This window comes from Pseudomonas sp. W22_MBD1_FP4, from assembly GCF_052113765.1.
In the GTDB taxonomy this organism is placed as follows: domain Bacteria; phylum Pseudomonadota; class Gammaproteobacteria; order Pseudomonadales; family Pseudomonadaceae; genus Aquipseudomonas; species Aquipseudomonas sivasensis.
The window spans coordinates 230687-288357 of the sequence record NZ_JBGQOI010000003.1 but is presented as its reverse complement, the minus strand read 5'-3'; the positions used below and the strand labels follow the sequence as shown (position 1 = coordinate 288357).

Annotated in this window: 47 protein-coding genes (2 of these 47 running past the window's edge); 29 read left to right on the top strand and 18 right to left on the bottom strand. The window is 60.8% G+C overall.

Features of this window, described 5'->3' with window-relative positions; genetic code table 11:
* The 6 genes from ACEN2T_RS06385 to ACEN2T_RS06360 all read left to right on the top strand — a co-directional run.
* Nucleotides 1–60, top strand: partial view of an addiction module antidote protein gene (locus ACEN2T_RS06385; protein ID WP_339483295.1) — the end only. Its footprint begins 228 nt before the window's first position; the window shows 60 of its 288 coding nt (coding positions 229–288); its start codon lies off the left edge, out of view; its stop codon occupies nt 58–60.
* A 97-nt stretch (nt 61–157) separates the two neighbouring features.
* Nucleotides 158–553 (top strand): DUF2946 domain-containing protein, encoded by a 396-nt coding sequence (locus tag ACEN2T_RS06380; RefSeq protein ID WP_442116466.1) that lies wholly within the window; start codon nt 158–160, stop codon nt 551–553.
* 47 nt (nt 554–600) lie between these two features.
* Nucleotides 601–1083 carry a copper chaperone PCu(A)C gene (locus ACEN2T_RS06375; RefSeq protein ID WP_032890598.1) on the top strand — a complete coding sequence of 161 codons (483 nt, stop codon included), beginning with the start codon at nt 601–603 and terminating at the stop codon, nt 1081–1083.
* Between the two features lie 11 nt (nt 1084–1094).
* Complete coding sequence (locus ACEN2T_RS06370) at nt 1095–1508, top strand: DUF2946 domain-containing protein (protein ID WP_095186040.1); 414 nt, start codon at nt 1095–1097, stop codon at nt 1506–1508.
* A 93-nt stretch (nt 1509–1601) separates the two neighbouring features.
* Nucleotides 1602–3668: a TonB-dependent copper receptor gene (locus tag ACEN2T_RS06365; RefSeq protein WP_442116465.1), complete on the top strand. Its 2067-nt coding sequence runs from the start codon at nt 1602–1604 to the stop codon at nt 3666–3668.
* Nucleotides 3669–3756: 88 nt separating this feature from the next.
* Nucleotides 3757–5139 (top strand): PepSY-associated TM helix domain-containing protein, encoded by a 1383-nt coding sequence (locus ACEN2T_RS06360; protein WP_181640310.1) that lies wholly within the window; start codon nt 3757–3759, stop codon nt 5137–5139.
* Nucleotides 5140–5337: 198 nt separating this feature from the next.
* On the opposite strand, the gene ACEN2T_RS06355 is transcribed toward ACEN2T_RS06360, so the two are convergent.
* Entirely contained in the window at nt 5338–12585 is a 7248-nt protein-coding gene (locus tag ACEN2T_RS06355; protein WP_442116464.1) for a DUF4329 domain-containing protein, read from the bottom strand.
* A 245-nt stretch (nt 12586–12830) separates the two neighbouring features.
* On the opposite strand from ACEN2T_RS06355, the gene urtA reads away from it, so the two are divergent.
* From urtA to ureC, 11 genes are all read left to right on the top strand, one after another.
* Nucleotides 12831–14096 carry an urea ABC transporter substrate-binding protein gene (gene urtA, locus ACEN2T_RS06350; protein ID WP_032890589.1) on the top strand — a complete coding sequence of 422 codons (1266 nt, stop codon included), beginning with the start codon at nt 12831–12833 and terminating at the stop codon, nt 14094–14096.
* Nucleotides 14097–14233: 137 nt separating this feature from the next.
* Nucleotides 14234–15736, top strand: a complete 1503-nt coding sequence (gene urtB, locus ACEN2T_RS06345) for an urea ABC transporter permease subunit UrtB (protein ID WP_122753884.1) — start codon at nt 14234–14236, stop codon at nt 15734–15736.
* On the top strand, nt 15736–16803 hold the full coding sequence (gene urtC, locus ACEN2T_RS06340) for an urea ABC transporter permease subunit UrtC (protein ID WP_032890586.1): 1068 nt from the start codon (nt 15736–15738) through the stop codon (nt 16801–16803). Before urtB ends, urtC begins: the two co-directional genes overlap by 1 nt.
* Nucleotides 16800–17633 carry an urea ABC transporter ATP-binding protein UrtD gene (urtD, locus tag ACEN2T_RS06335; RefSeq protein WP_095186045.1) on the top strand — a complete coding sequence of 278 codons (834 nt, stop codon included), beginning with the start codon at nt 16800–16802 and terminating at the stop codon, nt 17631–17633. Before urtC ends, urtD begins: the two co-directional genes overlap by 4 nt.
* A 408-nt stretch (nt 17634–18041) precedes the next feature.
* Entirely contained in the window at nt 18042–18740 is a 699-nt protein-coding gene (urtE, locus tag ACEN2T_RS06330; RefSeq protein WP_032890580.1) for an urea ABC transporter ATP-binding subunit UrtE, read from the top strand.
* A gap of 31 nt (nt 18741–18771) precedes the next feature.
* Nucleotides 18772–19611, top strand: coding sequence for an urease accessory protein UreD (locus tag ACEN2T_RS06325; protein WP_032890578.1), 840 nt, complete (start codon nt 18772–18774; stop codon nt 19609–19611).
* A 144-nt stretch (nt 19612–19755) separates the two neighbouring features.
* A complete protein-coding gene (ureA, locus tag ACEN2T_RS06320) occupies nt 19756–20058 on the top strand; it encodes an urease subunit gamma (protein ID WP_003171437.1) in 303 nt (100 codons plus the stop codon).
* A 9-nt stretch (nt 20059–20067) separates the two neighbouring features.
* The gene (locus ACEN2T_RS06315; protein ID WP_095186046.1) at nt 20068–20580 is read left to right on the top strand and encodes a GNAT family N-acetyltransferase; all 513 of its coding nucleotides are present in this window, start codon (nt 20068–20070) and stop codon (nt 20578–20580) included.
* A 3-nt stretch (nt 20581–20583) separates the two neighbouring features.
* Nucleotides 20584–21117 carry a GNAT family N-acetyltransferase gene (locus tag ACEN2T_RS06310; RefSeq protein WP_032890574.1) on the top strand — a complete coding sequence of 178 codons (534 nt, stop codon included), beginning with the start codon at nt 20584–20586 and terminating at the stop codon, nt 21115–21117.
* On the top strand, nt 21114–21419 hold the full coding sequence (locus tag ACEN2T_RS06305; RefSeq protein WP_032890572.1) for an urease subunit beta: 306 nt from the start codon (nt 21114–21116) through the stop codon (nt 21417–21419). The genes ACEN2T_RS06310 and ACEN2T_RS06305 overlap by 4 nt, the downstream gene beginning before the upstream one ends.
* 116 nt (nt 21420–21535) lie before the next feature.
* A complete protein-coding gene (gene ureC / locus ACEN2T_RS06300) occupies nt 21536–23236 on the top strand; it encodes an urease subunit alpha (protein ID WP_032890570.1) in 1701 nt (566 codons plus the stop codon).
* Nucleotides 23237–23256: 20 nt separating this feature from the next.
* Here the strand turns inward: ureC and ACEN2T_RS06295 are convergent, their stop codons facing one another.
* On the bottom strand, nt 23257–28374 hold the full coding sequence (locus ACEN2T_RS06295) for a dermonecrotic toxin domain-containing protein (RefSeq protein WP_442116463.1): 5118 nt from the start codon (nt 28372–28374) through the stop codon (nt 23257–23259).
* A 99-nt stretch (nt 28375–28473) separates the two neighbouring features.
* Nucleotides 28474–29412, bottom strand: a complete 939-nt coding sequence (locus tag ACEN2T_RS06290; RefSeq protein ID WP_032890568.1) for a DnaJ C-terminal domain-containing protein — start codon at nt 29410–29412, stop codon at nt 28474–28476.
* A 238-nt stretch (nt 29413–29650) separates the two neighbouring features.
* On the opposite strand from ACEN2T_RS06290, the gene ACEN2T_RS06285 reads away from it, so the two are divergent.
* Nucleotides 29651–30919 (top strand): Hsp70 family protein, encoded by a 1269-nt coding sequence (locus ACEN2T_RS06285; protein WP_095186047.1) that lies wholly within the window; start codon nt 29651–29653, stop codon nt 30917–30919.
* A 139-nt stretch (nt 30920–31058) separates the two neighbouring features.
* On the opposite strand, the gene ACEN2T_RS06280 is transcribed toward ACEN2T_RS06285, so the two are convergent.
* The 3 genes from ACEN2T_RS06280 to ACEN2T_RS06270 all read right to left on the bottom strand — a co-directional run bounded on the left by ACEN2T_RS06280 (nt 31059) and on the right by ACEN2T_RS06270 (nt 33377).
* Nucleotides 31059–32072: an AI-2E family transporter gene (locus ACEN2T_RS06280; RefSeq protein WP_032890564.1), complete on the bottom strand. Its 1014-nt coding sequence runs from the start codon at nt 32070–32072 to the stop codon at nt 31059–31061.
* 146 nt (nt 32073–32218) lie between these two features.
* Complete coding sequence (locus ACEN2T_RS06275) at nt 32219–32518, bottom strand: PsiF family protein (RefSeq protein ID WP_017849707.1); 300 nt, start codon at nt 32516–32518, stop codon at nt 32219–32221.
* A 70-nt stretch (nt 32519–32588) separates the two neighbouring features.
* Nucleotides 32589–33377 carry an AraC family transcriptional regulator gene (locus ACEN2T_RS06270; RefSeq protein ID WP_032890562.1) on the bottom strand — a complete coding sequence of 263 codons (789 nt, stop codon included), beginning with the start codon at nt 33375–33377 and terminating at the stop codon, nt 32589–32591.
* 97 nt (nt 33378–33474) lie between these two features.
* On the opposite strand from ACEN2T_RS06270, the gene ACEN2T_RS06265 reads away from it, so the two are divergent.
* Nucleotides 33475–34353, top strand: coding sequence for a DMT family transporter (locus ACEN2T_RS06265; RefSeq protein ID WP_095186048.1), 879 nt, complete (start codon nt 33475–33477; stop codon nt 34351–34353).
* Here the strand turns inward: ACEN2T_RS06265 and ACEN2T_RS06260 are convergent.
* Nucleotides 34350–35240: an esterase/lipase family protein gene (locus ACEN2T_RS06260; RefSeq protein WP_442116462.1), complete on the bottom strand. Its 891-nt coding sequence runs from the start codon at nt 35238–35240 to the stop codon at nt 34350–34352. The genes ACEN2T_RS06265 and ACEN2T_RS06260 overlap by 4 nt on opposite strands.
* 175 nt (nt 35241–35415) lie before the next feature.
* On the opposite strand from ACEN2T_RS06260, the gene ACEN2T_RS06255 reads away from it, so the two are divergent.
* Nucleotides 35416–35946 carry a ferritin-like domain-containing protein gene (locus tag ACEN2T_RS06255; RefSeq protein ID WP_032890557.1) on the top strand — a complete coding sequence of 177 codons (531 nt, stop codon included), beginning with the start codon at nt 35416–35418 and terminating at the stop codon, nt 35944–35946.
* A 109-nt stretch (nt 35947–36055) separates the two neighbouring features.
* On the opposite strand, the gene ACEN2T_RS06250 is transcribed toward ACEN2T_RS06255, so the two are convergent.
* Nucleotides 36056–38125 (bottom strand): AsmA family protein, encoded by a 2070-nt coding sequence (locus ACEN2T_RS06250; RefSeq protein WP_442116461.1) that lies wholly within the window; start codon nt 38123–38125, stop codon nt 36056–36058.
* Between the two features lie 345 nt (nt 38126–38470).
* Between ACEN2T_RS06250 and ACEN2T_RS06245 the strand changes: the two genes are divergently transcribed.
* Together ACEN2T_RS06245 and ACEN2T_RS06240 are read left to right on the top strand one after the other, a co-directional pair.
* Nucleotides 38471–38842, top strand: coding sequence for a hypothetical protein (locus ACEN2T_RS06245; protein WP_032890553.1), 372 nt, complete (start codon nt 38471–38473; stop codon nt 38840–38842).
* Between the two features lie 153 nt (nt 38843–38995).
* Nucleotides 38996–39628 carry a TetR family transcriptional regulator gene (locus ACEN2T_RS06240; protein ID WP_032890551.1) on the top strand — a complete coding sequence of 211 codons (633 nt, stop codon included), beginning with the start codon at nt 38996–38998 and terminating at the stop codon, nt 39626–39628.
* 5 nt (nt 39629–39633) lie between these two features.
* On the opposite strand, the gene ACEN2T_RS06235 is transcribed toward ACEN2T_RS06240, so the two are convergent.
* Nucleotides 39634–40164, bottom strand: a complete 531-nt coding sequence (locus tag ACEN2T_RS06235; RefSeq protein ID WP_032890549.1) for a C40 family peptidase — start codon at nt 40162–40164, stop codon at nt 39634–39636.
* 341 nt (nt 40165–40505) lie between these two features.
* On the opposite strand from ACEN2T_RS06235, the gene ureE reads away from it, so the two are divergent.
* From ureE to ACEN2T_RS06210, 5 genes are all read left to right on the top strand, one after another.
* Nucleotides 40506–41006, top strand: coding sequence for an urease accessory protein UreE (gene ureE, locus ACEN2T_RS06230; protein WP_032890547.1), 501 nt, complete (start codon nt 40506–40508; stop codon nt 41004–41006).
* The gene (locus ACEN2T_RS06225; protein ID WP_099602069.1) at nt 41003–41677 is read left to right on the top strand and encodes an urease accessory protein UreF; all 675 of its coding nucleotides are present in this window, start codon (nt 41003–41005) and stop codon (nt 41675–41677) included. The genes ureE and ACEN2T_RS06225 overlap by 4 nt, the downstream gene beginning before the upstream one ends.
* A 24-nt stretch (nt 41678–41701) precedes the next feature.
* Nucleotides 41702–42319, top strand: coding sequence for an urease accessory protein UreG (ureG, locus tag ACEN2T_RS06220; protein ID WP_032890544.1), 618 nt, complete (start codon nt 41702–41704; stop codon nt 42317–42319).
* 22 nt (nt 42320–42341) lie between these two features.
* Nucleotides 42342–42914: a HupE/UreJ family protein gene (locus tag ACEN2T_RS06215; protein WP_095186053.1), complete on the top strand. Its 573-nt coding sequence runs from the start codon at nt 42342–42344 to the stop codon at nt 42912–42914.
* Between the two features lie 163 nt (nt 42915–43077).
* Nucleotides 43078–44196, top strand: a complete 1119-nt coding sequence (locus ACEN2T_RS06210; RefSeq protein WP_442116460.1) for an AGE family epimerase/isomerase — start codon at nt 43078–43080, stop codon at nt 44194–44196.
* Here the strand turns inward: ACEN2T_RS06210 and ACEN2T_RS06205 are convergent.
* The 9 genes from ACEN2T_RS06205 to amaB form a co-directional block, all read right to left on the bottom strand.
* Nucleotides 44168–45073, bottom strand: coding sequence for a cation diffusion facilitator family transporter (locus tag ACEN2T_RS06205; RefSeq protein WP_032890538.1), 906 nt, complete (start codon nt 45071–45073; stop codon nt 44168–44170). The genes ACEN2T_RS06210 and ACEN2T_RS06205 overlap by 29 nt on opposite strands.
* 204 nt (nt 45074–45277) lie before the next feature.
* Nucleotides 45278–46042 carry an SDR family oxidoreductase gene (locus ACEN2T_RS06200; protein WP_032890536.1) on the bottom strand — a complete coding sequence of 255 codons (765 nt, stop codon included), beginning with the start codon at nt 46040–46042 and terminating at the stop codon, nt 45278–45280.
* Between the two features lie 785 nt (nt 46043–46827).
* Nucleotides 46828–47544: an ABC transporter ATP-binding protein gene (locus ACEN2T_RS06195; RefSeq protein ID WP_032890534.1), complete on the bottom strand. Its 717-nt coding sequence runs from the start codon at nt 47542–47544 to the stop codon at nt 46828–46830.
* Nucleotides 47541–48416: an ABC transporter ATP-binding protein gene (locus ACEN2T_RS06190; RefSeq protein WP_027607703.1), complete on the bottom strand. Its 876-nt coding sequence runs from the start codon at nt 48414–48416 to the stop codon at nt 47541–47543. The genes ACEN2T_RS06195 and ACEN2T_RS06190 overlap by 4 nt, the downstream gene beginning before the upstream one ends.
* Nucleotides 48413–49690: a high-affinity branched-chain amino acid ABC transporter permease LivM gene (gene livM, locus ACEN2T_RS06185; RefSeq protein WP_032890532.1), complete on the bottom strand. Its 1278-nt coding sequence runs from the start codon at nt 49688–49690 to the stop codon at nt 48413–48415. The genes ACEN2T_RS06190 and livM overlap by 4 nt, the downstream gene beginning before the upstream one ends.
* Before the next feature lie 2 nt (nt 49691–49692).
* Nucleotides 49693–50607, bottom strand: coding sequence for an ABC transporter permease subunit (locus tag ACEN2T_RS06180; protein ID WP_003188099.1), 915 nt, complete (start codon nt 50605–50607; stop codon nt 49693–49695).
* Nucleotides 50608–50791: 184 nt separating this feature from the next.
* Nucleotides 50792–51928 (bottom strand): branched-chain amino acid ABC transporter substrate-binding protein, encoded by a 1137-nt coding sequence (locus tag ACEN2T_RS06175; protein WP_032890530.1) that lies wholly within the window; start codon nt 51926–51928, stop codon nt 50792–50794.
* 374 nt (nt 51929–52302) lie between these two features.
* The gene (gene amaA, locus ACEN2T_RS06170) at nt 52303–53586 is read right to left on the bottom strand and encodes an L-pipecolate oxidase (protein ID WP_032890528.1); all 1284 of its coding nucleotides are present in this window, start codon (nt 53584–53586) and stop codon (nt 52303–52305) included.
* A gap of 169 nt (nt 53587–53755) precedes the next feature.
* Nucleotides 53756–55246, bottom strand: coding sequence for an L-piperidine-6-carboxylate dehydrogenase (gene amaB, locus ACEN2T_RS06165; protein ID WP_032890526.1), 1491 nt, complete (start codon nt 55244–55246; stop codon nt 53756–53758).
* Between the two features lie 154 nt (nt 55247–55400).
* On the opposite strand from amaB, the gene ACEN2T_RS06160 reads away from it, so the two are divergent.
* Complete coding sequence (locus tag ACEN2T_RS06160; RefSeq protein ID WP_032890523.1) at nt 55401–56291, top strand: LysR family transcriptional regulator; 891 nt, start codon at nt 55401–55403, stop codon at nt 56289–56291.
* A gap of 205 nt (nt 56292–56496) precedes the next feature.
* Nucleotides 56497–57671, top strand: partial view of a nicotinate phosphoribosyltransferase gene (gene pncB, locus ACEN2T_RS06155; protein WP_032890522.1) — the 5' portion only. 40 nt of this gene lie beyond the right edge of the window; 1175 of the gene's 1215 nt are visible here — the first part of the coding sequence; it begins with the start codon at nt 56497–56499; its stop codon lies off the right edge, out of view.

Genomic DNA, 57671 nt, shown 5'->3' with positions numbered 1-57671 from the left:
GCGACTATCATGAAAGTCATGAAGGCTTTGGGCCTCAAGCTTCACGCCACAGCGATCTGATAGCACTGCGACACCAAACCACACCACCGCTTTTTACTTATCCCCACCGATCAGGCTAAATACCCGCCTGATCGTTTAACCCTACGGATTGTCCGCCATGGCCCGTCAACGCTTTGCAATTGCCTGGATCGCCTGCCTTGCAGTGCTGTTCAATGCGTTTGCCATGCCGATGGCCAGTGCGATGCAGCAGGCGGATGACCCGGTCAAGCAATTGCTCTGGGGCAGTTTCTGTTCTTCCAATGGTGCGAGTCTCAAGACCATCGCCCTGGGCAAACTGGAGACTCCGGCGCCGCAGCAGGATGATCACTCCACCATGCAGCATTGCTGGTGTTGCTCAGGTTCGGCGCCGTTGGTGGCCTTGCCAGGGCATGTGCCCCAGTTGTATGTCACGCGGTTCGATGCGTTCCAGAATCTGCCGTCGTCTTCGCCCCAGCAACCCACCCCGCGCCAGCAATGGCCGAGCCTCAACCCCCGCGCGTCTCCAACGGTCTGATTGTCTTCGCAAGTGAACTGCGTTTAGAACCGTTCTGGAGAACTGCCATGCTCAAATCTTCCCTGCTTCTGGCCGCGTTGTTGCTGCCGGTGTTCAGTGCCGCCAATGCCGAGGACTACAAAGCCGGCGACTTGCTGGTCAGCGATCCCTGGTCCCAGGAATTGCCACCCAATGCACCCACCGTCGCTGCGTATTTCGTGATTCACAACACCGGTGCTGAGCCGGATCGCCTGGTCGGCGTCGCCACGCCGGTGGCCGAGAAGGCCGAGTTGCATGAGCATGTGATGCAGGGTGACTTGATGAAGATGCAACAAGTACCGAGCGTCACCGTGCCAGCCAAAGGTGACCTGACCTTCGCGCCCATGGCCTATCACGTGATGCTGCTGGGTCTCAAAGACCGCAGCCTGTTGGCCGATGGCAAGCAATTCCCCCTGATCCTGACCTTTGAAAAAGCCGGCAAGGTCGAGGTGGAAGTCTCCGTACAGAAAGTACCGCCGATGGCCGGCCACGAGCATAAGCACGCTCAATAGGCCAACACTCGATGGGCGCCCCTCGCGCCAGGCTCTCTCCACACCACCGCGTGAAGCGCGGCAGTTGGATCAGCCTGTTTGCCATGCTGATGATCTTTATCGGTCCGCTGATTTCCCAAGCGATGCCGATGGATCATCACGCCGGTATGTCGATGTCGATGCCAATGAGCATGTCCATGGACATGCCGGGCGAGCATGGCGAATCCCATCACCCTAAAGCCCCCGACGAACATCACGCGCTCTGGGCCAAGTGCGGTTACTGCGACCTGCTGTTCAGTTGCCCCGCCCTGCCCGGCAGCGTCTCCTACGTCACCCTCAACACTCCGCCGCCGGCCAATGCGCTCACCCCCGCTACGCGCCTGGGTCATGCCCGGCAGAGCATCTTCCCCGGCGCCCGCAGCCGTGCGCCGCCCATCGCCTCGTAAACCCTAAGCACCGTTACTTCACCCCGGCCGACTTTAGACAGACAGCCGCAGGCTGCTGGCCGTGTTGTTTACGATTGATTGATGGAATTTGTCATGTCCAGGTTTTCTGCTGACACCCGTTTGGGATGTACCCCTGTGCTCGCCGTTTTATGCGGCGCCCTGCTGACGCCTCAGGCCCATGCCGAAGAGCATGAACATGAACTGAGCCCCACTGTGATCACCGCGATTGCGCCCAGCTCCCCCCTGACCGTAGTCACGAACCCGAAAGACCCGCGCCAACCGGTGCCCGCCAGCGATGGTGGCGACTACCTCAAGACCATTCCCGGCTTCGCCCTGGTGCGCAATGGCGGCACCAATGGCGACCCGGTGCTGCGTGGCATGTTCGGCTCGCGCCTGAATATCCTCACCAACGGCAGCATGATGCTCGGCGCCTGCCCAGGCCGCATGGACGCACCCACTTCGTATATTTCCCCGGAAACCTACGACACCCTCACGGTGATCAAAGGCCCGCAAACCGTACTCTGGGGGCCAGGCGCCTCGGCCGGTACCATCTTGTTCGACCGCGAGCCCGAGCACTTCGGCGAATTGGGCACACGGCTCAACGCGAGTGTGCTGGCAGGCTCCAATGGGCGTTTCGACAAGGTCATCGATGCCGCTGCCGGTGGGCCTCTGGGCTATGTGCGGGTGATCGGCAACCAGGCCCATGCCGACGATTACAAAGACGGCAACCACGACACCGTTGCTTCGCGCTACGACAAGTGGAACGGCGACGTGGCCGTGGGTTTCACCCCCGACGCCGACACCCTGCTGGAACTCACCGCAGGGCGTGGCGACGGCGAGGCGCGCTACGCCGGACGCGGCATGGACGGTTCACAGTTCCTGCGCGAAAGCCTCGGGCTACGTTTCGAGAAGTCCAATATCGGTGAGGTGCTGGATAAGGTCGAGGCACAGGTCTACTACAACTACGCCGACCATGTGATGGACAACTACAGCCTGCGCACGCCGTCGGGCACCGGGATGATGGCCGGGCCGATGGCCTCCAACGTTGACCGTCGAACCCTCGGTGCGCGGATCAAGGCCACTTGGCGCTGGGCCGATCTGCAGTTGATCGGCGGCCTGGATGCGCAGACCAATGAACACCGCCAACGCAGCAGCATGGGCATCGACACCTACAAAGAGTTGCCCAAGGTCAAGGACGCCAACTTCCACAACTACGGCGTGTTCGGCGAACTGACCTGGTACGCCGCCGACCGCGATCGACTGATCACCGGCGCACGTCTGGACCGCGCCTCGGCCAAGGACTTCCGGCAAACCACCGGCTCCGGGATGAGTGCACGCGCCAACCCGACCGCCGACGACACCCGCGCCGATACCCTGCCCTCGGGCTTTGTGCGCTACGAGCACGACCTGGCCGACAGCCCCACCACCCTCTACGCCGGCCTGGGCCACTCGCAACGCTTCCCGGATTACTGGGAGTTATTCTCTCCCAACACCGGCGCGGTCGGTTCGGTGAATGCCTTCGACGGCGTGAAACCGGAGAAGACCACCCAACTCGACTTCGGCGCGCAATACAAAGCAGACGACCTTGAAGCCTGGGCTTCTGGCTACATCGGGCAAGTGCGTGACTTCATCCTGTTCGACTACCGGCCAGGCATGATGGGCACCACCTCCCAGGCCCGCAACGTCGATGCTCGCATCATGGGCGGTGAAGTGGGCGCGGCGTACAAGCTGACCCGTCATTGGAAAGCCGACGCGACCCTCGCCTACGCCTGGGGCAAGAACAGCAGCGACGGCAAGGCCCTGCCACAAATGCCGCCCCTGGATGCACGCGTGGGCCTGACCTACAGCGAAGACGACTGGAGTGCGGGCGCGCTGTGGCGAGTGGTCGCCGCGCAGAACCGTATCGATCAGAACAAGGGCAACGTGGTCGGCAAGGACTACGACAAGAGCAGCGGCTTTGGCGTGTTCTCGCTGAACGGCGCCTATCGCATCACAAAAAACGTCAAGGTCAGCACCGGCGTCGACAACCTGTTCGGCAAGGCCTACGCCGAGCATTTGAACCTCGCGGGCAATGCCGGCTTCGGCTACCCGGCCAACGACCCGCAAGCCATCAAGGAGCCGGGGCGAACCCTCTGGACTAAAATCGACATGAGTTTCTAAAGCACCGCAGTAGGAGTCGGCCTTACCGACAGCGGGGTTGCCTGGCAGCCCCACACCTAAGATCTATAGCCTTGCGGAGCACTACCTGATGAAGACTCAAAAAATCTCTTTCTACAACCTGGCCTGGCGCTGGCATTTCTACGCTGGCCTCTTTGTCGCCCCCTTCATGGTGCTGCTGGCCGTGACCGGCATCATCTACCTGTTCAAACCCCAACTCGACCCGCTGATGTACGGCAACCTGCTGACCGTACCCGCAGCCGAACACGCCTTGAGCGCCGACGAACAATTGATGCGCGCCCAACGCGCTTACCCCAAAGGCGCGATCAGCAAATACCTGCCGCCGGCCGACGCCACCAGCAGCGCGCAGTTTGTGATGCACAACGAGGGTCGCGAAGTGACGGTGTTCGTCGACCCTTATCGCGGCACCGTACTCGGTGAGCAGGACGCAACCTACAACCTGCAAGCCATCGCCCGTGCACTGCACGGTGAACTGATGATCGGCACTACCGGCGACCGCCTCATAGAACTCGCCGCCGGGTGGGGCGTGATGTTGGTCGTGTCCGGTGTGTATCTGTGGTGGCCGCGTGGCAAGTCTTCAGCGGGGGTGCTGTGGCCACGCCTGGGCAGTCGCGGCCGGGTGTTCTGGCGCGACCTGCATGCGGTCGCCGGGTTCTGGGGCGCGGCATTTTTGCTGGTGATGCTGCTCAGCGGCATGACGTGGACAGGCTTCTGGGGCAAGCAGTACGCGGGGCTGTGGAATACCTTCCCAGCGGCGATGTGGAACAACGTGCCGCAGTCCGACCAGCAGGCGCGAGTGCTCAACACTGCGACCCAACAGACCGTGCCCTGGGCCATGGAAAATACGCCGATGCCCATGTCCGGCGACCACGCCGAACACATGAACCACGGCGCCATGCACGCAGGCCCGGCCGCGCCGACCATCCGCCTGCAACAGGTGGTGGATTTGGCCTCCGCACGCAAGGTCGAGCCAGGCTACAGCATCACCTTCCCCACCACCGCCACCGGCGTGTTCACCGTCGCGGTGTTCGCCAACGACCCGCGCAACGACGCCACTCTGCATGTGGACCAATACACCGGCAAAGTCCTCGCCGATGTGCGCTGGGAGCACTACAACTGGGTAGCGCGGACCACCGAGACCGGCGTGATGCTGCACGAAGGCAAGATGTTCGGCTGGGTCAACCAACTGATCGTGCTGGTGATCTGCCTGATGATTTTGCTGAGCGCCGTCAGTGGCGTGGTGATCTGGTGGAAGCGCAGGCCCCAGGGCGGCCTGGGGGTGCCGCCGTTGCGCCACGACCTGCCGAAGTGGAAAACCGCGATGGTGATCATGCTTGGGCTGGCGATCATTTTCCCGTTGGTGGGCGCTTCGCTGATCGTCGTATGGGCCTTGGATCGTCTGGTGCTGTCGCGTTTTTTTGGCCCGCGTGAGTCCGCCCCAGGTTCTGCATGAACCCGGCGAGGACCCAAGACAGAGGCCTTCTTTAGCCTTGCGCGACTCTTGTCCCGCAGCGGATAAGCGCTAGCTCATCACACGTTCTGCGTCATCGTTGCTCGCCGCTCATCGCGGCGAGCAACCCTCCAAGCAAAACAAACGACCGATCACCCAGTACCTTGCCAGCGGCCTGATGCACACGCGCTGAGCACAGGGTTACAGCTCATCACGGTCACGCAGTTGAAGCGGTTCGTCGACCAAGGGTTCGTCGGTTCCCACCTCTTTGCGACGGTCCTTTAGCACCTCGGAAATCAGCCCCTCGTTATGCCAGTAGCCATCCCGATCGAGTACCGACAGTTGACCGACTCCAGCCAATCGCCTGAAAAACTCAACAGACGTGAGACTGGCCGCAGACGTCATCAGCTCATTTTCCGGGGATGAAAGCCCCAACACGTATTTCAACAGCGCGCCCCCCCGAGTCATCAGGTAAAAGTTCGTCGTAGAGCGTGACTGAGCCTTGAGAATGCGGATGAAATAAGCCAGGAATGTCGATTCGATAAAGTTGCTGTTCAGCGAATCATCCTCGGACGCCGCACTCTCGACGGGCGCCGTGTCCCGGTAGGCCAACTGCGCACCCACCACCCGGTACAAGTCCGGAAAATCCGGGTAAGGTACCGGCCCGCTCGCTGGCGGCGACATCGGCTGCACAGGCCCCGAAGGCCCGGTGTAAAACAGGCGGAACAGGCGCGTCGCATCCAGCCCCGGCCACAGCGGCAAGGTGGTGATGAACGATGAGTCGTTCGGGTTGGCCAGGACCGCGGCGACATAGTTATGGCCCTGGATTGCCGACAGCCGACGTTGAACGTAGCGGGCGGCATCGTCTGGGTGGGAAAACAACGGACCGCAACCCATCGGGTAATCGAAGAATCCTTCTCCCGTTCCCGGATGCCAGCCGGGCGTGATTCGTCGCGTACCCGCCCAGACCGATCCCTCGACCAGGACATCAAGGTTGCCGAGTCCAGCCAGCTCATGCACATAGTCAAGCAGCGTGATCTTGCCCTCGTGCAGTTGCTGGCGAAGCGTCGGGAAATGGCTGCGATCGTCCAGCGCCTCGTCCGTTTGCAGGTATTGATACCTGAGCAACGCCCCCTCCGGGCAGGACAGGTACAGCGATAGCTGCTTGCCCTTCACACCATGGCGGGCGAAGCGAATGCCATTGTCGATGACCATGGGCGAATGAATCATTTGCGCATGGGGGTCGTGCCCCGGTGTCAGTGTTTCAAGGGCCGCACATAGATAGATACCTTCCAGGACATAACCCTGGGGCAGCAGGCCGCTTGGAAACACCTGCTCGAACTTCCAATAACTGCTACGCACCAGCGGCATCGTCACCATGTACTGCTCTTTGCGCGCGTCCTTGAACACGTAGCCGAACTGCAACGCGGGCCCGTACTGACAGCGTTCATGGGCATAACGCACAGCCGCCCGCTCCTGGGCAAACACCGGACTGAAGGCAGGATCCGCCAAGGCGTTTTCGATCTGAGCCCCAGGCAAGCGAAACGCTTTGGGAACAAACCCCTGAAGTAAACGCGGCGGCCCCCAGACCTCGCTGCCTTCCACAACGCGCAAGCGCCCCGCCTTGCTCAAGCGCAGTACAAACGCTTCTGGCGTGAGCTCTCCTGCGCGGATCTGTTGCTCAAGCGTGTTCTCCAGGCGGTCCTCCCGCACCAGATTCAGGGGCGCCAAATCGTCTTTCAACGTCGCTTCCAACAACGAGTTGCTGCGGCTGTAACTGATAATGCTGCCGTCGGCGCCGAACAGGTACTCACGGCTCAAGCTGGCATGGGCAGTGGTCAGCACAGCACTGATCACCCGGGTCGAGAGCATAGTGCGGTAGATGTCGCGTTGCGTGGCATCCAGGGTAAACGGCAGTTCGCGCCCAGGGCTTGAGCGGTAGCGCGCCACCAGGGTGTGGGCCGCGGGAAAGCCGCCAACCGCTACCATCTCATCAGGGAAAATCCAGGTGTGCTCGAAGTCTTCGCGCGGCACGCTGACCGGTTCAGTGGCAACGAACAGGCCGTCAGGACGCTGGAGAATCAGGCCGCCGAACAGCCGCCGTCCATTGACAGCCTGAAGGCGAGAATGGGCATACCGCGCCGCGTCATCCTGCTCGTTGAACACTGGCCCCAGACGGCGGCGAATAAAGTGGGCGTAGGGTCGCCAGCGCGAAGATTCCTTGCTCACCGCGCCCCGGCGGTCCCAGCATTGACTGGAGTACAGCACCGTCAAATCACCGGTTTGCGCCATCAACGTCACATAGCGGCGAATATCCAAAGTGCCGCTGCGCAGGCTCATCCCCTGCACGCTGACTTCGCCGCCATTCTCGCCGCCACTGAACAGCGAGGTCTTGGCCGGCTGATAGCGCAATAGCGCGCCCTCAAGCGTCGACAGATAAACCGGTAACACGTCGCCGGTATCCGCGCCCAGCAAATGACGGGCATCTTTCTCGGCCCGTTGCAGCAATTGCGGAGTCGCGAAAAAGCGGGTCAGCCAGGCTTCAGAAGAACTCACGCCGCTGGGCAACCATTGCTGGGAATAGAGCATCCCGGCCACCACGAAACCATGAGCGAAATCCCCTCCTTCAAGATAAGGCGCGCCGAGCGATGCGTTACTTAACCGCCCCTCAGACGCCTGCGGCGCCAGCTCGCTGACCACGTATTCATTTTTTTGCGGGTGCTTGAGCAAGTAAGCCGTATACCCCTGAGCCTCCAGGCTGCGCCCATGGCCACGCTTATGGGCATTGATCGCCGCAGCGTCCAGGGTGGTGAAAATGGCGCTCAACGACGGCGTTTGCGGGGCTACCTGGGCGTATTCAAAATTTGGCGTCCAGTCGTCATAGACTCGCAGGCGCGGCCCCCACAACCGTGTATGGCTGAGCACCCGCAGTTCGCCTGCGTCCGCCAGGCGGATCACGATATCTTGCGATTTGAGCGCACCGCGTTCCAGGCGAAGACGGTAGCTATCAACCCCCGGCGTTTGACGGGTATTGGCCAGTACCAACGCTTCCTTTTGTGAGCCGCTGGGGATGTAACAGATCAGGTTGTTGGGCGTTCCGCTCAAGTACGCCGGAAGCCCGGACTGGATCACCGAACGGATTTCCTGATCGGCGAACATCGTGACGGTGATCTCAAGATCGGTCAGTGTCCAACCCAGGCGGCGCCAACGTTCCAGGTCAGCTTGGGACAGCGGTGGATGGGAACTGTAGCGCCCACAAATGACATGCTCGGCGGGCGGTACGACTAACCCATTGTCGGACGATGACAGCAGCAAGTCTGCGGCAAAGCCATTGCCCTGGAAACGTACCGGTTCGGTGAACGTGAAGCGCTGGTCGGGACGCCGCAGGATGTAGCCGCCATACCCCGCATCACGCCGTATGCCGATGCGCTCGTGGGCGTGCCGCGCGGCATCGTCGGCACTCAGGAAGGTTGCATCGACGCTATCACGCTTGGCCGTACCCAATGGCAGGACTTCACTGTCATACACCACCCCTCGCTCGGTCCAAAGCTGGCCTGTCTGGCGTACCGTCAGCTCGCCCGCACGAATAACGCGACGCACAAACGCCCGGGGAGACAACGAACCGTCCATCAACGCTGCCTGGTTACCGTTATCCGTCACCGTGCCGTCAATGGCCACATTGAACAGTTCAGTGGCCGCCTTGGCTTCGGGCGCTTGCCATTGCAACAGCGCCCCGTCGTCGGTGTGCAAAAACAGCTTCAAGCCCATCTCGGCAATCTGCAGGCTCTTCGTGGCGGCCGCCTGATTCATCGCCGTGACCAGCAGTTGAGGGCTGACGAAACGCTTGTACAGCCAAGGTTCCGTGGCGGGTAACGGCGTGTCGGCCAAAGGCGCCGGGGAATAAAAGAAGCCCACCACGCGGTGATTGGAGGGCAGCCGGGGCTGGCCGTTGTTGCGTACCGGGAACAGCCCGGTCAACGCAGCGCCCAGGGCCGTGGGTTCGGTGGCGACATAGGTCGAAGCCGTCAGGTGCTTGAGGACAACCCCCTGATAGCCGGTCCGGGGCAAACCCGCCGAAAAGCTCAAGGCCACCAACACCGCCGCTTGCGCGGTACTGACGATCGGGGTGAAGAACGGTTGTGCCTGCGCAACCCCGTCGCTGCTGACTGGACTGCGCAAGGTCCAGTCCTGAGGCACCTTGCCGCGTACACCGCCCCACACGGGCGAGGGTACCAGCACGTGTAACTCGCCGGCTTTCGCCAACCGCCACACAGCGCCTTCGAACGCGGAGAATGGCACGACCGGCTCGGTGCCTGTCAGTTGAGCCTTGAGGCTTGTCTCCTCGGCCGAGCCGCTGCTCACATATTTGAGCAGCGAGTTGACCGTCCCAGACAGGTAATGCACGCGCGCAAAGTTACGATGGGTGATGACAAACACCTGGTCGGCGTTGGAATAAAAACTGTTGAACAGCTCAACCTGATCCGCCGTGAAACCGGGGTTGAATTGTCTTATCGAGCCTTCGTCGGCGGGGTGGGAATGGTAGAGCGCATGGCACTCGTAAGGATGGGGCGCGATAAAGTTGCCCTCATCGTCCACTGCCAGGATCGTGCTGAAATCGAACAGCACCTGCTCACCGCTGGCCGGATGCGTGGCGAAGTAGCGGTTGCCGCGTTTGAGAATGAGCCCGCCATACTCTTTGTCACGCCGTGTGCCGATCTGGTTGTGTGCCCAGCGCGCAGCGTCATCGGGCTGAATGAAGGCCGGCCCCACTGTTACCTCCGGGACATCGGTAAACGGTCGCCACGCTGCGGTAACCACACCCGCGCGGTCCCACATTCGGTTGGTGGCGAGCACGGTCAGCTCACCGACGGCCGCGACCTGCCGGACATAGTCCTGGGGTGTGAGGCTGCCTGTGAGCAGCGCGTTATCGGCCTCAGGGCTGCTGCCGAAGCGTTCGACTTCTGCAGGCGAGAAGTTAAATCGGTAGCTCAACAGCGCACCATCTGCGGTTTGCTGATAGAGCCCAAGCGGCTGATCCGGCACCTGCAGGTTAGCGATAAGACCAGCCTGCTGAGCCGCGCTCCCCAAACCCAACGGCGGAAAAAAGCTGCGGTACAACCAGGGTTGGTTCACCGCCACGCGGCCGCGTTCGGCAGGAGGGTCGCAGTAAAAACCAACAATGTGATGCTCGTCCGGCAGCAGGTAATTGCCGTCCGCATCCGTCGATAACAGGTGGCTCACATAAAAGCGTGGCTCGTCGAGGAGGTGGGCCTGGGTCGCGACGAATTCATCCTTGCCATCGCGCTTGAGCACCAGCCCAAGGCGCCAGGACGTCCTGGAGCCGGTGCCGAGCGCCACGCCCGCTTGAATGGCATCGCTGACCGTGGCGCAGACGTGGGACAACAGCGGCAACAACCCCGGCGCTGGCGCAGCGAACGCCTGATAGGGCTGCCAGCTCTGCGGAACCCCCCCCCGAGAGCCGCCCCACAACGGGTTGCTGGTGACAAAGCTCAACTCACCCACCGCGAGCATTTTTTTAAAGTGACCTTCTATCGAGCCATCCGTGCCCCACGCTGCCTCACTGACCTTGCCCAAAATCCACTTGGCGTATTGCGCCTCGGCGAACGACCCACTGGGGCGATAGCGCACCAGAGAATCATCGGGACCCGACAGGTAAGACAATGCAAAGTTGTGCTGATAGGTGATATCCCCAGCGGCATCCCATGGAGAAAAGAAATTCAGATAGGCCTTCACCTGATGCTCGGACATCTTCGGGTTGGCACTGGCAACCTGTTCGTAATCCGCCGGATGGGAATGATAAAGCCCGGCGCGGCGGTAACCGGCAATCGGCAAGAAACTGCCATCCTCGCGGGTGCCGAGGACGTCGCGGATGTCAAACTCAATCCCCTGACCACTGACCGGCTCTGTGGCAAAAAAATACCCTTGCAGGTTGCGCAGAATCACACCGCCGTACTCACGATCACGCCGTGCACCAATACGCCGGTGCGCCCACAACGCTGCGTCATCGGCATGAATAAAGGCCGGGCTCAATGCGGGCAGCGTCACCGATGTGCCGCCGGAGCCCGGCGTGGTGGTAGATGTGGGCTGTGTAACGGTCTTGTCCGGCACCCAGTTCTCATCGACGACACCGGCCACACTCCACAATGCGCTGGTCTGCTCCACGCTCAGTTGCCCGGTGCTCGCCACCCGCCGTACAAAGTCGCGCGGGCTCATCTGGCCGCTCAACAGCGCGGAGTCCAAACCGTCATCCACGACAGAGCCATCCGCCTCAACCTTGAACAGTGCCGCTTCGGCACTGGTCAGGGAGCAGCGGTATTTGAGCAACGCTCGCCCCTGGGTACGGTAATAAATCGACACGCCCAAGGCTTGATCCACCGTCTCCAGCGTGTGCGCCTGGTAGATGCCGAGCGCCAGCGCCCGTGGCGCGAAGAATGCCTGGTAGAGCTCTGGCTCCTGGACGGGGAGCACGGTTGCCGGTGGCGTTGGCCCCAGGTAGAAACCCGCTACCCCATAATCGGCGGGCAATGCGAACTTGCCCTCGCGACTGGGGAACAGTTGCCGCAAGAAAGGCTGGTGAGGGTCGAGGGTCCTACCGACAGTGGCGATATAGGCCTCCTTGTCGCGAGCCTTGAGCAACACGCCGCCAGCACCACCGCCGGCGAGGGCCGAGCGAATGGCCTTGGTAGCTTGATCGAAGACGGCGGTAAACAAGGGCAACTCGGTCAACGTGGAGGAACTGAAGGGTTCGAACACCACCCAGTTCGCCGGCACCTTACCGAAAGAACCGCCCCACAGTGCAGTAGGCACAATCAGGCTCAGCTCGCCCAGCGTGGAGACCTTTTTCACAAACTCATTGAAGGGCCCATACACCCCCACCCGACTGCCGGCCGGTTTTCCCGCCCGCAGCCACAGTGCGAAGCTGCGCTCCGGGGACGAACCGCTGGGCGCGTAGCGAATCAGTGAGCCGTCCGGCCCCGATAGATACGCCGCCGGAAAGAATTCGCGATCATCCACATCGTGGCTGAAGTCCGAACCTGAAAAAAAACCGAGAAACGCCTTGGCCATTCGCTCGTCGAACGACGGATTGCGCTCGCGGATCAACGCGTGCTGGGCCGGGTGCGAATGGTAACTGGCGACGCAGGTGTAGCCCCTGGGTTGCTGGTAATAACCTTCGGCGCTGATGCCCAGAACGTTGAGCAGATCGAACTGCATGCCATCCCCTGGCACCGGATCGGTGGCGAAGTATTTACCGGCGGGGTTTTTCAGGATGACGCCGCCGTACTCGCGATCACGGCGGTCGCCGATTTTCCGATGGGCCCAGTAGGCGGCGTCGGCCTCATGCACAAACGCCGGGCTTAACGGCGGCAAGCGCGACGCTCCCCTCCCGGCACCGGCAGCGCGTTCCTGGCGTGATAATCGAATAGCCATACACATTCCTTTTGACTGAGTGTTGGCGGCCATTCTTGTACCTCTGGGAAGGCGTCGAGCGGTAAGTAGTTAGCCCGCACCGTTAGCGTGCGCCAGCGCGCACATCATCCGGCTCAAAGCCCCGATCTGGTGCGCGAAATCCTGGGCAAAACGTCAAGCACGCGTGAATGCATCGCGACGGCACTGATAGGCACAGCCCTTGCAATTGCTCCCCCATAACAACATTGACCTATGGAGACCGCACCATGAAGCGTCGCAGCTTGATCAAGGCTTTCACCCTGTCGGCATCCATTGCCGCCATGGGCATGACCTGGACTATCCAGGCCGCCGAGACCATTAAGGTCGGCATCCTGCATTCGCTGTCCGGGACCATGGCCATCTCGGAAACGTCCCTCAAGGACATGGCGCTGATGACCATCGACGAGATCAACGCAAAGGGTGGGGTGAACGGCAAGATGCTTGAACCGGTGGTCGTGGACCCAGCCTCGAACTGGCCGCTGTTCGCTGAAAAAGGCCGCCAGTTGCTGACCCAGGACAAGGTCGCGGTGGTGTTCGGTTGCTGGACGTCGGTGTCGCGTAAATCGGTGTTGCCAGTGTTCGAAGAACTCAATGGCCTGCTGTTCTACCCGGTGCAATACGAAGGTGAAGAGATGTCGCCCAACGTGTTCTACACCGGTGCGGCGCCGAACCAGCAAGCGATCCCGGCGGTGGAATACCTGATGAGCGAAGAAGGCGGCAGCGCCAAGCGCTTCTTCCTGCTGGGCACCGACTACGTGTACCCGCGCACCACCAACAAGATCCTGCGCTCGTTCCTGCATTCCAAAGGCGTAGCAGATAAAGACATCGAAGAGGTCTACACCCCGTTCGGCCACGCCGACTACCAGACCATCGTTGCCAACATCAAAAAATTCTCCGCCGGCGGCAAGACCGCTGTGATCTCCACCGTGAATGGCGACTCCAACGTGCCGTTCTACAAGGAGCTGGCCAACCAGGGCCTGAAAGCCACCGACGTACCGGTCGTGGCGTTCTCCGTGGGCGAAGAAGAACTGCGCGGCATCGACACCAAGCCGTTGGTGGGCAACCTCGCCGCGTGGAACTACTTCCAGTCGGTGGAGAACCCGGTCAACCAGAAATTCGTCGCAGACTGGAAAGCCTACGCCAAGAAACACAACCTGCCGGGCGCGGACAAAGCCGTGACAAACGACCCGATGGAAGCCACCTATGTGGGCATCCATATGTGGGCCCAGGCAGCAGAGAAAGCCAAGTCCACCGACGTCGACAAAGTACGTGAAGCCCTGGCCGGCCAGACCTTCGCCGCGCCGTCCGGCTTTACCCTGACCATGGATAAGACCAACCACCACCTGCACAAGCCGGTGATGATCGGTGAGATCCAGGCGGACGGGCAGTTCTCGGTGGTGTGGCAGACCCAGGAGCCGATCCGCGCCCAGCCGTGGAGCCCGTACATTCCTGGCAATGACAAAAAACCGGATCACGCTGTGAAGAGCAACTAAAGCCCTACCACAAGTCAAATGTGGGAGGGGGCTTGCCCCCGATGGCGGTGAGTCAGTGACAGAAGTATCACCTGACACTCTGCTATCGGGGGCAAGCCCCCTCCCACACTGTCCACGCATGATCAGGACATTTGTTTATGCCCACTGCCCTCACACGCTACTTCCTGATGCTGCTGCTGTTGCTGCCCCTGGCCGCACACGCCAGCGACGCCGAAGACTTCCAGGCCGCCAACCCGACGCAACAAGCCAAGCTCCTCCAGGACTGGGCTGCAAAGCCTGACCCGGCGCGCATCGAGTTGGTGGACGCCCTGCAACAAGGTCAGATTACAGTCAATGGCGAAACCAAAACCGTGCGCCTGAACAACCGCCTGCGCGGCTTGATCGATAACGTGCAAGCCAGCCAGCAACTGCTCGCCGCCGACCCCAAGGTGCGCTTGGCGGCTGCGCAAACGCTGCAAAAAACCGCGCAACCTGCGCAGCTCAAATTCCTCGACCAGCAAGTTGCCGCCGAAACCGACGAAGGCGTGCACACTGCCCTGAGCCTGGCCCTGGCCAACCTGCAACTGGTCGACACCGACCCGGCCGTGCGCCTGGCTGCCGTGCGCTTGCTCGGCAGCACCGGCGACCCGCTGGCCCGCACGCGCCTTGAAGCCTTGCTCGCACCTGGCGTCGAAACCGATGCCGCCGTGCACACCGCCGCCGAAACCAGCCTGGCCCAGGTCAAACGCAAATTGATGTTTGGCGAAATCCTCGGCCAGGCCTTCAGCGGCATGTCCCTGGGCTCGATCCTGCTGCTCGCGGCCCTGGGGCTGGCGATCACCTTCGGCCTGCTCGGCGTGATCAACATGGCCCACGGCGAGATGCTGATGCTCGGCGCCTATTCCACCTACGTGGTGCAACTGCTGATGCAGCGCTACGTGCCTGCGGCCATCGAGTTCTACCCGCTGATCGCGCTGCCGGTGGCGTTTTTCGTCACCGCCGCGATCGGCATGGCCCTCGAGCGCACGGTGATTCGTCACCTGTACGGCCGGCCATTGGAAACCCTGCTCGCCACCTGGGGCATCAGCCTGATGCTGATCCAGGCCGTGCGCCTGGTGTTCGGCGCGCAGAACGTCGAAGTGGCCAACCCTGAATGGTTGTCCGGCGGTATCCAAGTGCTGCCCAACCTGGTGCTGCCTTACAACCGCATCGTGATCATCGCCTTCGCACTGTTTGTCGTTGTGCTCACTTGGCTGCTGCTGAACAAGACGCGCCTGGGCCTCAACGTGCGCGCCGTCACCCAGAACCGCAACATGGCCGCCTGCTGCGGCGTGCCCACCGGGCGCGTGGACATGCTCGCCTTTGGCCTGGGCTCGGGCATCGCCGGGTTAGGCGGCGTCGCGCTGAGCCAGATCGGCAACGTTGGCCCGGACTTGGGCCAGAGCTACATCATCGACTCGTTCCTGGTGGTGGTATTGGGCGGTGTCGGCCAGTTGGCCGGTAGCGTCACGGCGGCCTTCGGCCTGGGTATCGCCAACAAGATTCTGGAACCGCAGATCGGCGCCGTGCTCGGCAAGATCCTGATCCTCGCGCTGATCATTCTGTTTATCCAGAAACGCCCGCAAGGACTCTTCGCACTGAAAGGACGGGTGATCGACTGATGAACCAGCCATTGATGCTTACGGCCGCGCAAAAGGCCGGCCCCAAGGCGACGATTGCCACCGGTGTGATCATCCTGATCCTGCTGCTGGCCTTGCCGCTGTGCTCGCTGCTCTCGCCGGAAAACCCGCTGCATGTCTCGGCCTACACCCTGACGCTGGTGGGCAAGATCCTCTGCTACGCCATCGTCGCCCTGGCCCTGGATCTGGTGTGGGGTTACGCCGGGATGCTGTCCCTCGGTCACGGTTTGTTCTTCGCCCTCGGCGGTTATGCAATGGGCATGTACCTGATGCGCCAGGCGTCCGGCGATGAGCTGCCGGCGTTCATGACCTTCCTGTCGTGGACCGAATTGCCCTGGTATTGGGCTGGCACCGATCACTTCCTCTGGGCGCTGTGCCTGGTGGTATTGGCGCCGGGTGTGCTCGCTTTGGTGTTCGGTTTCTTCGCCTTCCGTTCGCGGATCAAGGGCGTGTATTTCTCGATCATGACCCAGGCCCTGACCTTCGCCGGGATGCTGTTGTTCTTTCGCAACGAAACCGGGTTCGGCGGCAATAACGGCTTTACCAACTTTCGCAGCATCTTGGGTTTTGGCATTACCGAGCCGGGCACACGGGCAGCGTTGTTCCTGGCCACGGTGCTGCTGTTGGTCGCCAGCCTGTACATCGGCTGGCGCCTGGCCCAGAGCAAGTTCGGCCGGGTGCTGACCGCCCTGCGCGACGCGGAGAACCGCCTGATGTTCTGTGGCTACGACCCGCGTGGTTTCAAGCTGTTTGTGTGGGTGTTGAGTGCGGTGCTGTGCGGTTTGGCCGGCGCCTTGTACGTGCCACAAGTGGGCATCATCAACCCGAGTGAAATGTCGCCGACCAACTCCATCGAAGCCGCCGTGTGGGTGGCCTTGGGCGGGCGCGGCACCTTGATCGGCCCGCTGCTCGGCGCCGGTGTGGTCAATGGCATGAAGAGCTGGTTCACCGTGGCCTTTCCGGAATACTGGCTGTTCTTCCTCGGGGCGCTGTTCATCATCGTCACCCTGTACCTGCCCAAGGGCGTTATCGGCTTGCTGAAGAAATGAGGAACGTCATGCTCGAACCTATTTTTGACGCGGGCAGCGGCCGCGATGCCATCGGCATCGGCCAGGCCGCGGGCAAGGGCCTCAACACCCGCCATGGCACCATCCTGACCCTGGAAGACATCAGCGTCAGCTTCGATGGTTTCAAGGCCCTCAACGACTTGAATCTCTACATCGGCGTCGGTGAACTGCGCTGCATCATCGGCCCCAACGGCGCGGGCAAGACCACGATGATGGACGTGATCACCGGCAAGACCCGGCCCAGCCATGGCAATGCCTGGTTCGGCGAAACCCTGGACCTGACCAGCATGAGCGAAGTGCAAATCGCCCAGGCCGGTATCGGCCGCAAGTTCCAGAAGCCAACGGTGTTCGAAGCCTTGAGCGTGTTCGAAAACCTGGAGCTGGCGCAGAAGACCGACAAGTCGGTGTGGGCCAGCTTGCGTGCACGCTTGAGTGGCGAGCAGAAAGACCGGATTGATGAAGTGCTCGATACCATCCGCCTCACTGCCTCGGTGCATCGCCCCGCCGGATTGTTGTCCCACGGCCAGAAGCAGTTCCTGGAAATCGGCATGCTGCTGATGCAAGACCCGCAACTGTTGCTGCTGGACGAACCGGTGGCGGGCATGACCGACGCCGAAACCGAATTTACTGCCGAACTGTTCAAGCGCCTGGCGGGCAAGCATTCGTTGATGGTGGTGGAGCACGACATGGGCTTTGTCGGCTCGATTGCCGACCATGTGACGGTGTTGCACCAGGGCAGTGTGCTGGCCGAAGGGTCGCTGGAACAGGTGCAGGAAAATGAGCGGGTGATCGAGGTTTATCTCGGTCGCTGAACAGCTTCAGGTGGATGCGAAAATGTGTGCTGAGTAGGACTTTGTGGTGAGCAGGACTGACTATGTGCTGAGTAGGACTTTGTGGTTAGCAGGACTATTTGCTGAGCAGGACTATGTGGTGAGCGGGCTTGCCCCGCGCTGGGTCGCGAAGCGGCCCCAAAACCAGGCAATGAGTTTTACCTGATAGAACGCGGTGAATGGGAAAGGGGCCGCTTCGCGGCCCAGCGCGGGGCAAGCCCGCTCACCACAAAAAGCCCGCTCACCACAAAAAGCCCGCTCACCACAAAAGTCGGTTCACCATAAAAGCCAGCTAACCATAAAAGTCGGCTCACCACAAAAGTCGATTCACCACAAAAGTCGATTCACCATAAAAGCCAGCCACCGGCACGATTTGAGGAGGGGTTGAACATGCTGCAAGTCGACAAGCTGCACCAGTATTACGGCGGTAGCCACATCCTGCGCGGGCTCTCGTTTGACGTGAAGATCGGCGAAGTCACCTGCCTGCTCGGCCGTAATGGCGTGGGCAAGACCACCCTGCTCAAGTGTTTGATGGGACTGCTGCCCGCCAAAGAGGGTGCGGTGAACTGGGAAGGCAAGGCCATCACCGGTTTCAAACCGCACCAGCGCGTGCACGCCGGTATCGCCTACGTGCCTCAAGGCCGGGAGATTTTCGGGCGGCTGACGGTGGAAGAAAACTTGTTGATGGGCCTGTCGCGCTTCCCGGGTTCCGAGGCCAAGGAAGTGCCGGCGTTTATCTACGAACTGTTCCCGGTATTACTGCAAATGAAGCATCGGCGCGGCGGTGACTTATCCGGCGGCCAGCAGCAACAGCTTGCTATCGGGAGAGCCCTCGCCAGCCGCCCGCGCCTGTTGATTCTCGATGAGCCCACCGAAGGCATCCAACCGTCGGTGATCAAAGAGATCGGCGCCGTGATCAAAAAGCTCGCAGCGCAGGGCGATATGGCGATTCTGTTGGTGGAACAGTTCTACGACTTCGCCGCTGAACTGGCCGACCAGTACCTGGTGATGTCACGGGGCGAAATCGTGCAGCAGGGCCGTGGAGAAAATATGGAAAGCGAGGGTGTACGCGGTCTCGTAACCATCTAATCTGTAGCGTCCTAACGATAAGCATAAAGACATGAACCTGCCCGTTACCCCTGCCCTGTTCACCCCCAGCTGGCACGCCGAGCTGGAACTCGGCTATGCGCGTTTCGGCGACACCACGCGCCCGGTGATGCGCCGCCACCTCGGCCCGCTGCGGGTGCAAAAGCACCTGTATGCCGAAGGCCCCGAGGTGTGCCAGCACATCATCGTGCACCCGCCCGGCGGGATTGCCGGTGGGGATCGCCTGGACATCAGCGCCCACGTCGCCGAGGGTGCCTGGGCCCAATTGACCAGCCCCGGCGCGGCCAAGTGGTACCGCGCCAGCGGCCCGGCCTTCCAGCAACTCGAACTGACTGTCGAAGCCGGCGCCACCCTGGAATGGCTGCCCCAGGAAACCATCGTATTCAGCGCCGCCCAGGCCGAACTCACCACGCGCATCGACCTGCAAGGCGATGCCCGATTGTTCTACTGGGACGTGATCGCCCTGGGCCGTCCGGCCAGTGGCGAGCGCTTCGACTTGGGGCACTTTCAATCGCACCTGGATATCCGCCGCGACGGCCAGTTGCTCTGGCATGAACGCCAGCGCATTGTCGGCGCCGATGGGTTGCTCGACTCGCCTATCGGCCTGGACGGGCAGCCGGTATTTGCCACCCTGTTGGTGACTGGCGAAATCACCCCTGAATTGCTTGAGCAATGCCGCGCTCTGCCGAATGCAGTACGCGGCGACCTGACCCAATTACCCGGCTTGCTGGTCGCCCGCTGCCTGGCCAGTGAAGCGCTGCTGGCGCGGGGATGGTTGATTGATTTATGGAAATTGTTACGTCCCGCTCTGTTTGGGCGAGAGGCGGTCGCACCACGAATCTGGAGCACATGAAGATCAACATGTGGGAGGGGGCTTGCTCCCGATAGCGGTGGGTCAGTGACAGATGTATTGCCTGGCATTCCCCATCGGGGGCAAGCCCCCTCCCACAGAGGATCTGCGGTGTTTTTATGAATGATGTTTGAAGGACCTTGAACCATGGACCTGACCCCACGGGAAAAAGACAAACTGCTGATCTTCACCGCAGGCTTAGTGGCCGAACGCCGCCTGGCGCGCGGGGTGAAGCTCAACTACCCGGAAACCATCGCCTATATCTCCGCCGCCTTGATGGAAGGCGCCCGCGATGGCCGCACCGTTGCCGACTTGATGCACTACGGCACCACCCTGCTCAGCCGTGAACAGGTGATGGAAGGCATCCCGGAAATGATCCCGGATATCCAGGTGGAAGCGACCTTCCCGGACGGCACCAAACTGGTCACCGTCCACCAACCCATCGCCTGAGGCCCGGTCATGATTCGTGATGCAATTGAAAGCGACCTGCCAGCCATCCGCGACATCTACAACGATGCGGTACGCAACACCACGGCGATCTGGAACGAACAACCGGTAGACCTGGCCAACCGCTTGGCATGGTTTAACGCGCGTCAGGCCCAGGCGTATCCGATCCTGGTATCGGTCGAGCACGATGAAGTCACCGGCTACGCCTCGTTTGGCGACTGGCGCCCTTTCGAAGGCTTTCGCTACAGCGTCGAGCACTCGGTGTATGTGCGTAACGACCAGCGTGGCAAAGGCCTTGGCCCGCAGTTGATGGCGGCCTTGATCGAACGCGCGCGCATAGGCGGCAAGTACGTGATGGTCGCCGCCATCGAAAGCGGCAACCAGGCTTCGATCCGCCTGCATGAGCGCCTGGGGTTTATCACCACCGGGCAAATGCCGCAGGTGGGTATCAAATTTGGTCGCTGGCTCGACCTGACCTTTATGCAACTGGCCTTGAACCCGGGCGCCGAACCGCCCAAGGAGTGATCGATGAGCGCTGCGCAACTGCGTCGAGTCAATGCAGAGAGTTTTGCCCATTACCGCGAGGGCCTGATTGAGCTGTTGCTGGACGCGGTCAAGCACGGTGCATCGGTGGGTTTTATGGCCGACTTCGATGAAGCCCAGGCCCGCGAGTATCTGCGCGGCGTTCAGTCGAGCATCGAAGACGCCAGCCTGCTGCTGTGGGTGGTGGTGCGCGACGAACAGGTGCAGGCCAGCGTGCAATTGGCGCTGTGCCAGAAAGCCAATGGCCTGAACCGCGCCGAGGTGCAAAAGCTGCTGGTGCACAGCAGTGCGCGCCGCCACGGCCTCGGCCAACAACTGATGCACACCCTGGAACTTGCCGCACGCCAGCACAAGCGCGGCCTGCTGTACCTGGACACCGAAGCCGGCTCCGGGGCCGAAGCGTTCTACCAGGCGCTGCGCTACACCAAGATCGGCGAACTGCCCGATTACTGCCAAAGCCCGGACGGGCGCTACAGCCCGACCGCCATCTACTTCAAGACCCTGGGGCAACCTGCATGATTCCTGGCGAATATCAGATCCAGCCCGGCGAGATCGAACTCAACGTCGGCCGTCGCACCATCACGCTCAGCGTGGCCAACAGCGGCGACCGGCCGATCCAGGTGGGCTCGCACTATCACTTTTTCGAAACCAATGACGCGCTGACGTTTGACCGTGCGGCAAGCCGCGGCATGCGCCTGAATATTCCGGCGGGCACGGCGGTACGGTTTGAGCCGGGGCAGAGCCGTGAGATCGAGTTGGTCGATTTGAGCGGCGGACGGCGGGTATTCGGGTTTGCCGGGCGGGTCATGGGCGATCTTTAGGGCCTCATCGGGGGCAAGCCCCCTCCCACATTTGAATGCGTTCACACATCAAAGGTGGGAGGGGGCTTGCCCCCGATAGCGATTTCACATTCAACACACATCTTCAGGGCACACACATGAAAATCAGCCGCCAAGCCTACGCCGACATGTACGGCCCCACCGTCGGTGACAAGGTCCGCCTGGCCGACACCGAGCTGTTCGTCGAAGTCGAACAGGACTTCACCGTCTACGGCGAAGAAGTCAAATTCGGCGGCGGCAAAGTGATCCGCGACGGCCAGGGCCAGAGTCAGTTGCTCGCCCATGAAGTGGTGGACACCCTGATCACCAACGCGCTGATCATCGATCACTGGGGCATCGTCAAAGCCGATGTCGGCCTGAAGAACGGTCGTATCCACGCCATCGGCAAGGCCGGCAACCCGGACATCCAGCCCGGCGTGACCATGGCCATCGGCGCCAGCACCGAAGTGATCGCCGGTGAAGGCATGATCCTCACCGCCGGCGGCATTGACTCCCACGTGCATTTCATTTGCCCGCAACAGATCGAGGAGGCGCTGACCAGCGGCGTCACCACCATGATCGGCGGCGGCACCGGCCCGGCCACCGGCACCAACGCCACCACCTGCACGTCGGGCCCGTGGCACCTGGCACGCATGCTTCAGGCCAGTGATTCATTCCCGATGAACATCGGTTTTACCGGCAAGGGCAACGCCAGCTTGCCGGAGCCGTTGATCGAACAGGTCAAGGCCGGCGCCATCGGTTTGAAGCTGCATGAAGATTGGGGCACCACCCCGGCCAGCATCGACAACTGCCTGAGCGTCGCCGACCAGTACGACGTGCAGGTGGCGATCCACAGCGACACCCTCAACGAATCCGGCTTTGTTGAAACCACCCTCGCCGCGCTCAAGGGCCGCACCATCCACACCTACCACACCGAAGGTGCCGGTGGCGGCCATGCGCCGGACATCATCAAGGCCTGCGGCTTCCCCAACGTACTGCCAAGTTCGACCAACCCAACGCGGCCGTTCACGCGCAATACCATCGATGAGCACCTGGACATGTTGATGGTCTGCCATCACCTGGACCCGAGCATTGCCGAAGACGTGGCCTTCGCTGAAAGCCGCATCCGCCGCGAGACCATCGCCGCCGAAGACATCCTGCACGACCTCGGCGCGTTCTCGATGATCAGCTCCGACAGCCAGGCCATGGGCCGCGTGGGCGAAGTGATCACGCGCACCTGGCAAACCGCCGACAAGATGAAAAAACAGCGCGGCCCGCTGCCGGGCGATGGCGCCGGCAACGACAATTTCCGCGCCAAACGGTACATCGCCAAGTACACCATCAACCCGGCGATCACCCATGGCATCAGCCATATCGTCGGTTCCATCGAGGTGGGGAAATGGGCTGACCTGGTGCTGTGGCGGCCGGCGTTCTTTGGCATCAAGCCGACCCTGATTCTCAAGGGCGGCGCAATTGCCTCCAGCCTGATGGGCGACGCCAACGCGTCAATCCCCACCCCGCAACCCGTGCACTACCGCCCGATGTTCGCCAGCTTTGGCAGCTCGTTGCACGCCACCAGCCTGACCTTTATCAGCCAGGCCGCGCTGGACGCCGGATTGCCCGACGCCCTGGGTTTGAAGAAGCAGATCGCGGTGGTTAAGGGCTGTCGCGACGTGCAAAAAACCGACCTGATCCACAACGATTACCTACCGGAAATCGAAGTGGATCCGCAGACCTATCAGGTCAAGGCCGATGGTGTGCTGCTGTGGTGCGAACCGGCGGACGTGCTGCCGATGGCACAGCGTTACTTCCTGTTCTGAATCATCACCCGCGCATGGGCTCAAGCTTCGCTGCCCTGAGCGGGTTGCGGGCTGCGGCCCATGATTTGATCGGTCATGGTGTAGAGCAGTTGCAAGCGCTCCTTTTGCACGGCGCTGATGTCGGAGAAATACTCCTCGTCACTCATCACGTACCCCGGCACGGAGTTCACCGACGATTTGCCCAGCGCCAGCACCGTGGTATCGATCGTCTCGCGCAGCGCTTGCTTTTGCTGCGGCGAAAGATCGCCGTCATTCGCCCATTCCTGTTGAGCGACCTGCAAACTGATCAAGTCATCGCCCCTGACCTGCAGCACCTTGAAGGGTTCGGGGTTCAACGACTCGACGAAGTTGGCCCAAAAGGATTCCTCCACGATCTGGTTGCGTAACTGGTCGCCTTCCTCCAGCGCCCGCACACGCAGGTAAGCCTCGTCCACCATCGCGCTTGTGACATCCGGCTCGTTGAACATCATGCTCTTGGACTGCCAGGGTAAATCCAGACGCCCGGCCAGCCGTGTGGCATAGGCCAGGTATATCTCGACTTCGTCGATGCTGCGCAGCGCATTTCCCTGGGCGTCGTACTGCCGCACCAACTCACCCTGCGCGTCATATTGAGGAAAATTGCGACCCTGCGCGAGCAGTTCGTTGACTCTCGCTTGAGCGATCCGGCCCAACTCATGGAGCCTTGCGCGCCCCCTGGCCAGGTCCAGCAGTTCGATTTTTTTCAGCTCGACATTGGGAATTGCGTTGGCTTGGGACACCAGCACCTCCCCGCCCATGGCATTGAACAACTGGGCCCCGGCGTCGACACACGTGGTGGGTGCAGCGGCCATTTTGAACAAGGTGTCACACAGCACACTGTCTTCATGCATGGCCTCGATCATGCGCCACACCTTGGCTGTCAAATCGTTCCTGTATTCAGGCGTTCCCGCATCGGAAGATTCGTTCAGTTTGCGCAGTTCATTGAAAAACGGCTCGCTGCCTTCGAGCTCCTCGACCGCGTCCCAGTAGCGGGCTTTCACCACCCACTCCTGTTGCGTCAGGCCGGCCATCCAATGGGCGCTGTCCTGCACGCCCCTGGGGGGAAAACGTCGCCCGGCATCCATCCCGATGGACTCTATATAGAGCTTGAGCCGATCGAGTGCCTCAGGCGCCAACAACTCACGGGTCACCACGATTCTGGCGATGGTCTCTGCCCTGTCCGAGCCCGGCGCCACATCAGGCATTTCAGTGATTGGATTGCCGGTCAGGTCCAGAACAAAACCTCGCGGCCTGGGGTGGGCGAAAAGGCCCGCCGGCAGTGCCTTCAAACCGCAGCCCGCCAGTTCCAGCCATTGCAGAAAACGCAGACGCTTGAGGTTCAACCACTCACCGATGGGGTTACCGGCCAGCGTCAGCGAAATCAGTCGGGTCATATTGTTGATGTGCTGCGCGGTCTCTGCCGTCAGAACCAAGGCGTTATCGGCCAGGTCCAGCCCTTCCATGAACGGCATGTTCGCAAGGGCGGGCGGCAGGACAGTCAAACGATTTTCGCTCAGATCCAACAGCCGAACCCTGCGGAACGCCGACAGAAAACGAGCGCCCTGGTCGGTCAGGTCGCACCGGGTCACCTGCAGGTTGGTGACATGATCGAAGTTGCCTGGCAGCTCTGGCAGGGTTGCCAGCTGCGCCCCGAGCATCCGCTGCTGGTCGCGAGCGCCGCCTCGCAGTTTGATCCGCTGCCCTAGCACGTTACCGAGGGGATCGATGTCCAGCTCGCCGGTCATTCTCCAGGCGTTCATGATGGCATCCACAATCCGATACCGTGCGCGCAAAATCGACGGCGTTTTCGGCCCCTCCAAAAGCCAGTTGTAAAACGTCGCTTCAAGGTCTGCGAAATCACGCTCCAACGCACGCAGCCAGGCGTCGTCGGTGAGGCTGCGGTCCTGCAGAAAGGCCTCAACCTGCTCCTCCGTCAAACTGGGGTAAAGCGTTCGCAGCCGACGACGGAAAGTGCCCTCAACTCCGCCCACCCCGCGTCCGCTCAACGGATAGCCCGGCTGGCCGCTCGGTGCGCGCTGCGGGAACCTGAAGAACGGCTTGTTCCGCGGCGCAATGCGCAAGGCGTTGCTTAAGGCATCCCGTGGCAGCGCCCGCTGAATGACCAACGCATGCAACTGATCACCTTGGCCGACATGGGGCAGGCTAATCGCATTGCGATGGGCATCGGGCAAGGCGTGCTGCAACGCTCTATACAAGCTGTCGGTACCGTGTAGTTCATTGCCCTCTTCATCGAAGGGTTGATAAAGCCCATCAGCCACACGCGCCAGCACTTTGCGCTGGCCTGCATCCTCGGCGCCAAACACCGCGCGCAAGCTGCCATCGAACGAACCCTCGCGCACTTCAAGCCGGATGTTGTCATGCCAGCCGGGCAGGTTTTCCAGGGAGTGCAGCACCAGGGTTTCGGTATCCGGGTTGTCCAACCGCTCCAGATACAACCCTTCATAAGCGTGCAACAGACGCATCTGCGCCTGCAGCTTGCGCGCCTCTTCGGCCAGCCGTAAGGGGAGTCGCCCCTTGGCAGTGATGAATTCCAGCTCTTTGGGGGAAGCCGAGTCCAGCAGTTCCTGAGCGATCAGGCTCGGCAAGCGCTTGAAGTCGCGCTGCAAAACCTGCACGGCGGGGCTTTTAGGCGCAAGGCGCTCGCTGTACAGGCTTTTGAACAGCCGGGTGTGCTGGGTGGCCGCATACTCCGCCAGGCGGCGAGTCAATTCCGCCGCACGCGACGGGGTGTCGAGCCCTATACGCTCACCCAACAGTGGCGTTAACTGTTCGTGGCTGAGGTGCTCGACAATGCGCCTGGACAGCTGGCCCTGCATCAGCTCGGCACGGCTGATCCGGATCAGGTCCCGCCCCGTCGCCAGCCGGTTGCCATAGCGCACCGCCGAAGTGTCGAGCCCGTCCTCTCCCAACACGTCAATACCCGTGCTGGCCGGCCAATGGGCAAGCTCTGTGACCAGGCTGGCGGCATAACCGGTCAACTCGGCAGAGAGACGTCCAGCGGTGATCTGCCGGTTGAGTTCCTTCGCCTGCCCGTAGGCGCGAAATTGCTGCGCGGTGTCCAGCAACACCGCCGGCACCGGCTCACTCTGCGCGTGGATTCGGCGCAACTGATCCTCATGGACATCGCTGACCTCACGGATCTGCTCAAGCTCCTCGTCGCTGAAGCCCTCCATCGCAGGGCCGATGCGCCGCATCAGCGTCGCCCCTGTCCACTCCTGGGGCCGGTCGGCCTCATGCAGCCACCCGCCCTGGTTGTTGTGGCGCAGCAACGGCTGGTAGGCCTCTGCTCGCGTCGGGTGCTGGATACGGTAATGCCCGGTGGTGGCGTCCTCGACAATACGGTAATGCTTGCCCTCAATAGCGAGCACAGATTGTCCATTCTGGCGATACACGCCGTGCTCGTCTGCTTGCCCCTGCGGCTCGTAATCCGGTAGTTCATAACCGTCGAGTCGTGGACGCCAAAGGGTCTTCCCGCCTGTGGGCAGGCGTACGTTTCTCAGGCTTTCGACCTGGCCCGACCATTGAACATGCGGCAATACCGCAGCGCCCGCGGCAAAAAATGCGGCATTGAGCGCTACCGAGGAAAAGCAGCGCCACATCTCTTTGATTTCACCCTGTTCATACGCCTCGATGCCATGGAACACGTCAGTCATCATCTGCCCAGCGCCCACCGCCAGCATGATCGGTCCAAGCCCCGGCACCACAAACGCCGCCAGGTTGAATACATTGAGCACCGCGTCCAGGAAACCTGCCATGCGCCTGGCCCGCGCCTGCGCGTCCTCGTCGCCGGTGGGCACGGCCACCGCCCTGGCATCGCTGAGCAGCTTGCGCATATGGGCCTGACGCTGTTCGATCCACACGTCGCCGGTGATCTCGAACGCTTCGATCGGCAATCTGGCGGGCTCGGCTTGCAGTACGAAATCCGTCTGCGTGTCGTCGCTTTCCTTTGGTTGATAGAGCTTGTTGAGTTGCTGAAAGAACTCACCTTGATGCTGCACGGGGATGAACTGGCTGAAGAAACGGCGGTAGGCGATGCTGTGCAGACGCGCTCTCAAATCGGCCATGAACGCGTCGCCGGAGGCATATTCGCGTATCGGCTGCTGCGGATCGTTGGGGATATACACCACCACACGCTCGGCATCGACACTGCTCAGGCGCTCTGGCCCGATCAGCAATGGCCCGACGAGCACAATGCCGAAGATTTTCAACGCCGCAAACGTGACCGGGCTGCCATCGAGGTAAGCGTTGCGCGAGCCGCTGAGCACCTGATCGAGCATCCGCCGTGCGCTGGCACTCACACCCGCTCTCCCGTTGGCGTCAGCCAACCGTTGCCGGCTGGCAATATCGAGACTCAGGGTAAATTGCTGGCGTTGATGCGCATGCAATTGGTTCTCCAATGCGGTGCGCTGGGTTTGATCCTGCGGCTCAAGCACCGCCTTGAGATGCTCCTGATACAACTTACCCACGTTCAGCGAGCGACACAGCTGGGCAAACTCGTGAGGCAGGATGGCCACGGCCTGACCCTCTAGAACGTCGAACCCCGGGATCACCTCCCCTTCGAACGCGCTGAATCGAGTGATGATCGAGCAATCGCGGCAACTCAAGGGTTGTTCTTCAGAAGGCTCGAAGTTAGCCAGGGCGGCTTCAAGCAGTGTTACGCCGCGATAACGGTAATTGGCATCCGGACTGCTGGTTTGATCGACGGTAAAAAATCCACCAAAGGCAGCTTGCTCTTTTCCGGGGGTGTACTTGCGGGCGAAGTACACCTGCCTGACATCCAGGTCCAGGTTGAAACGTTGCTGAATCTGCGCTTTAAGCAGCGGTTCGGCGAAATCGAGCACGTCGTCAATGCGGGCAAGGTTGTCTTCGAGGTCGCGCTGAGCGGCGCGGAAGCGGGTGTGAGCGACCGCGAGGCTGGCTCGACCTGCCGAGTCGGCTTTCAGGTACCAATCCGGCAGTTGCAGCGAGTGGTCGGCCAACTCTTGCTGGCGCTGCTTGGGCGCCTGCAGAAACCAGGAAGGGACGCGGCTTTTCAGGAAGTCGTAATGCACTCCGCTATAGCCGGGCGAGGAAGAAGCGGGTGAAGGTATGTTTGGCATTTGGGCTCATCCGTGGCCAGGAATTAAGCCCTCAGCCTATCGAACGCCCTTGCGCCAAAAGGCACATATAGTTGTGCCATTTGGCGCTTTTGCGTCAGTTCAGAACTGTTCGCGCGGGTTGAACGCGGCTTTCTCCGCCAGCGCCTGCCACAAGGCCTTGACCTCGTCGTCTGCAGCTTTGGGCATCACAGCCTTGAGCTGCACGAACAGGTAACCGCGCTGGCCCGCCTTGTTCAGCAAGCCGTGGCCCTTGGCGCGCATGCGCTGGCCGTTCTGGCTGCCCGCCGGCACCTTGAGGTTGATCTTGCCGGTCAGCGTCGGTACGGCCACTTCAGTGCCCAGCGCCAGTTCCCACGGCGCCAGCGGCAGGTTGATGATCAGGTTTTCGCCATCCACTTCAAACTTGCTGTGGGGCGCAAACTTGATGATCAGGTACAGATCGCCGTTGGCCCCACCGCCGATGCCCGGCGCGCCCTGAGCCTTGAGGCGGATGCGCTCGCCGTCGGTCACACCGGCGGGGATCTTCACGTTCAGGCTCTTGGTGGTGTTGCTCACATGCCGGCCCGAGGCGTCGTATTGCGGCACCTGGAAGCTGATCTGCTTGGACTCGGTGGACAGCGTTTCTTCAAGCGACACCGTCAGTTGCATCTCGACATCCTGGCCTTTGCGCCCGGCCGGACGGCGCTGGCCGCCGCCGAAAGCATCGCCACGGTTACCGAAGATCGAACTGAAGAAGTCCGAAAAGTCCTCGCCCTGCCCGCCACCGCCAAAGCCGCCACGGCTCTGCCAGCCCGGCGGCCCCTGGAACGGCTGGCCGTGCTGGCCGTATTTGCGCAGTTCATCGTATTCGGCGCGCTTATCGGCGCTCTTGAGCGCTTCATAGGCTTCGGACGCGTCCTTGAACTTGGCTTCGGCGTCTTTTTCCTTGCTCACATCGGGGTGATATTTACGCGCGAGTTTGCGATAGGCGGCCTTGATTTCCTTGTCATCGGCGCTCGGCTCGACACCCAATATCTTGTAGTAGTCTTTGAAATCCATCGGCGGTTCACCATCCTTCATCGAGATCGCACAGCCCTGGGCACAACGTGCGCTGCTTTGCACCTGTTGAGTCTTGTGGCCTGGGGGTACGTCAGAGTTTTATCGGCACTTGCCGTATGCACCAGATGTGGGGGCAAATCCCACACTTTCAAGCACGATTTAACGGATGGTCGGCCTACGCATCCGCCTTCGACTGGCATACACTGCGCGGCCGTTTTTCGACCGGAACCCGATAGACATGAAAAACCCATCCCCAGCCCGTGCTTGTGGTATCGACTTTGGCACGTCCAACTCCACCGTCGGCTGGATCCGCCCCGGCGAGGAGACGCTTATCGCGCTGGAGGACGACAAGATCACCCTGCCGTCGGTGGTGTTCTTCAACTTCGAGGAGCGCCGTCCGGTATACGGTCGCCTGGCGCTGCACGAGTACCTGGAAAACTACGAAGGCCGCCTGATGCGCTCGCTCAAGAGCCTGCTGGGTTCCAAGCTGATCAAGCACGACACCAGCGTGCTGGGCACGGCAATGCCGTTCACCGACCTGCTGGCACTGTTTATCGGCCAGCTCAAGAGCCGCGCCGAAGCCAACGCCGGCCGCGAGTTCGAAGAAGTGGTACTGGGCCGCCCGGTGTTCTTCGTCGATGACGATCCGATGGCCGACCAGGAAGCGGAAAACACTCTGGTGGATGTGGCGCGCAAGATCGGCTTCAAGGACATCTCGTTCCAGTACGAACCAATTGCCGCCGCGTTCGACTACGAGTCCACCATCGAGAAAGAAGAGTTGGTGCTGATCGTCGACATCGGCGGGGGTACGTCCGACTTCTCCCTGGTGCGCCTGTCGCCCGACCGCCGTCACAACGACAACCGCCACGACGACATCCTCGCCACCGGCGGCGTGCATATCGGCGGTACCGACTTCGATAAGCAACTGAGCCTGCAAGGCATGATGCCGCTGTTCGGCTACGGCAGCCGTATGAAAAGTGGCGCCTACATGCCCACCAGTCACCACATGAACCTGGCGACCTGGCACACCATCAACTCGGTGTACTCGCAAAAATCCCAGCTGGCCCTGGGCAGCATGCGCTATGACATCGAAGACACCGGCGGCATCGACCGCCTGTTCAAGTTGATCGAACAGCGCGCCGGGCACTGGCTGGCGATGGAAGTGGAAGAAACCAAGATCCAGCTGACCCACGCAGACAGCCGCCATGTGGCGCTGGACCGTATCGAAGCGGGCCTGAGCGTCGACTTGAGCCGGGCGCTGTTCGAATCGTCCATCGACGCCCTGCTGGAGCGTGTGCGCGGCAGCGTGACGCAACTGCTCAACGACGCTTCCGTGACCGTGGCGCAAGTGGACACGGTGTTCTTTACCGGTGGTTCCAGCGGCATTCCGGCGCTGCGCCACAGCATCTCGGCGATGCTGCCGAATGCGCGGCATGTGGAAGGCAATATCTTTGGCAGCATCGGCAGCGGTCTGGCGATTGAGGCGAGCAAGCGGTACGGCTGCTGAGTTTCACCTGAAATACGGTGGTGACTTCATCGGGGGCAAGCCCCCTCCCACACTGACTGTATTCACAAATCTATATGTGTAAACACAGTAAATTGGAGGGGGCTTGCCCCCGATGGCGCCCACCCAGGCACAACACGCCTTAAACCATCCCTCCGAGTTTCAGCTCACTCTTCAGATACGCATAGTAGATCGGCCCCGCCACCACGCCCGGCAGACCGAATGCGGCTTCAAACACCAACATCGCGAGCAGCAATTCCCACGACTTGGCACTGATCTGCCCGCCAACAATGCGCGCATTGAGGAAGTACTCGACCTTGTGGATCACGATTAAATAGCCCAACGCCGCCACTGCCACCCAGATCGACAACGACAGCGCGACGATGGTGATCAGGGTGTTGGACATCAGGTTGCCGATCACCGGCAGCAGGCCGAGCAGGAAGGTCAGCACGATCAGGGTTTTGGTCAGCGGCAGGTGAATGCCACACAGCGGCAGCACCACGGCGAGGAATATGGCGGTGAAGGCGGTGTTGAGCGCGGCGATCTTGATCTGAGCGAAGACGATGTTGCGAAAGGCCTGGACCAGCAGGTGCAGGCGGTCGAACAGCGCCGCCGCCAGGGGCTTGCGCTTGGTCAGGTCAGGCACGCGCTGCAGGGCGATGATCGCGCCGAGCACCATGCCGATCAGCAGGGTGACGAACATGTGCGCGGCGTCTTTGCCCACCAGTTGCAGCTCGCTCAGGTGTTTGCTCAGCCACTCACCGATGGCCACACGGAATTCGGCGGCGCTGGCCGGCAGGTAGGCGTCGAGGAATGGCGGAAGTTGGCCCCGCGCACGGTCGACCACGCCCATGAATTTGTCGAGGGAAGCCCCGGGATTTTCCGCTTCGTGGAGCAGGAAGCTAATGGCGCCGGCGAAGATCAGCGCAAGCACGCTGACAATCAGGGTCCCGAGCAACGCCACTGCCAGCCAGCGCGCGCGGCGGCCTTCGATCAGCCGTTGCAGTTGGGGGGTGAGCATGTTGACCAGTTCATAGACCAACAAACCGGCCAGCAAGCTGGGCAGCAATTTCAGCGGCAGCACCAGCAGCAGTCCGCCGAAAATGATGATGTAGCTGGCCAGCAACAACACATGACGCTGAGAAAACGTTGGCATACAGCCTCAAAAACGAACGGCGTTAAAGGATGGGCAGTCTGCCAGCCTTCAGAGAATCAAGCGAGTGGATAGGTTGTGAATGCGATCAAGTGTGAGAGGGGCACCTCCCCTCCCACATTTAATCTTCAGCAGCTACGAAATCGTGATCAACCTTTGAGGCAGGTGCTCATGAACGTCTTGCGCGCATCGCCGGTCAGCGCTTTGGTTTTCGCCGACGCATTGCAATCCTTCATCTTCTGCTGCTGCGGCGTCAGGGTCTTGGCGTCATTGGCAGCCGGGGCCGACAGGCAGGTTTTCATGAACGCCTTGCGCTCGTCGCCCTTGAGCGTCTTGGTGGTGGCCTCAGCATTGCAGGTGGTCATTTTGTTTTGCTGGGCAGTGGCGGCAAAGCCTTGGGAACACAGCAGCAAGCCCATCATCAATAACGGAATACGCAGCATCTTCATGGAGTTTTCTCCCTGTTACCACGCCGATGGGCATGGCCTATCCGCAGTGTAGTCAAAGCCTGTTACATCTTCATCCACAGCGAATATTCGTCCGGCGGTACTGCTCCGGCGTGCAGCCGGCATGGCGCTGGAACATCGCGATAAACGCCGAGGCGGTGCTGTAGCCGAGGTCGAACGCCACCTGCTGCACGCTGCGTTCGCTGTCGAGGGCTTCGATGGCCGCCAGGTAGCGCAGACGCTGGCGCCATTCACCGAAGCTCATGCCCAACTCGCGCACAAACTGGCGCGCCAGGGTGCGTTCGCTCACATGCACCTGTTCAGCCCATTGCGCCAGCGGGCGGTTATCGCCGGGGTCGGCCTGCATACCTTCCAGAACGCCAAGCAGCCCTGGGCGGCGGGCGTAGGGCAGGAAACCGTCGTGGATCGGTGCCTGCCGCAGTTGATCCACCAATACTTGGGCCAGGCGGATATCGGCTTCGGAATGCGGAATATTCACGTCACGCCGGGCGAAGTCGCGCAGGATCGCCTTGAGAATGTCGCTGATCGCCAGTGTGCATGGCTGTTGTGGCAGTTGCTCGCAGAGCTCGGGGGCCAGGCCGACCGAGTGATAGACAATCGCCTGGGCGTTGTAGGAGCTGTGCTCAGTATTGGGCGGGATCCAGACCGCGTACTGCGGCGGCGACATAAAGCGGTTACCGGCCACTTCCATGCGCATCACACCGCTGGCGGAGTAATCCAGCGAGCCCCAGAAGTGCTGGTGCGGCGTGCACTCGGTGTCAGGGGCAAAGTCGGAATAACGGAAGTAGACCGGGCTGGGCAAGCTACGGAAATCGGCGAGGCGTACGGTGTGTCGGGCCATATTGTCTGGATGCAAAGGTGAGTTGTCTGGATCGCAGTATAAGCTTCGATCCAGACAGGGGATAATCCCGCTTCATCAACACACTTGGTTTCTTTCGATGCAGTACGCGTATCCCCTGCTGGCCATTTTTATCTGGGCCGGCAACACCGTGGTCAACAAACTGGCCGTGGGCTCGATTTTCCCGTCGGAGATCGGTTTTTACCGCTGGCTGCTGGCGGCGCTACTGTTCACGCCGTTCATGCTCAAGCCGGTGATCGCTCACTGGGCGCAGATCCGCCCGAATCTGGGCAAGATCGTCATCCTCGGCGTGCTGGGCATGGCCGTGTACCAAAGCCTGGCGTATTACGCCGCCTCCCTGACCACCGCCACCAACATGGGCATCATCCTGTCGCTGATGCCGTTGATGGCCCTGACAGCAGCGATCATCAGCCTCGGCCAACGCCTGACCTTCGGCGCACTCACCGGGGCTGTGCTGTCGTTTGCCGGTGTGGTCGTGGTGGTGTCGTCCGGCAGCCTGGGCGCGCTGTTGCAACACGGGGTCAACCTGGGCGACGCCATGATGCTGGTCGCCACACTGGCCTACGCGGTCTACAGCACCTTGCTGAAAAAATGGCAGCTGCGCCTGCCGCCGTTGGTGTTGCTGTATTTGCAGATACTGGTGGCGGTGGTGGTGTTGTTTCCGCTGTTCCTGTTCTCGGCCAAAACCGGCCTGGGCTGGGCAAATATCCCACTGGTGCTGTACGCGTGTTTACTGGCGTCGATGCTCGCGCCGTTGGCGTGGATGCACTCGGTGAAGACCTTGGGACCAAGCCGTACCACGCTGTTTTTCAACCTGCTGCCGTTGATTACCGCGTTGATTGCGGCGGTGGTATTGAAGGAGGAGTTGGCGTTGTATCACCTGGTGGGTGGTTTGCTGACCTTGGGCGGGGTGATCTTGTCGGAGCGCTGGACCACACCGGTGCGCCGCCTGGCTTAAACACCCGCCGCTTTCAAGCGCCGGGCATGCTCCACAAACAATCGGATCGGCTCGGCGCCCTTGCCCACCATCCCCATGGACTGATTGACGATATCAAAATGGTCCAAGGCAAAATCATCGCCAATCACCGTGCCCAGGTGTGAGCTGTAGCGCCCGACCATGCCATCACACTGGCCCTTTTCCCGCACAAAGCTGCGGGCGAACAAGCGGCAACTGCGGTGGGTACCATCAAACAAATTACGGCCCCGATCCGTGATGCCCGGCTGCAACGTGCCGGACCACGAGTAATAGCGCACGCCGTTGACCACCTCCGCACCCTGCCCGCCCCATGTCTCGGGTAAGCCTTGGGGATACCGGCGATTGAACAAAGCCACACCTTCACTGGTGAGGGAATGGTGAGACGCCTGCAGATCCGCCTTGAAGCGCGGCCCGCGATAACCGGTTTCCAGCACACCCATCACCCAGGCGACCAGGTGAAACAGCGCGCTCATGATCCGGCCCTTGGCGCCGTCGATGGGGTAATGGATGTGGATATGGTCCGCCAGCTCAGAACCGTGGTTCGGCCCCGCCACCGAAGTCACCGACGCCACCCAATCCGGGCGCAGGGCTGCTGCATAGCGCGCAGTCAGTGAGCCTTGGCTATGGCCGATCAAGTTGACCTTTTCCGCCCCAGTCTCGCGGCGTATGCGCTCGATCTGCACCAGCAGTTGCTCGCCACGCACCTCGCTGGAGTCCAGCGGTGCCACCTGTATCGGGAATACCTGAGCCCCACCAGCCCGCAAAGCCGGGACGATGCCATACCAGTAGGGGAAAAACCCGATGCGCACAAATCCGAGCATGCCGGGCACCAATACCAGGGGATAGCGTGTGGCCAACGACTGTGACATGAAGCGAATATCCTCGCAGCGCGTTTGATGCAATGCAGCCTAGCCCAGTTGCAAGTCGGGCTCGTGACGCGCGAGGTAAATCCGATAAAACTTTTTGCGCTGCCCGGCACTCACAACTTGGAGCGATCACGCCGACAGAGCGTGGCGTAACCCGGATTAGCCCCAGGAGATTGAGATGACTGAAGCAAACTTGACCGACGTTGCGACCCTGCGCAGCCGCGCCCGCCAGAACGTCGAAAACGGTGCCGTGACCGAAGGCTACGACGCCGACCGCGAAGAAATTATCCGCCTGCTCAACGCGTCGCTGGCCACCGAACTGGTGTGCGTGCTGCGCTACAAGCGCCACTACTTCATGGCCAGCGGCGTTAAAGCAGCCGTCGCTGCAGAGGAATTTCTGGAGCACGCCACCCAGGAAGCCGAACATGCCGACAAACTGGCTGAGCGCATCGTGCAGCTGGGCGGCGAGCCGGAGTTCAACCCCGATCTGTTGTCGAAGAACTCCCACGCGCAGTACGTGGCCGGTAACAGCTTGAAGGAAATGGTCTACGAAGACCTGGTCGCCGAGCGCATCGCGGTGGACAGCTACCGCGAGATCATCCAGTACATCGGCGACAAAGACCCGACCACTCGCCGCCTGTTTGAGGAGATCCTCGCTCAGGAAGAAGAGCATGCGGACGATATGGCCGACATCCTCGAAAGTCTTTAAATAGCGTAAATCCCATGTGGGAGGGGGCTTGCTCCCGATAGCGGTGATTCAGTCTCAGAGGTACTGACTGACATACCGTTATCGGGGGCAAGCCCCCTCCCACATTTGGTTAGCCTTTAACGGTCTTCGGCGCCTTGCCTTCTTTCATCTGCTGCAGCAGCGGCGCGCACTCATTGGGCTCGCCACCACTTGGGGCGACCAACGCAAGCAAGCCGGCAGCAGGACCGGCGATCACGCCCAGCGCCACCATGCCCGCGCCGCGCAGGGCTAATGGAATGGCCTTGACCCCGGCATTCGGCTTGATAAACGGCCCATTCACATACAGCGGCGAGCGCAGGGAGAAGAGACGGAAGCCTTTGGATTCCGGGGTGACGGTCAGGTCCAACTGCTCAGTGGCCATGTTCGCGGTGCCATCGATGTAGATGATGGCGTTCTCGGTATCGAACACAAACAGCCGCGTAGTCGCCAAGCCGGTCTTGATGCCGAAGTCCGCGGCGGCACAGTTGATCTTCACTTCCTTATCGCCGAACAAGCGGCCCACTACGTAGTTGCCCACGTTGAGCCCGGCGATTTCCATCAGGCCACGGCTGATGGCACCGTCGTTGATCAGCATCTTCAGGTCACCATTGGAGCTGCCCAGCAGCGCCGCCACGGAGTTACCTCGCCCGGCAATATCGGCATCGCCGTTGAGTTCACCGAAGCTGGTTTTCATCGGCTCGAAGCTCGGGAACAGTTGCTTGAGCTTGAAATTTCGCGCGGTCAATTTGGCGCGACCTTCCATCGGTGTAATGCGGCCATTCAGGCGAATCTGCGCATCGAGCTTGCCACCAGCGACGCCGAAACGCAGTGGTTCCAGGCTCAGCTCGCCGTCGTTGAGCACCAGATGGGTATAAAGATCGGTAAAGGGTAATTCGGCACTGTGCACGATACGTTTACCGGTGAATTCCACATCGGCATCCATGTCGCGCCAGCGTTCGGTGCGGAACTCTTCCACCGGCAGCACTTTGGTCGCCGGCTGTTTGCTTTCGCCGCCACGGGCCTTTTGCTTGGCGTTGGAGTCGGCGCCGATCAAGGGTGCGAGGTCAGTCATCAGCAACTGGTTGGACACCAGCGCGCCGCTGAGCTTGGGCCGTGGCTGGCTGGCGACGTAGGCGAGGTTGCCGTGAATGTCGCTGTTGCCGATCTTGCCGTTGAAGTTGTCGTAGCGGAAGGATGCGCCGCTGGAATCGTGCAGCTTGGCGATCAAGTGGCCGTCGGTGGCGTAGGCCGGCGAGTCCGGCAGCGTGACGCCGGTCAGTGGATACAGGTTGCCCAGGCTGCTGCCGGAAAGCTTCAGGCGCAGGTCAAGAGCGCCGAGGTTGAGCGGGTCGGTCAGGGTGCCAGCCAGGGCGATGTTGGTGTCAGCGATCTTGACCTGGGCCTGTAGCGGGAACGGCTTGGCCGCATCCTGCAGGGCCAGCAGGCCGCCGATCTTGCCGGTGCCGTCGAGCTTCTGGCCGTGATACTGGCCTTTGACCTTGAGGGCGAACGCATAGTCCTGGGGCGCCGAGCCTTTCTCCAGAGCCTTCTTGGCATCGGCATCGCCGACGATTTCACCGAAGGGAATCGGTTTGCCCAAGGGGTCAATGATCACGTCGAGCTGGGTCTTGAGGGTCTGGTCATCCAGCGTCACGTGGCCTTTGTCAAAGCCGATGGCACCGATGTCCACCACCCAGTTGGAGGGTTCGGCATTGGGGTCTTTAGGGTCGAACGTGAAGGTCCAGTTGGCGCGACCATCGGCCAGGCGCTGTAACTCTGCACTCGGTTCGGTGAGATCGATACGCGGGATAACCACACGCTGTGCCAGCAGAGCCAGGGGCGAAATACGCAGCTCGACTTTCTTCAACGAAACCATCTGCGGTTTTTTCGACCAGTCCGGGTTACCCAGGGTCAAGTCTTCGGCAATCACGTGGGGCCACGGTACCCAGGCACGCCAGCCGCCTTCATCGGGCTCTCGCTGCCACACCACGGCGAGGTTGCCGTTGATGGCAAACGGGCGATGCAGTTCTTCGGAGACTTTGGCATTGAGGGGCGGTTTGATGCGATTCCAGTCAAAAAACACCAGGACCAGGACTGCAACGGCGATTAACAGAACGAAGCTGGCGCAGCTCCAAGCGACGATTTTACGAGTGCGCGTCATTGCACAGGACTCCTTAACACGAATAGCTGAACTACAGCTCATAAGAGTACGACTGGCAAACCGTCCGGGGGTTTAACCCAGTGGTCAATTTAGTCGCAAAAAGCCATTTTCCTGATCGATCAGACAAATCCAATCATCAACGGCGCACCATTGTTACCCAGGTTCGTGTCGAAAATACCCACCACGGTGCAAAACCGCGTGCTTGAGAGGTCCGGTCTAGAGCCTCTACGAGGAACAATCAATTCTGTTGATTATTACCATTGTGTTTATGAACTTTTATATCGACATATCGAGAGTAGCATTAGCCCTGTACCCACTTTATCGCCCTCCCAAGGAGCAACCATCATGAAACGCCAAGTACTCGCTACCGTCCTGTTGTCCATCATGGCTTCCAGCGCCTTTGCCCTGCCAGCCGCCGAACAAGTGACCCCACAAGTCAAAGCCGACGCCGTGCACGCCAGCCAAACCCTGGCCCGCAGCGGTTCGCAAGAAGAAGATAGCCGTGACTACGCCAAAGGCGCTGTTGCAGAAAACGGTTCGGATCAGATCAGCAAACGCGCTCACGCCGAAGGCCTGACCGAAAACGGTCGCGATCGCCTGCAAGAGAAAGGTCTGGTTGAAGACGGTGCCGATCAAATCAGCAAGCGCGCTTACACTGAAGGTGTTGCCGAAGACGGTTCTGATCGCCTGAAAGAACAAAACCAAGCACAGAGCTAACCCTGTGGTAGCCCAGAAAAAAGCCCGATCACCCGACCGGGCTTTTTGACTTTTTGTAGAACCTGTCACGCAACGCGCCCCAGCCAAGTTCGACGCCAACAGAGCTGTTTTGCTAGAGTGCGTCGCTGTACTTGCCGACAAAGCCCCCCGCCCATGCTGCCCCGCGCCGAACAGAAGCAACAGACCCGCCTTGCCTTGATGGACGCTGCCCGCCATCTGATGGAGTGTGGCCGTGGGTTTGGCAGCCTGAGCCTGCGTGAAGTAGCCAAGACGGCCGGCATCGTTCCCACTGGTTTCTATCGCCATTTTGCCGATATGGACCAGCTTGGACTTGTCTTGGTGAGTGAGGTTGGCCAGACCTTTCGCGCTACCATCCGCCTGGTGCGCCACAACGAATTCGTGATGGGCGGCATTATCGACGCCTCGGTGCGGATCTTTCTCGATGTGGTCTCAGCCAACCGTTCGCAATTCTTGTTCCTGGCCCGCGAGCAATACGGTGGCTGCCTGGCCGTGCGCCAAGCCATCAGCGCCCTGCGCGAAGACATCACCCGCGACCTTGCGGCCGACCTGACGCAGATGCCCAAGTTGCAGCACCTGGACCCCGATGGCCTGCACGTGATGGCGGACCTTATCGTCAAAAGCGTGTTTGCCACCCTGCCCGATATCATCGACCCGCCGGCTCATGCGTTGCCGGCTCACCTCACGCCCCAGGCGAAAATCACCCAGCAACTTCGCTTTATCTTCATCGGCCTCAAGCACTGGCAGGGCCTGGGCAGTACCGAGTAAACCGGTCACCCGGCCGAATGGAAACGCTTGGCGGTGGTGTAGTTTTTGCTCCAATAGCGATTGCTCAGTGAATCGATACGCACCGTCTTACCGGTTCGGGGTGAGTGAATGAATTTGCCCTCGCCTATATAGAGGCCGACATGGCTGACCTGACCGCGCCCATTACCTTTGAAAAACACGGCATCCCCAGGTTTCAGCGCATGACGCTTGATCGTCATCGCATCTGAACGGTGCATTGCCGCCGTGGTGCGGGGTATACGGATATTGGCCTGGGTCTTGAACAGATAAACCAGAAAGCTACTGCAGTCGAACCCCTGCTCTACCGTGCTCCCTCCCCACTTATAGGGTGTGCCCAGCAACTCATGGGCGCGGTCGATCACATCGTTGATGGACGGTTTGGACGGCAAGGCCTGTAGGGCTTGCAGGGGAGTGCTGGCCGCGATCGGAGCCACCGCACGCTTTTGGACATTGGCCGAGGATGAGGGCGTAACCAGATAAAGACTGAACACGAATAAACACAAAATTGATCGAAACATGATGGAACCCGTCGTGAATGTTTAGCACGCGGCGAATCCTAAAGATCCTGCGCGTAAGCCGACGAACTCCAAATCCTCAATTCTCGTAGGACTAATTCGAAAACACCCAGAAACGAAAAGGACGAAAGGAACTTCATACACTCCGCATCGCCCTCGACGCCAAAACGCCCCTCTTTGGCGCTATAAACGAAGCAACGCACCAATTTGAAACACTCCCAGCAAGCACTAACGCCCTATTCGGTAGCACTCCCCCGCGTACCGACAGAGATTTCCTACATCAACCCGTGATTGGCAAGCCACTTGCTCTAGCTGTTTCATCGCTCATAGCTGGAAGCCTCCTGATGCTGGTGATCCACCGCCGAATCGCCCCCCAAGCCCTCTGGGCCGCTGAGTTGCTGCTCACTTTCGAAGCGCGCAGCAAGAGCCGCCTGCGCTGTTTCAGTACTGACGGCGAAGACGTTGGCCTGTTCCTGGAGCGCGGCCAGCCGCCGTTGCACGATGGCGAATGCCTACAGGCTGAAGACGGACGTGTCGTACGTGTATGCGCACGGCCTGAACAACTGCTGCACGTCACCTGCGCCAATGCCTTTGAACTGACACGCGCGGCCTATCACCTCGGCAACCGCCATGTGGCGTTGCAGGTTGGGGATGGCTGGCTGCGCCTGCTCGACGACTACGTGCTCAAGGCCATGCTTGAACAGCTGGGCGCCACCACGCAGACCCTCGAAGCGCCATTCCAGCCGGAGCACGGCGCCTATGGCGGCGGCCATCATCATTCGCGCCATGGCGATGAAGATTTCAACTACCCGCCCAAGCTGCACCAGTTCGGCGTGCGTTTATGAACCCAGCCTGGGCGTTGCTGCGTCTGGCCAGTCCGCAATTGCCGATTGGCGGCTACAGCTATTCCCAAGGGCTGGAAATGGCCGTGGAGAACGGCCGCGTGAAGGATGCGGCCAGCGCCCGCCGTTGGATCAGCGACCAGTTGCTGCTGAACCTGGCACGTTTCGAAGCACCGTTGCTGCTCGCCCATTGCCGCGCCGCTGCCGCAGAGGATTGGCCGACACTCTCGCAACTGTGCGAAGAGCACCAAGCCAGCCGCGAGACCCGCGAGCTGTATCAAGAGAGCCGCCAGATGGGCTACTCCCTGCAACAACTGCTCAACGGTCTGCCGGAACTGGACAGCCAGGCCCGCACCTTTCTTGAGCAACGCAGCGAACCTCATCTGGCTCTGGGCTGGGCCCTGGCCGCACGCGCCTGGACCATCAACCCCGACGACGCCCTCGCCGCCTGGCTGTGGAGCTGGTTGGAAAACCAATTGGCGGTGCTGATGAAAACCCTGCCCTTGGGCCAACAAGCCGCCCAGCGCCTGACCAGTGAACTGCTGCCGCTGCTGCAACAAGCCCAGCAGGACGCTGGCCGCGTCGACCCCCACCATTTCGGCAGCGCTGCGTTCGGCCTGTCACTGGCGTGCATGGCCCACGAGCGCCAGTACAGCCGCCTGTTCCGTTCCTAGGAGCTCTTTATTTTGGAGAAGCAAATGAACACACAACCCCTGCGCGTCGGCATCGGCGGCCCGGTCGGCTCCGGCAAAACCGCCCTGACCCTTGCCCTGTGCCTCGCGCTGCGCGACCGCTACAACCTGGCAGTGGTCACCAACGACATCTACACCCGCGAGGACGCCGACTTCCTGGTACGTAACGAGGCCCTGGCGCCCGAACGCATCATCGGCGTGGAAACCGGCGGCTGCCCGCATACGGCCATCCGAGAAGACGCCTCGATCAACCTGGAAGCGGTGGACCAACTCAACCGTCGCTTCCCCGGCCTGGACCTGATCCTGGTGGAGTCCGGCGGCGATAACCTGTCGGCCACGTTCAGCCCGGAGTTGTCAGACCTGACCATCTACGTGATCGATGTCTCCGCTGGCGACAAACTGCCGCGCAAAGGCGGCCCAGGTATCTGCAAGTCAGACCTGCTGGTGATCAACAAGATCGACCTGGCGCCCTTGGTCGGCGCCTCGCTGGAGCTGATGAACAGCGACACCCAGCGCATGCGCAACGGCAAACCCTTTGTGTTCAGCAACCAGAAAACCGGCGTCGGCCTGGACGAGATCGTCGCTTTTATCGAGCGCCAGGGCCTGCTGACCACTGCCGCCTGATCAACCCATAAGGAACCTGTTTATGAGCCTCAACAAACTCTTCGCCGCCGCCGCTCTGCTGCTCGCCCCAGCTTTGGCTTTCGCTCACCCCGGCCACGGCGACAATGGCCTGATGGCCGGTATCAGCCACCCACTGGGCGGCCTTGATCACCTGCTGGCCATGGTTGCAGTCGGCCTGTGGGCAGCCCAGCAAAAAGGCGCCGCCCGTTGGGCCCTGCCGTGCACCTTCGTCGGCACCATGTTGATCGGCGGCGTGCTGGGTTTTGAAGGGCTGGCATTACCCGCGCTGGAAAGCGGGATTGCCGCGTCGGTGCTGGCGCTGGGCCTGGCAGTGGCGCTGGCGGTGCGTCCACCACTGTTCATGGCTGTGGGCGCTACGGCGTTGTTTGCGCTGTTCCACGGGGTGGCGCATGGCCTGGAGCTGCCGGACATGTCCAGCCCTTGGACGTATGCGGCCGGTTTTGTCGGGGCAACTGCTGCGTTGCACGCTGCCGGCTATGCCGTGGTGCGGTTTCTGCCTGCGGCGGCGGCCCCGTTGGTGCGGGTTGCCGGTGCTGCTTCAGCGGCGACCGGGGTTTGGTTGCTCGCGGGCTGAGTTGCGGGGCTATTGAGGGCCTCATCGGCCCCCTCCACATTTTGATGCGTGAACACCTTCAAAGGTGGGAGGGGGCTTGTCCCCGATAGCGCTGGCACAGACACCACAGAACGCAAGCCTGCTACCATGCGCGCCTACACCCCTGCCGTGACGACGCCAGCCAATGCCCATCGCTTCCCAGCCCACGTTGAATTCTGTGCTCACCCACTTCCATACCTTGATCGTGCCGCTCTGGCAGGGCCCGGGCTGGAATGCCGAGTTGGCGTTGCCCTATGAGGCGCTGGATGCCGATCATCGGCCTTTGCCGCCGCAACGCTACCGCGCCATGGCCTGTGCTCGACAGCTGTACCTGTTCGCCAGCCTGATCGGCGAGCCCGGTGCTGCCTTTGCCGAAGAACGTGCCGCCGCGTTGTTCCGTTCCCTGCAACGGCACTTCCACGACGCCGAACACGGCGGCTGGTTCTACAGCATCGACCCGTCCGGTCAGCCGCTGGACAAGCGCAAAGACCTCTACACCCACGCCTTCATCATCTTCGCCTGCGCCCATTACTGGGCCAAAGTGCGCGAGCCGCTGGTGGAATCGGTGCTCAATGCCGCCCTTGAAGTGGTCGCCGAGCGTTTCGCCACGGGCGATGGCCTGTATGAAGCGGTACTTGAGCGTAACTGGTCTTCCCTCAAGTCCGGCCCCCTGCAAAATCCCTTGATGCACCTGGCCGAGGGCTTCCTCGCCACCCTCGCCGTGCGTGAAGACGCCGACGTACAAGCGGCCCTGCTGGGCTTGGCGACGGCCATGCAGCAGCGCTTCATCGACCGCCAGCATGGCGTGATGATGGAAAAACCGCTGGGTGCTGTGGATAACTGGTTTGAGCCAGGGCATCAATTCGAGTGGTTCTTTTTGCTGGAGTCGTCGCCCGCCTTACGCGGCACGCCGTTGCATGCCTCACTGACCCGGGCGTTTACCTACGCCGAGCAAAAGGGTGTGGATCCGTTAAGCGGCGCGGTCAGCGGCATGCTTGCCCTCGATGGCAGCGTGCGTGACGCTACCCAGCGTATCTGGGCCCAGGCCGAATATCTGCGGGCACTGACCTTGCGGCCCGACAGCGAAGCGGTGCTGCAACGCCAATTGCTGGCGCTGCAACAGCATTTCCTGCATGAGAAAGGCTGGCATGAATGCCTGGATGCCAACGGCGCGGTGAGCCGACGGGATATGCCGTCGACCACGCCTTATCATCTGGCGACCTGCTATCAGGGCCTCACGCAATCCATTTACGGTCGCCCGTAAAACTGATCGTTAACCAGCGCGCCGCATCCGGCGTGCCGAGCCCTGTGGATATCTCTTCGCGCAACCCATCCAGGGTGGCGACGTTATCCACCGGGTAATCCGCCGGCAGCACCACGTGAATCTCGATAAACCGCGCCCGCCCGTGCTTTTGCACGTAGGACACGTAGTCGTCGAAACCATGCCTGGCGCGGACCGCATCCATGACTTCGCGAACCTTGTCGTCCAAATGGTCGGGGGCAATCCCCAGCACCTCGCGTAACGCTGGGCGCAGGATCTTGAAGGCCGGCGCCAGCATGCTCAGGGCCAGCAGGATCAGGATCAAGGGGTCGACATACACCGCCCACTCGCCATAGCCCTGGGACTTGAGCAACAGCGCGGCCAGAAAGCTGATCAGCAAGCCCACCGACAGCATCGCGTCCACCAGCCAACTGATGTTATCGAACTGGATCAACGACGATTTGAGCGCGCGATTGCGATAGCGCACATAGAAGAAGTAGGCGAACTCAACGACGGTGAACACCGCCGCGTAGATGATCACCAGGCCCAACTCGATCTCGCGCCCGCCATTGATCATGCCGAACACACCGTTGAGGAATGCATAGATGGCGATCAACAGCAGAAAGCTGCCTTCGATCAGCAGCACCAACGGCTCAAGGTGCCAGTAGCCGAACTGGAAGCGCGCGTTGCTTTTCTTGGCGATCAACTTGGCCGTGATCAGCATCAACACCTTGATGGCGGTGGCGATCAGCGAGAAAAAGCCGTCGAACAGAATAGATTGGGCGCCGGATATCACACCCGTGACAATGCCGGCGATCGCTACCGCGAACATCAGAATCGTCGATTGTTTGAGCAGTGCCTGCTCACCTCGGTTACTCACATTTCCTCCCGTCAAAACCTTTGAACCGCACGATGCGGTGGGGTTTTCAGGAGTGGAGTGTACCTTATGGCCTGTTTTGGCCGATTTGACGCCATCGAGAGCAAACCCCCTCCCACATGGGATTGGGTTCCCACGTTCCGACTTGTGAACACAGTCAAGTGTGAGAGGGGCTTGCTCCCGATGGCAGCGACGCGGTTTAAAGCCTTACTTACCGCCCCGCTCAATCGCAAACCCGGCCCAGGTCTGGCTCACCGGCATCAGCTCCAGGCGGTTGATGTTGACGTGCGCCGGCGTGTTCATCACCCAGAAGATGGTGTCGGCAATGTCCTGCGGCTGGATCGGCTCAGCGCCTGCATAGGTCGCGTCATAACGCGCCTGATCACCGCCAAAGCGCACCAGCGAGAATTCACTCTCACACAGGCCTGGCTCGATGTTCGTCACGCGCACGCCGGTGCCTTGCAGATCGCAACGCAAGTTCAGGGAGAACTGCTTCACAAACGCCTTGGAGCCGCCGTACACGTGGCTGCCAGGGTACGGGTAGTTACCGGCGATGGAGCCGAGGTTGATGATGCCGGCGCCACGGCCGTGGGCGATCAAGCGCGGCAGCAGCAGGTTGGTGGTGGTCAGCAGGCCCTTGATGTTGGTATCGACCATGGTCTCCCAATCGTCGAGGCTGCACTTGGGCGCAGGATCAGTGCCCACGGCCAGGCCCGCGTTGTTGATCAGGCCACGCAGTTTGGCGAACGACGGCGGCAGACTGGCGATGGCGTCTTCCATGCCCTTGCGGTCACGCACGTCGACGACCAGGCCGTGCACTTCGGTCTGCTTGGAAAGCTCTTCAACCAAGGCATTCAAACGCTCGGCGCGGCGGCCAGTGAGCACCAGTTTCCAACCGGCTTCAGCAAAACGACGGGCGCAGGCTTCGCCAAAACCTGAAGTTGCGCCAGTAATAAACAGCGTGTCGGACATGGTGTTCTCCTTGCGGGCATCGGGAAAAAAACAGCCAGCAGAATGCCCTTACACCGCCGTCGCGGCAACCGCTAAGCACAGCTCTTCATGCAACGCTGATCACTTTTTGATCACGTCAAGCAAAGCCATATGAAACGTGGCCTGCAGCCATATACGCGCAGGTTATCCACAGCTGCGCCCACAGTCTTTGGGGGCAAGTACAAAATACCGAAAGCCTCTGTGTACAAGGCCTGCAGCCGATTTTAGAAAGTTTTTTGCTTGACCTTGGCGAGGTCGTATGTAGGCCCATCGACAGAGTGGAAATCCGGACGATGGCTCCAGGCCAGTCATTCCGGCCTCTGCGGAGGTCTTTCCAGAGTTTAATCACAGACTTATCCACAGGCTGAAGAGTCATATTTCGGTCATATACCTGTGTCTTTAAACAGGTTGACAAACCCCTTGGCCGGTCGCCAAAAAGCCGCTGATCAAAAAACAACCACCACGCTGTAAGCCACGGTTTTAAAGGCGTTCAGGCAGGTACTCCCACGTTACCCACAGCCGGTTCCACAGTGGATGGGGACAAGTCAAAAGCGTGACAAAACAGGTATTTGCGGCGGCTATATGTCGCGCTTTGGAGGGGGGCTGGATTTGTTTTCCACAATTTGGGATCGGCCTTATGAACACCGTAAAACAAATGTGGGAGCGGGCTTGCTCGCGAAAGCGGTGGGTCAGTTCCAGTCTACTGACTGATACACCGCATTCGCGAGCAAGCCCGCTCCCACAGGGGGTTTGCGTCAGGCTTTAGATCAGTGCCCGCCGAGGTAGGCGTTGCGCACTTCCTCGTTCACCAGCAGCTCCTTGCCGGTGCCTGTGAGGCGAATCTCACCGTTGACCATCACATACGCCCGGTCCGACAAGCGCAGTGCGTGGTTAGCGTTCTGCTCCACCAGGAAGATGGTCATCCCGGTGGCTGCCAGCTCGCGCAGGGTGGAAAAGATCTGCTTCACCACAATCGGCGCCAACCCCAGGCTCGGCTCATCCAACAGCAACAGCTTGGGCCGGCTCATCAGCGCGCGTGCGATGGCAAGCATTTGCTGCTCACCACCGGACATGGTCATGGCGCGCTGGTTGCGCCGTTCCTTGAGGCGGGGGAACAGCTCGAACATGCGCTGCATGTCTTCCTGAGCGTATTTGTCGCCAATGGGGATAGTGCCCATCAGCAGGTTTTCCTCGACAGTCATGTCGGGGAACACCCGCCGCCCTTCCGGCGACTGCGCGATGCCGTTGGAGGCGATGTAGTGGGACGACTTGTGGGTAATGTCGACACCGTTGTAGATGATCTGCCCCGACTCAGCCCGTGGCTGGCCGAAGATCGACATCAGCAGCGTGGACTTACCCGCGCCGTTGGAGCCGATCAGGCTGACGGTTTCGCCTTCGTTGATGTGCAGCGAGACTTTCTTCAGGGCCTGGATCGGACCGTAGAACACGTCCAAGTCCTTCATTTCGAGGATAGGTGCACTCATACCAGCTCCTCTTCGTCTGCGCCCAGGTAGGCGGCAATCACTTTAGGGTCGTTGCGGATCGCTTCCGGCCCGCCCTCGGCGATCACGTTGCCGTGGTCCAGCACCACGATGTGGTCGGAAATACTCATCACCATGCCCATGTCGTGTTCGATCAGCACCACCGTAAGGTCGTGTTCGTCGCGCAGCAGGCGAATCATCGCGCTGAGGGCTTCGGTTTCCTGGGGGTTCAGGCCCGCTGCCGGTTCGTCGAGGCAGATGATCTGCGGCCGGGTGCACATGGCGCGGGCGATTTCCAGGCGGCGCTGTTGGCCATAGGAAAGCTCACCGGCCAGGCGGTTGGCGCAGTCCACCAGGTCCACCACTTCGAGCCAGTAGAACGCGTGGTCGAGCGCATCGCTTTCGGCCTTGCGGTAGCCCTTGGTGTTAAGGATGCCTGCGAGCATGTTGCGGTTGACCCACATGTGCTGGGCCACTAGCAGGTTTTCCAACACCGACATTTCCTTGAACAGACGAATGTTCTGGAAGGTCCGCGCCAAACCGGCACGGTTGACCAGGTGGGTGCCGCCGAACATTTTGTAGTACACGCGGCTGAGGAAGCTTTTCGGCGACACAAAGTCGACGGCCTTGAAGCGCTCGCCCAGCAGTTGGATCACGTTGGTCTGTTTGCCACGAATGTTCAGTTCGATCTTGCCGCCGCTGGCTTTGTAAAAACCGGTGAGGCAGTTGAATACCGTGGTTTTGCCGGCGCCGTTAGGGCCGATCAGGGCGAAGATCGAGTTGCGTTCGACCTTGAGGCTCACATCGCTCAAGGCCTTGATGCCACCGAAGTGCATCATCAGGTGTTCCACGGAGAGGACGACTTCCTTGCTCATGGCGCCACTCCTTTACGTGGGGTCACACCGGTACGGCTGATGCGGATCAAACCGCGCGGTCGCCAGATCATCATCACCACCATCAACACACCAAACAGCAGCACGCGATATTCGCTGAAGCTGCGTAGCAATTCAGGCGCCACGGTCAACACGAAGGCCGCGATGACCACCCCGACCGTCGAGCCCATGCCGCCCAAGACCACGATGGCCAGGATCAGCGCCGACTCGAAGAAGGTGAACGACGACGGGTTGACGAAGCCCTGGTAGCTGGCAAAGAACACCCCGGCCAAACCCGCAGTAGATGCGCCGATGGTGAATGCCGAAAGCTTGACCAGCACGTGGTTCAGGCCCATGGAACGGCAAGCGATCTCATCTTCACGCAAGGCTTCCCAGGCGCGGCCAACCGGCATGCGGGTCAGACGGTGCTTGATGTACAGCACGGCCAGCACCACCAGGAACAGCACGATGTAGATGAACATGAACTTGATGTTGGGGTTGTAATCGAGGCCGAAGAATTCGTGGAACGGAATCCCACCCTCCTTCGCCTTGCGCCCGAACTCCAGGCCGAGGAAGGTCGGCGAAGGCACCGGCATACCGTTCGGGCCACCGGTGAACGACAACCAGTTGTTGAGCACCAGGCGGATGATTTCACCGAAGCCCAGGGTCACGATGGCCAGGTAGTCCCCGTGCATTCGCAATACCGGAAACCCGAGTATGCACCCCGCCAGTGCCGCCGCGATGGCGGCCAGGGGCAGCACGCTCCAGAAGCCCAGGCCGAGGTACTGATAACCCAATGCCAGGCCGTAGGCACCGATGGCGTAGAACGCCACGTAACCCAGGTCGAGCAAGCCGGCCAGGCCGACCACGATGTTCAGGCCGAGGCCGAGCAACACGTAGATCAGCCCGAGGATCACCACGGTCAGCAGGTACTTGTTGGCGAAGATCGGGAACACGATGGCGATCACGATCAGTGCCGGAATGATCCAGCGCAGCCGCGACTTGTAGTCCGGTGGCAGTACATGCACGCCGGAGCCACTGCTCTCGAAGCCCTGCAGAATCTTCACGCCCTTGGGGGTTTGCAGGAACAGGCTGAGGGCAAAGCGCCCGGCCATCACGATGGCGACCAGGATGGCCACGCGCGCAGGTTCCAGGTTGAAGCTGTAGCCGTCGAGGACCACGCCGACGATCGGACCGAACACGATCAGCGAAATCAGTCCGGCAAGGATCGTATCGACGACACTTTTCTTGATATCGATAGGTTTGGCAGCAGACATGTTTACACCTTCGCCACGAGTGGGCGACCAAGCAGGCCCTGGGGACGGAAAATCAGAATCACCACCAGCAGGGAGAAACTGAACACGTCTTTGTAGTCAGAGTTGATCAACCCTGAGAACAACGACTCGGAGATACCGAGGATGATCCCGCCCAGCATCGCCCCAGGCAGGGAACCGATGCCGCCGAGTACCGCTGCGGTAAATGCCTTGATGCCGATGATGAAGCCGGCATAGAAGTCGAAGGTGCCGTAATTGAGGGTGATGAGCACACCGGCCAGTGCGGCCATGGCAGCACCGATGACAAACACGTAGGAGATCACGCGGTCGGTGTTGATGCCCAGGATCGAGGCCATCTTGCGGTCTTGCTGGGTCGCGCGGCACATGCGGCCGAGCTTGGTGTACTTGATGATGTAGGTCAGCAATGCCATGCCGGCGAATGCCGCGACCAGGATGAACACTTTGGTGTACGTAAGCTGCACGAAGCCTGTGCCGATATCGACACGCCAGGCCCCGGCCAGCAGGGTTGGGATACCTTGTTGCTTGGCGCCCTGGGCGATCTGCGCGTAGTTCTGCAGGATCAGGGAGATACCGATGGCGCTGATCAGCGGAGCCAGTCGGGTGGAGTTGCGCAGCGGTTTGTAAGCGACACGCTCAATGACCCAGCCGTAAACGCCGGTGACGACCACGGTGAAGATCAGAGTGCCGAGAATGAGCAGCGGGAAGGATTCGATGCCGAAGTAAGCCAGCAGTGCCAGACTGATCGCCGCGAGGTAAGCGGAAATCATATAAACCTCGCCGTGGGCGAAGTTGATCATGCCAATGATGCCATAGACCATTGTGTAGCCGATGGCGATCAGGCCATAGACCGACCCGAGGGTCAGGCCGTTGACCAGTTGCTGCAGGAAAATACCATCCATAACGCAATCTCACGCGGTGAGCACCTGCACACCGGCGGGTGTGCGGCGCTTCTGGAGGAAAAAACAGATCTCGATAACAACACGGGTCCCAATGTGGGAGGGGGTTTGCCCCCGATGCGGTGGGTCAGCTGAACACCTGTTGACTTACACTCCGCGATCGGGAGCAAGCCCCCTCCCACATGGATTACTTCTGCTTTTCCAACTGATGGTATTTGCCGTCTTTATCCCACTGGTAAACCACGTAGTCGGAGATTTTCAGGTCGCCTTTACCGTCCCACTCCTTCTTGCCCATAACGGTCTGGACGGGATTGGCTTTGAGCCATTTGGCCGCGTCTTCGCCCTTGTTGGACTTGGCACCGTTGAAGCCGGCAGCCAGGGCCTGGACCGAGGCGTAGGCGTACAGGGTGTAGCCTTCAGGCTCGGTGCCGTTCTTGCGGAACTCTTCCACCACGGCCTTGCTGTCTGGCAGCAGGCGCGGGTCGGCGCCGAAGGTCATGTACACGCCATCGACGTACTGCTTGCCGCCAGCGGTGGCCACCAGTTCGTCGGTCACGATACCGTCATCGGACATGAACTTGACGTCCTTGAGGCCAGCTTCACGAATCTGGCGAACCAGAGGGCCGGCTTCCGGATGCAGGCCGCCGAAGTAAACGACGTCCGCGCCGGTGGAACGGATCTTGGTGACCAGGGCGCTGAAGTCTTTCTCGCCACGGGTCAGGCCTTCTTCGAGCACCGGCTTGACGCCGCGCTTGGTCAACTGGGCAGCGGTGGCGTCAGCCAGGCCTTTGCCGTAGGTGTCCTTGTCGTTGATCACTGCGACTTTCTTGCCCTTGAGCACGTCGACGATGTAGTCGCCGGCGACGATACCTTGCTGGTCGTCACGGCCGCACATGCGGAACATGGCGCCCAGGCCGCGTTCGGTCACTTGTGGGTTGGTGGAGCCAGGGGTGATGGCGATGATGCCCGCTTCGTCATACACCTCGGACGCCGGGATGGTGTTGGACGAGCAGAAGTGCCCGACCACGCCGATCACCTTATCCTGGTCAGCCAGGCGGTTGGCCACGGCTACGGCTTGTTTTGGCTCACACGCATCGTCACCGGCGACCAGCACGATTTTTTCGCCGTTGATGCCGCCAGCCTTGTTGATGGTATCGGCTGCCGCTTGGGCACCCTTCATGTACTGCTCACCGAAAGCGGCGTTGGCGCCCGTCATCGGCCCCGCTACACCAATCTTCACATCAGCTTGAACAAACGTAGAAACACCCAGCGCCGCTGCAACGGCGAGGGCCAGAAAACCTTTCTTGTAAAACGTCTGGGACATGAGTGGTGCTCCGATATTTTTGATTTTTGGCACTACAACTTGCGTTCAAACTTTTCACTGAAAGCTCAGAGCAAGCCCCGTGCCATTACGTTTTTATTCTTCAAAAAGACACGGTGTCATTGTTATTACAGGCGTTTCGACGCCGCTTGCCAGGACGTGCAACCCTCTAGCCTCGACAGGTGCAACCAGCCACTTAAAAAAGTACAACCGCGACGGGTCGCACCTGCAACCGAATGGATAAACACCCCGCTCCACACCTGTAACAGCGTGCGTAACGGAACTGCACATTTACAGTGCGTGATTGCTACGACCTGCACCAATACAGATTAGTAGCCTGCTAAGAAAATGCAGGCTTCTGAGCGGTATTTCGCTGATCAGATCACGATCCTCAAGCATTGCCCGGCGTGATACAGCGAGAATCCCGCCTCGTACAGGCAACTGCGCAGACCCACTCCGGCCAACGGTTGCATGGGCGCGAAGGGAATCGGCAGCGCTTGGGGATCCTGGTGACACAAGTAGTCGGCGAACGCCTTGCCGACCACACTGCCGGTGGTCACGCCGCGTCCGTTATAGCCCGTGACAGCGACCAGTCCAGGGGCCGGTTCGAACAGGCGCATCAAGTGATCGGGGGTGAACGCGATGCAGCCGGTCCAGGTGAATTCCCACTGCACCGATTTGAGGTACGGGAAGTAGTGTTGCTGCACCCGATCGGCCCACGCCTTGAGGAACCACGTCGGTTTCTGGTTGCCATTGCCCAGACTGCCGAGCAATAAACGACCATCGGCATCGCGGCGGATACTGCTCAATACCTGACGCGTGTCCCACGATCCCTGGCCGCCAGGGAGAATCTGCTGGGCGGCTTCGTCGGTGAGCGGGGCCGACGCGACCTGGTAGTAATAACCGGGGAAAAAGTTACGCCGCAGCTCGGTCCATTCGCCTTCGGTGTAGGCATTGGAGGCAACGACCACTTGTGCAGCCTGCACTGCCCCGTGCTGGGTCTGAACCGACCAAAGTGCACCTTGGCGCTCCAATTGGGTGACCGGTGAATGGTCAAACAACTGCCCGCCGAGCCCGACCGCAGCATTGGCCAGCCCAGAGGTGTAGGCCATGGGATTCAAGGTGCCCGCACGCCGATCCAGCAAGGCGGCGGCAATTTTTTTAGTGCCGGTGGCTTGCTCGCAGGCCTGACCGGTGAGCAATTCCACTGGCGCGCCACGGCGCTTCCATTGTTCTTCACGACTGCGCAAATCCGCCTCGCCACGGGCGTTGTGCGCCATGTGCAAGGTGCCCTCGCGGCGCAATTGGCAATCGATGTTGTATTTGTCGATGAGGCTGAACACCAGAGACGGTGCCGCGCCCAACATGCGGTTGAGCTGGCTGCCCACCGCTTCGCCGAAACCGGCTTCGATGTCGTCCGGGGGGATCCATAAACCGGCGTTCACCAGCCCGACATTGCGCCCTGAACCGCCGTGGCCAGTGCGATGAGCCTCCAGCACAGCGACGCTTTTACCCTGTTCCAGCAAGTGAATGGCGGCCGACAATCCGGTGATGCCAGCGCCGATCACGCACACATCCACCTTGACCTCGCCCTTGAGCGCGGCACGATCCGGCCGGCCAGGGGTGAGGTGTTCCCACAAACACGTTTCGCGTAATGCCATTGCCAGACTCCGGTGAGACCCAACAAACATCTATTCCGAACTGCAAATGAGGTCACATGTGGGAGGGGGCTTGCTCCCGATGGCGGTGTATCAGACAACACTTCAAACCTGATTCACCGCCATCGGGAGCAAGCCCCTCCCACACTGACCTCACTCCGACTTGAGGAAATCAGTCGAAGGTGATGCCCTGGGCCAGCGGCAGTTCCAGCGAGTAGTTCACGGTATTGGTCTGGCGGCGCATATACCCGCGCCACGCATCCGAACCCGACTCACGACCGCCGCCGGTCTCTTTTTCACCGCCAAACGCGCCGCCAATTTCTGCGCCGCTTGGGCCGATATTGACGTTGGCAATGCCGCAGTCACTGCCGACTGCCGACATGAACTGCTCGGCTTCACGCACGTCAGTGGTGAAGATGCACGAGGACAGGCCTTGGGGCACCGCGTTGTTCAGGCGCAGGGCTTCGGCGAAGTCGGTGTAGCCGACGACATACAGAATCGGCGCGAAGGTTTCGGTGCACACCACGTCGCTTTGCTCAGGCATCTCCACAATGGCCGGCGACACGTAGTAGGCGTTGGGGAATGTGTCTTCCAACTGGCGCTTGCCGCCGAACACTTTGCCGCCTTCGCTCAGCGCTTGCTCCAGCGCGTCCTGCATGTTGTCGAAACCGTGCTTGTCGATCAGCGGGCCGATCAGGTTGCCTTCCAGCGGGTGGCCGATGCGCACTTTGGAATAGGCGGCCTTGAGGCGGGTGACGATTTCTTCCTTGACCGATTCATGGGCAATCAGGCGGCGCAGGGTTGTGCAACGCTGGCCGGCGGTGCCGACGGCGCTAAACAGAATGGCGCGCACGGCCATGTCCAGGTCGGCGCTTGGGCCGAGGATCATCGCGTTGTTGCCGCCCAGTTCCAGGATGCTGCGAGCGAAACGTGCGGCGACTTTCGGCGCCACTTCGCGGCCCATGCGCGTGCTGCCGGTGGCGCTGATCAACGCCACACGCGGGTCATCCACCAGCGCGGCGCCTGCATCGCGACCACCGATGATGACTTGGCTCAGATACTCAGGGGCGCCGTCGAATTTCTTCAGCACGCGCTCGAACAGCGCCTGGCAAGCCAGGGCCGTGAGCGGGGTCTTTTCCGAGGGTTTCCAGATCACGGCGTTGCCGCACACCAGGGCCAGGGCGGTGTTCCATGCCCACACGGCGACCGGGAAGTTGAAGGCGCTGATGACGCCGACCACGCCCAGCGGGTGCCAGGTTTCACGCATGTGGTGGCCTGGGCGCTCGGAAGCGATGGTCAAGCCGTACAACTGACGCGACAGACCGACCGCGAAATCGCAGATGTCGATCATTTCCTGCACTTCACCCAGGCCTTCCTGGGTGATCTTGCCCGCTTCCCAGGACACCAGCTCGCCCAGGTCGGCCTTGTATTCGCGCAGCACGTCGCCGAATTGGCGCACCAGCTCACCGCGACGCGGCGCTGGAACTTTGCGCCAGGCGTCGAATGCATGCTCGGCGCGACTGACCTGTTGCTCCACCTCGGCGGCACCTTCCCAATGCACACTGCCGATTTGGCTGCCATCAATCGGCGAATGCACGGGCTGTTTGCCCGTCTGGTACAGCGACGGGTTCACCCCGAGACGATCAAGCAATGCGGCAACCATGGGTCACTCCTTCAAACTGCAAACAGAAAATTCGCGCCGCGGCGCGCACGGCGATCCAGACCTTATTTGTAGCTGGCTCAAGACTTGCCAACAAACGACGATTAGGCGAGATATCATTCCGTTTATTCATGCAAAGCATAAAAAGAGGCACGCCGTGCTGAACAAAAGACATTTGCCCTCGATCACCGCCCTGCAGTGTTTCGAAGCAGCCACCCGCCACCTGAGCTTCACCCGCGCCGCCGAGGAGTTGAACCTCACGCAAAGCGCGGTCAGCAAACAGGTGGCGCAGTTGGAAGAGCTGCTGCAACACCTGCTGTTTCGCCGCGTGCGTCGCCGCTTGCAGATGACCCCGGCGGGCGACCTGTACCTGGTGGAAGTGCGCAAGATCCTCACGCAAGTGGAGATGTCCACCCACTACCTGCGCTCCTACGGCGGCGAGACCGAAGTGCTGCGCGTGTCCACGCCTTACACCTTCGGCGCGCGCTGGCTGGTGCCGCGCCTCAAGGGTTGGCGGTTGCGCCATCCGCAGATCCACCTGGACCTGTGCAACGAGCAGGAGCCGGACGAACTGCTGCAAGGCAAGGCCGACATGGCCTTCTACTTCGGCCAGGGCTCGCGCCCCGGCACCGAGAGCCTGAAGCTGTTCAGCGAAGAACTGGTGCCGGTGTGTGCACCGGAAAGTCTGCCCGCGAAGCCCTTCAACGACCCCACGCAACTGAGCGAACTGGTGCTGCTGCAAAACGCCTCACGCCCCCAGGGCTGGCATGACTGGTTCGCCGATCAGGGTTATCACACCGAGCACAGCTACCACGGGCCGCGTTTCGACACCTTTTATATGTGCATTCGAGCGGCGCAGGTAGGCTGCGGTGTAGCGCTGCTGCCGCGGTTTCTGGTGGAAGAAGAACTGGCCGACGGCAAGTTGGTGATCCCCTGGCAGCACGCGATGCCGAGCCAGGATGCGTATTACCTGGCTTATCCCGAGCATTCGGCGGAAGTGCCCAAGGTGCGCGAGTTTGTGAAGTGGATGATGGAGCAGGTTCTTTAGTGCCTGGAATACCGCCATCGGGGCAAGCCCCCTCCCACATTTGAAACACATTCCAAGTGTGGGAGGAGGCTTGCCCCCGATGACGCCAGTGGCCTCACTGAAAAAATCACTGGCAAAACCCCACAGGTCTATGCGCCACTAGCCCCCTTCCTTAATTGTGCGTAAAGGCCGGCGTCCATCGCCGACCCGTCTGGAGATTCCCGTTATGAGCGAGAGTGTGTTTGCCGATCGCATCGTGCAGAACCTGCTCGACACCGACTTCTACAAGCTGACCATGATGCAGGCGGTGCTGCACAACTACCCCAACGTGGAAGTTGAATGGGAATTCCGTTGCCGTAACAGCGAGGACCTGCGCCCGTACCTGGCGGAGATTCGCTACCAGATCGAACGCCTCGCCGAGCTGAGCCTGAGCCCGGACCAACTGGGCTTCCTGGAACGCATCAGCTTTATGAAGCCGGACTTCCTGCGCTTCCTCGGGCTATTCCGCTTCAACCTGCGTTATGTGCAGACCGGCATCGAGAACGGCGAGTTGTTTATCCGCCTGCGCGGGCCGTGGCTGCATGTGATCCTGTTTGAAGTGCCGATGCTGGCCATCGTCAGCGAAGTGCGTAACCGCTACCGCTACCAGACCGTGATCCTCGAACAGGCCCGCGAGCAGTTGTACCGCAAGTTCGATTGGCTGACGGCGAATGCCAGCAGCGAGGAACTGTCGGAGCTGCAAGTGGCCGACTTCGGCACGCGCCGACGCTTTTCGTACCGGGTGCAGGAAGAAGTGGTCAATGTGCTCAAGCATGACTTCCCCGGGCGCTTTGTCGGCACCAGCAACGTGCACCTGGCCCGCGAGCTGGACATGAAGCCCCTGGGTACCATGGCCCACGAATGGATCATGGCCCACCAGCAACTCGGCCCCCGCCTGATCGACAGCCAGATCGCCGCCCTCGATTGCTGGGTCCGCGAATACCGTGGCCTGCTGGGCATCGCCCTGACCGATTGCATCACCACCGACGCGTTCCTCGGCGACTTCGATTTGTACTTCGCCAAGCTGTTCGACGGCCTGCGCCACGATTCTGGGGACCCGGTGCAGTGGGCGGAAAAAGCCATCGCTCACTACCACAAGCTGGGTATCGAGCCGATGAGCAAAACCCTGGTGTTCTCCGACAGCCTGTCGCTGCCCAAGGCCTTGGAGATTTTCCGTGCGCTGCGCGGTCGCATTAATGTGAGCTTCGGCATCGGCACCAACCTGACCTGCGATATTCCAGGAGTGGAACCGATGAGCATCGTGCTTAAAATGACCGCCTGCAACGGCCAGCCCGTCGCCAAAATCTCCGATGAAGCGGGCAAGACCCACTGCACCGACCCAAATTTTGTCGCCTATTTGCG

Excerpts from the sequence above, each read along its gene's own strand:
- ACEN2T_RS06195 (WP_032890534.1), bottom strand. The coding sequence starts at position 47,544 with ATGAGTGCACCTATCCTCGAAATGAAGGACTTGGACGTGTTCTACGGT.
- urtD (WP_095186045.1), top strand. The coding sequence starts at position 16,800 with ATGAGGAACGTCATGCTCGAACCTATTTTTGACGCGGGCAGCGGCCGC.
- ACEN2T_RS06260 (WP_442116462.1), bottom strand. The coding sequence starts at position 35,240 with ATGTCACAGTCGTTGGCCACACGCTATCCCCTGGTATTGGTGCCCGGC.
- ureA (WP_003171437.1), top strand. The coding sequence starts at position 19,756 with ATGGACCTGACCCCACGGGAAAAAGACAAACTGCTGATCTTCACCGCA.
- urtE (WP_032890580.1), top strand. The coding sequence starts at position 18,042 with ATGCTGCAAGTCGACAAGCTGCACCAGTATTACGGCGGTAGCCACATC.
- ACEN2T_RS06255 (WP_032890557.1), top strand. The coding sequence starts at position 35,416 with ATGACTGAAGCAAACTTGACCGACGTTGCGACCCTGCGCAGCCGCGCC.
- ACEN2T_RS06360 (WP_181640310.1), top strand. The coding sequence starts at position 3,757 with ATGAAGACTCAAAAAATCTCTTTCTACAACCTGGCCTGGCGCTGGCAT.
- ACEN2T_RS06275 (WP_017849707.1), bottom strand. The coding sequence starts at position 32,518 with ATGAAGATGCTGCGTATTCCGTTATTGATGATGGGCTTGCTGCTGTGT.
- ACEN2T_RS06295 (WP_442116463.1), bottom strand. The coding sequence starts at position 28,374 with ATGCCAAACATACCTTCACCCGCTTCTTCCTCGCCCGGCTATAGCGGA.
- ACEN2T_RS06200 (WP_032890536.1), bottom strand. The coding sequence starts at position 46,042 with ATGTCCGACACGCTGTTTATTACTGGCGCAACTTCAGGTTTTGGCGAA.
- ACEN2T_RS06370 (WP_095186040.1), top strand. The coding sequence starts at position 1,095 with ATGGGCGCCCCTCGCGCCAGGCTCTCTCCACACCACCGCGTGAAGCGC.
- livM (WP_032890532.1), bottom strand. The coding sequence starts at position 49,690 with ATGTCTGCTGCCAAACCTATCGATATCAAGAAAAGTGTCGTCGATACG.
- ACEN2T_RS06375 (WP_032890598.1), top strand. The coding sequence starts at position 601 with ATGCTCAAATCTTCCCTGCTTCTGGCCGCGTTGTTGCTGCCGGTGTTC.
- ureC (WP_032890570.1), top strand. The coding sequence starts at position 21,536 with ATGAAAATCAGCCGCCAAGCCTACGCCGACATGTACGGCCCCACCGTC.
- ACEN2T_RS06270 (WP_032890562.1), bottom strand. The coding sequence starts at position 33,377 with ATGGCCCGACACACCGTACGCCTCGCCGATTTCCGTAGCTTGCCCAGC.
- urtA (WP_032890589.1), top strand. The coding sequence starts at position 12,831 with ATGAAGCGTCGCAGCTTGATCAAGGCTTTCACCCTGTCGGCATCCATT.
- ACEN2T_RS06235 (WP_032890549.1), bottom strand. The coding sequence starts at position 40,164 with ATGTTTCGATCAATTTTGTGTTTATTCGTGTTCAGTCTTTATCTGGTT.
- ACEN2T_RS06285 (WP_095186047.1), top strand. The coding sequence starts at position 29,651 with ATGAAAAACCCATCCCCAGCCCGTGCTTGTGGTATCGACTTTGGCACG.
- ACEN2T_RS06380 (WP_442116466.1), top strand. The coding sequence starts at position 158 with ATGGCCCGTCAACGCTTTGCAATTGCCTGGATCGCCTGCCTTGCAGTG.
- ACEN2T_RS06225 (WP_099602069.1), top strand. The coding sequence starts at position 41,003 with ATGAACCCAGCCTGGGCGTTGCTGCGTCTGGCCAGTCCGCAATTGCCG.
- ureE (WP_032890547.1), top strand. The coding sequence starts at position 40,506 with ATGCTGGTGATCCACCGCCGAATCGCCCCCCAAGCCCTCTGGGCCGCT.
- urtC (WP_032890586.1), top strand. The coding sequence starts at position 15,736 with ATGAACCAGCCATTGATGCTTACGGCCGCGCAAAAGGCCGGCCCCAAG.
- ACEN2T_RS06180 (WP_003188099.1), bottom strand. The coding sequence starts at position 50,607 with ATGGATGGTATTTTCCTGCAGCAACTGGTCAACGGCCTGACCCTCGGG.
- ACEN2T_RS06265 (WP_095186048.1), top strand. The coding sequence starts at position 33,475 with ATGCAGTACGCGTATCCCCTGCTGGCCATTTTTATCTGGGCCGGCAAC.
- ACEN2T_RS06315 (WP_095186046.1), top strand. The coding sequence starts at position 20,068 with ATGATTCGTGATGCAATTGAAAGCGACCTGCCAGCCATCCGCGACATC.
- ACEN2T_RS06355 (WP_442116464.1), bottom strand. The coding sequence starts at position 12,585 with ATGGCTATTCGATTATCACGCCAGGAACGCGCTGCCGGTGCCGGGAGG.
- ureG (WP_032890544.1), top strand. The coding sequence starts at position 41,702 with ATGAACACACAACCCCTGCGCGTCGGCATCGGCGGCCCGGTCGGCTCC.
- ACEN2T_RS06365 (WP_442116465.1), top strand. The coding sequence starts at position 1,602 with ATGTCCAGGTTTTCTGCTGACACCCGTTTGGGATGTACCCCTGTGCTC.
- ACEN2T_RS06290 (WP_032890568.1), bottom strand. The coding sequence starts at position 29,412 with ATGGATTTCAAAGACTACTACAAGATATTGGGTGTCGAGCCGAGCGCC.
- ACEN2T_RS06280 (WP_032890564.1), bottom strand. The coding sequence starts at position 32,072 with ATGCCAACGTTTTCTCAGCGTCATGTGTTGTTGCTGGCCAGCTACATC.
- urtB (WP_122753884.1), top strand. The coding sequence starts at position 14,234 with ATGCCCACTGCCCTCACACGCTACTTCCTGATGCTGCTGCTGTTGCTG.
- ACEN2T_RS06325 (WP_032890578.1), top strand. The coding sequence starts at position 18,772 with ATGAACCTGCCCGTTACCCCTGCCCTGTTCACCCCCAGCTGGCACGCC.
- ACEN2T_RS06210 (WP_442116460.1), top strand. The coding sequence starts at position 43,078 with ATGCCCATCGCTTCCCAGCCCACGTTGAATTCTGTGCTCACCCACTTC.
- ACEN2T_RS06250 (WP_442116461.1), bottom strand. The coding sequence starts at position 38,125 with ATGACGCGCACTCGTAAAATCGTCGCTTGGAGCTGCGCCAGCTTCGTT.
- ACEN2T_RS06240 (WP_032890551.1), top strand. The coding sequence starts at position 38,996 with ATGCTGCCCCGCGCCGAACAGAAGCAACAGACCCGCCTTGCCTTGATG.
- ACEN2T_RS06310 (WP_032890574.1), top strand. The coding sequence starts at position 20,584 with ATGAGCGCTGCGCAACTGCGTCGAGTCAATGCAGAGAGTTTTGCCCAT.
- amaA (WP_032890528.1), bottom strand. The coding sequence starts at position 53,586 with ATGGCATTACGCGAAACGTGTTTGTGGGAACACCTCACCCCTGGCCGG.
- ACEN2T_RS06190 (WP_027607703.1), bottom strand. The coding sequence starts at position 48,416 with ATGAGCAAGGAAGTCGTCCTCTCCGTGGAACACCTGATGATGCACTTC.
- ACEN2T_RS06305 (WP_032890572.1), top strand. The coding sequence starts at position 21,114 with ATGATTCCTGGCGAATATCAGATCCAGCCCGGCGAGATCGAACTCAAC.
- ACEN2T_RS06175 (WP_032890530.1), bottom strand. The coding sequence starts at position 51,928 with ATGTCCCAGACGTTTTACAAGAAAGGTTTTCTGGCCCTCGCCGTTGCA.
- ACEN2T_RS06215 (WP_095186053.1), top strand. The coding sequence starts at position 42,342 with ATGAGCCTCAACAAACTCTTCGCCGCCGCCGCTCTGCTGCTCGCCCCA.
- amaB (WP_032890526.1), bottom strand. The coding sequence starts at position 55,246 with ATGGTTGCCGCATTGCTTGATCGTCTCGGGGTGAACCCGTCGCTGTAC.
- ACEN2T_RS06245 (WP_032890553.1), top strand. The coding sequence starts at position 38,471 with ATGAAACGCCAAGTACTCGCTACCGTCCTGTTGTCCATCATGGCTTCC.